General features: G+C 43.6%; 51 protein-coding genes (1 of these 51 running past the window's edge). 25 read left to right on the top strand and 26 right to left on the bottom strand.

Annotated features, from left to right (window positions below):
- Positions 1–260, bottom strand: the 5' portion of a protein-coding gene (efp, locus tag BUA59_RS14395; RefSeq protein ID WP_072840388.1) for an elongation factor P. It extends 316 nt beyond the left edge of the window; 260 of the gene's 576 nt are visible here — the first part of the coding sequence; it begins with the start codon at positions 258–260; its stop codon lies off the left edge, out of view.
- 187 nt (positions 261–447) lie between these two features.
- On the opposite strand from efp, the gene epmB reads away from it, so the two are divergent.
- Positions 448–1,500 (top strand): EF-P beta-lysylation protein EpmB, encoded by a 1,053-nt coding sequence (gene epmB / locus BUA59_RS14400; RefSeq protein ID WP_072840389.1) that lies wholly within the window; start codon positions 448–450, stop codon positions 1,498–1,500.
- Between the two features lie 31 nt (positions 1,501–1,531).
- Here epmB and BUA59_RS14405 read toward each other — a convergent pair whose 3' ends face one another.
- Together BUA59_RS14405 and BUA59_RS14410 are read right to left on the bottom strand one after the other, a co-directional pair.
- Positions 1,532–2,815 carry a ribonuclease J gene (locus tag BUA59_RS14405; RefSeq protein WP_245813159.1) on the bottom strand — a complete coding sequence of 428 codons (1,284 nt, stop codon included), beginning with the start codon at positions 2,813–2,815 and terminating at the stop codon, positions 1,532–1,534.
- Positions 2,816–3,122: 307 nt separating this feature from the next.
- A complete protein-coding gene (locus tag BUA59_RS14410; RefSeq protein ID WP_072840390.1) occupies positions 3,123–4,529 on the bottom strand; it encodes an amidohydrolase in 1,407 nt (468 codons plus the stop codon).
- A 119-nt stretch (positions 4,530–4,648) separates the two neighbouring features.
- On the opposite strand from BUA59_RS14410, the gene BUA59_RS14415 reads away from it, so the two are divergent.
- Positions 4,649–5,584: a hypothetical protein gene (locus BUA59_RS14415; protein WP_072840391.1), complete on the top strand. Its 936-nt coding sequence runs from the start codon at positions 4,649–4,651 to the stop codon at positions 5,582–5,584.
- A 79-nt stretch (positions 5,585–5,663) separates the two neighbouring features.
- Here BUA59_RS14415 and BUA59_RS14420 read toward each other — a convergent pair whose 3' ends face one another.
- Complete coding sequence (locus BUA59_RS14420; RefSeq protein ID WP_072840392.1) at positions 5,664–6,041, bottom strand: DUF4870 family protein; 378 nt, start codon at positions 6,039–6,041, stop codon at positions 5,664–5,666.
- Positions 6,042–6,208: 167 nt separating this feature from the next.
- Between BUA59_RS14420 and BUA59_RS14425 the strand changes: the two genes are divergently transcribed.
- The 3 genes from BUA59_RS14425 to BUA59_RS14435 all read left to right on the top strand — a co-directional run bounded on the left by BUA59_RS14425 (position 6,209) and on the right by BUA59_RS14435 (position 8,878).
- Complete coding sequence (locus BUA59_RS14425; RefSeq protein WP_072840393.1) at positions 6,209–6,685, top strand: LabA-like NYN domain-containing protein; 477 nt, start codon at positions 6,209–6,211, stop codon at positions 6,683–6,685.
- A gap of 82 nt (positions 6,686–6,767) precedes the next feature.
- A complete protein-coding gene (locus BUA59_RS14430; protein ID WP_245813160.1) occupies positions 6,768–7,820 on the top strand; it encodes a GGDEF domain-containing protein in 1,053 nt (350 codons plus the stop codon).
- 59 nt (positions 7,821–7,879) lie between these two features.
- Complete coding sequence (locus BUA59_RS14435) at positions 7,880–8,878, top strand: GGDEF domain-containing protein (protein WP_084122456.1); 999 nt, start codon at positions 7,880–7,882, stop codon at positions 8,876–8,878.
- Here BUA59_RS14435 and BUA59_RS14440 read toward each other — a convergent pair.
- The 10 genes from BUA59_RS14440 to BUA59_RS14485 all read right to left on the bottom strand — a co-directional run bounded on the left by BUA59_RS14440 (position 8,875) and on the right by BUA59_RS14485 (position 18,752).
- Positions 8,875–9,096 carry a VF530 family protein gene (locus BUA59_RS14440; protein ID WP_072840395.1) on the bottom strand — a complete coding sequence of 74 codons (222 nt, stop codon included), beginning with the start codon at positions 9,094–9,096 and terminating at the stop codon, positions 8,875–8,877. The genes BUA59_RS14435 and BUA59_RS14440 overlap by 4 nt on opposite strands.
- Positions 9,097–9,214: 118 nt before the next feature.
- Positions 9,215–10,351 carry a Gfo/Idh/MocA family protein gene (locus BUA59_RS14445; protein ID WP_072840396.1) on the bottom strand — a complete coding sequence of 379 codons (1,137 nt, stop codon included), beginning with the start codon at positions 10,349–10,351 and terminating at the stop codon, positions 9,215–9,217.
- 4 nt (positions 10,352–10,355) lie between these two features.
- On the bottom strand, positions 10,356–11,411 hold the full coding sequence (locus tag BUA59_RS14450) for a sugar phosphate isomerase/epimerase family protein (RefSeq protein WP_072840397.1): 1,056 nt from the start codon (positions 11,409–11,411) through the stop codon (positions 10,356–10,358).
- 9 nt (positions 11,412–11,420) lie between these two features.
- Positions 11,421–12,560, bottom strand: a complete 1,140-nt coding sequence (locus BUA59_RS14455) for a Gfo/Idh/MocA family protein (RefSeq protein ID WP_072840398.1) — start codon at positions 12,558–12,560, stop codon at positions 11,421–11,423.
- Positions 12,557–13,321 (bottom strand): sugar phosphate isomerase/epimerase family protein, encoded by a 765-nt coding sequence (locus BUA59_RS14460; protein WP_012068605.1) that lies wholly within the window; start codon positions 13,319–13,321, stop codon positions 12,557–12,559. Before BUA59_RS14460 ends, BUA59_RS14455 begins: the two co-directional genes overlap by 4 nt.
- A gap of 38 nt (positions 13,322–13,359) precedes the next feature.
- Positions 13,360–14,433: an ABC transporter ATP-binding protein gene (locus BUA59_RS14465; RefSeq protein WP_072840399.1), complete on the bottom strand. Its 1,074-nt coding sequence runs from the start codon at positions 14,431–14,433 to the stop codon at positions 13,360–13,362.
- Between the two features lie 4 nt (positions 14,434–14,437).
- Positions 14,438–15,331 carry a carbohydrate ABC transporter permease gene (locus BUA59_RS14470; RefSeq protein ID WP_072840400.1) on the bottom strand — a complete coding sequence of 298 codons (894 nt, stop codon included), beginning with the start codon at positions 15,329–15,331 and terminating at the stop codon, positions 14,438–14,440.
- A gap of 9 nt (positions 15,332–15,340) precedes the next feature.
- Entirely contained in the window at positions 15,341–16,258 is a 918-nt protein-coding gene (locus BUA59_RS14475; protein ID WP_139248887.1) for a carbohydrate ABC transporter permease, read from the bottom strand.
- A 97-nt stretch (positions 16,259–16,355) separates the two neighbouring features.
- The gene (locus tag BUA59_RS14480) at positions 16,356–17,594 is read right to left on the bottom strand and encodes an ABC transporter substrate-binding protein (protein ID WP_012068601.1); all 1,239 of its coding nucleotides are present in this window, start codon (positions 17,592–17,594) and stop codon (positions 16,356–16,358) included.
- A 168-nt stretch (positions 17,595–17,762) separates the two neighbouring features.
- The gene (locus BUA59_RS14485; protein ID WP_084122458.1) at positions 17,763–18,752 is read right to left on the bottom strand and encodes a LacI family DNA-binding transcriptional regulator; all 990 of its coding nucleotides are present in this window, start codon (positions 18,750–18,752) and stop codon (positions 17,763–17,765) included.
- 160 nt (positions 18,753–18,912) lie between these two features.
- On the opposite strand from BUA59_RS14485, the gene BUA59_RS14490 reads away from it, so the two are divergent.
- Both BUA59_RS14490 and BUA59_RS14495 read left to right on the top strand, forming a co-directional pair.
- Positions 18,913–19,200, top strand: coding sequence for an HlyU family transcriptional regulator (locus BUA59_RS14490; RefSeq protein WP_012068599.1), 288 nt, complete (start codon positions 18,913–18,915; stop codon positions 19,198–19,200).
- Positions 19,201–19,218: 18 nt separating this feature from the next.
- On the top strand, positions 19,219–20,223 hold the full coding sequence (locus BUA59_RS14495; protein ID WP_072840401.1) for an alpha/beta hydrolase: 1,005 nt from the start codon (positions 19,219–19,221) through the stop codon (positions 20,221–20,223).
- Between the two features lie 25 nt (positions 20,224–20,248).
- Here the strand turns inward: BUA59_RS14495 and BUA59_RS14500 are convergent, their stop codons facing one another.
- The 3 genes from BUA59_RS14500 to BUA59_RS14510 all read right to left on the bottom strand — a co-directional run bounded on the left by BUA59_RS14500 (position 20,249) and on the right by BUA59_RS14510 (position 23,161).
- Entirely contained in the window at positions 20,249–21,082 is an 834-nt protein-coding gene (locus tag BUA59_RS14500) for an SDR family NAD(P)-dependent oxidoreductase (protein ID WP_072840402.1), read from the bottom strand.
- An 88-nt stretch (positions 21,083–21,170) separates the two neighbouring features.
- Positions 21,171–22,022: a nitrate- and nitrite sensing domain-containing protein gene (locus BUA59_RS14505; protein WP_072840403.1), complete on the bottom strand. Its 852-nt coding sequence runs from the start codon at positions 22,020–22,022 to the stop codon at positions 21,171–21,173.
- Between the two features lie 5 nt (positions 22,023–22,027).
- Positions 22,028–23,161, bottom strand: coding sequence for a methyl-accepting chemotaxis protein (locus BUA59_RS14510; protein ID WP_072840404.1), 1,134 nt, complete (start codon positions 23,159–23,161; stop codon positions 22,028–22,030).
- Positions 23,162–23,472: 311 nt separating this feature from the next.
- Here BUA59_RS14510 and BUA59_RS14515 point away from each other — a divergent pair, with 311 nt between their 5' ends.
- From BUA59_RS14515 to BUA59_RS14535, 5 genes are all read left to right on the top strand, one after another.
- Positions 23,473–25,095: a methyl-accepting chemotaxis protein gene (locus BUA59_RS14515; RefSeq protein ID WP_072840405.1), complete on the top strand. Its 1,623-nt coding sequence runs from the start codon at positions 23,473–23,475 to the stop codon at positions 25,093–25,095.
- Positions 25,096–25,301: 206 nt separating this feature from the next.
- On the top strand, positions 25,302–25,982 hold the full coding sequence (locus tag BUA59_RS14520) for a TetR/AcrR family transcriptional regulator (protein ID WP_072840406.1): 681 nt from the start codon (positions 25,302–25,304) through the stop codon (positions 25,980–25,982).
- Positions 25,979–26,926, top strand: coding sequence for an HlyD family secretion protein (locus BUA59_RS14525; protein ID WP_072840407.1), 948 nt, complete (start codon positions 25,979–25,981; stop codon positions 26,924–26,926). Before BUA59_RS14520 ends, BUA59_RS14525 begins: the two co-directional genes overlap by 4 nt.
- Entirely contained in the window at positions 26,923–27,864 is a 942-nt protein-coding gene (locus BUA59_RS14530) for an ABC transporter ATP-binding protein (RefSeq protein WP_072840408.1), read from the top strand. Before BUA59_RS14525 ends, BUA59_RS14530 begins: the two co-directional genes overlap by 4 nt.
- Positions 27,854–28,984, top strand: a complete 1,131-nt coding sequence (locus BUA59_RS14535) for an ABC transporter permease (RefSeq protein ID WP_072840409.1) — start codon at positions 27,854–27,856, stop codon at positions 28,982–28,984. The genes BUA59_RS14530 and BUA59_RS14535 overlap by 11 nt, the downstream gene beginning before the upstream one ends.
- 15 nt (positions 28,985–28,999) lie before the next feature.
- Here BUA59_RS14535 and BUA59_RS14540 read toward each other — a convergent pair whose 3' ends face one another.
- Positions 29,000–30,352, bottom strand: coding sequence for a sigma-54 interaction domain-containing protein (locus BUA59_RS14540; RefSeq protein ID WP_072840465.1), 1,353 nt, complete (start codon positions 30,350–30,352; stop codon positions 29,000–29,002).
- 227 nt (positions 30,353–30,579) lie between these two features.
- Between BUA59_RS14540 and BUA59_RS14545 the strand changes: the two genes are divergently transcribed.
- The 3 genes from BUA59_RS14545 to BUA59_RS14555 all read left to right on the top strand — a co-directional run bounded on the left by BUA59_RS14545 (position 30,580) and on the right by BUA59_RS14555 (position 34,891).
- The gene (locus tag BUA59_RS14545; RefSeq protein ID WP_072840410.1) at positions 30,580–31,461 is read left to right on the top strand and encodes an MBL fold metallo-hydrolase; all 882 of its coding nucleotides are present in this window, start codon (positions 30,580–30,582) and stop codon (positions 31,459–31,461) included.
- A gap of 81 nt (positions 31,462–31,542) precedes the next feature.
- Positions 31,543–33,162 (top strand): bifunctional protein tyrosine phosphatase family protein/NAD(P)/FAD-dependent oxidoreductase, encoded by a 1,620-nt coding sequence (locus tag BUA59_RS14550; protein WP_072840411.1) that lies wholly within the window; start codon positions 31,543–31,545, stop codon positions 33,160–33,162.
- 10 nt (positions 33,163–33,172) lie between these two features.
- Positions 33,173–34,891, top strand: coding sequence for a SulP family inorganic anion transporter (locus BUA59_RS14555; protein ID WP_342742495.1), 1,719 nt, complete (start codon positions 33,173–33,175; stop codon positions 34,889–34,891).
- A gap of 64 nt (positions 34,892–34,955) precedes the next feature.
- On the opposite strand, the gene BUA59_RS14560 is transcribed toward BUA59_RS14555, so the two are convergent.
- From BUA59_RS14560 to BUA59_RS14575, 4 genes are all read right to left on the bottom strand, one after another.
- Complete coding sequence (locus BUA59_RS14560) at positions 34,956–35,804, bottom strand: fumarylacetoacetate hydrolase family protein (RefSeq protein ID WP_072840412.1); 849 nt, start codon at positions 35,802–35,804, stop codon at positions 34,956–34,958.
- 46 nt (positions 35,805–35,850) lie between these two features.
- Entirely contained in the window at positions 35,851–36,585 is a 735-nt protein-coding gene (locus tag BUA59_RS14565; protein ID WP_217653742.1) for an SDR family oxidoreductase, read from the bottom strand.
- 28 nt (positions 36,586–36,613) lie between these two features.
- Complete coding sequence (locus BUA59_RS14570) at positions 36,614–38,200, bottom strand: aldehyde dehydrogenase (NADP(+)) (RefSeq protein ID WP_072840414.1); 1,587 nt, start codon at positions 38,198–38,200, stop codon at positions 36,614–36,616.
- Positions 38,201–38,287: 87 nt separating this feature from the next.
- The gene (locus BUA59_RS14575; protein ID WP_072840415.1) at positions 38,288–39,256 is read right to left on the bottom strand and encodes a LysR family transcriptional regulator; all 969 of its coding nucleotides are present in this window, start codon (positions 39,254–39,256) and stop codon (positions 38,288–38,290) included.
- Between the two features lie 113 nt (positions 39,257–39,369).
- Between BUA59_RS14575 and BUA59_RS14580 the strand changes: the two genes are divergently transcribed.
- The 5 genes from BUA59_RS14580 to BUA59_RS14600 all read left to right on the top strand — a co-directional run bounded on the left by BUA59_RS14580 (position 39,370) and on the right by BUA59_RS14600 (position 45,328).
- Entirely contained in the window at positions 39,370–40,572 is a 1,203-nt protein-coding gene (locus BUA59_RS14580; protein WP_072840416.1) for a fumarylacetoacetate hydrolase family protein, read from the top strand.
- A gap of 73 nt (positions 40,573–40,645) precedes the next feature.
- Entirely contained in the window at positions 40,646–42,430 is a 1,785-nt protein-coding gene (locus BUA59_RS14585; protein WP_072840417.1) for an IlvD/Edd family dehydratase, read from the top strand.
- A gap of 42 nt (positions 42,431–42,472) precedes the next feature.
- The gene (locus BUA59_RS14590) at positions 42,473–42,997 is read left to right on the top strand and encodes a TRAP transporter small permease (protein ID WP_072840418.1); all 525 of its coding nucleotides are present in this window, start codon (positions 42,473–42,475) and stop codon (positions 42,995–42,997) included.
- Positions 42,997–44,274 carry a TRAP transporter large permease subunit gene (locus BUA59_RS14595; protein WP_072840419.1) on the top strand — a complete coding sequence of 426 codons (1,278 nt, stop codon included), beginning with the start codon at positions 42,997–42,999 and terminating at the stop codon, positions 44,272–44,274. Before BUA59_RS14590 ends, BUA59_RS14595 begins: the two co-directional genes overlap by 1 nt.
- A 19-nt stretch (positions 44,275–44,293) precedes the next feature.
- Positions 44,294–45,328, top strand: a complete 1,035-nt coding sequence (locus BUA59_RS14600; protein ID WP_072840420.1) for a TRAP transporter substrate-binding protein — start codon at positions 44,294–44,296, stop codon at positions 45,326–45,328.
- A gap of 87 nt (positions 45,329–45,415) precedes the next feature.
- Here BUA59_RS14600 and BUA59_RS14605 read toward each other — a convergent pair whose 3' ends face one another.
- From BUA59_RS14605 to BUA59_RS14615, 3 genes are all read right to left on the bottom strand, one after another.
- Positions 45,416–47,515, bottom strand: a complete 2,100-nt coding sequence (locus BUA59_RS14605) for a hypothetical protein (protein ID WP_072840421.1) — start codon at positions 47,513–47,515, stop codon at positions 45,416–45,418.
- A gap of 170 nt (positions 47,516–47,685) precedes the next feature.
- A complete protein-coding gene (locus tag BUA59_RS14610; RefSeq protein ID WP_072840422.1) occupies positions 47,686–48,204 on the bottom strand; it encodes a GNAT family N-acetyltransferase in 519 nt (172 codons plus the stop codon).
- A gap of 1 nt (position 48,205) precedes the next feature.
- Positions 48,206–49,363, bottom strand: a complete 1,158-nt coding sequence (locus tag BUA59_RS14615) for an amidohydrolase (RefSeq protein ID WP_072840423.1) — start codon at positions 49,361–49,363, stop codon at positions 48,206–48,208.
- A 322-nt stretch (positions 49,364–49,685) separates the two neighbouring features.
- On the opposite strand from BUA59_RS14615, the gene BUA59_RS14620 reads away from it, so the two are divergent.
- The 5 genes from BUA59_RS14620 to BUA59_RS14640 all read left to right on the top strand — a co-directional run bounded on the left by BUA59_RS14620 (position 49,686) and on the right by BUA59_RS14640 (position 55,697).
- Positions 49,686–51,830 carry a TonB-dependent hemoglobin/transferrin/lactoferrin family receptor gene (locus BUA59_RS14620; RefSeq protein ID WP_072840424.1) on the top strand — a complete coding sequence of 715 codons (2,145 nt, stop codon included), beginning with the start codon at positions 49,686–49,688 and terminating at the stop codon, positions 51,828–51,830.
- Between the two features lie 123 nt (positions 51,831–51,953).
- Positions 51,954–53,051, top strand: coding sequence for a hemin-degrading factor (locus BUA59_RS14625; protein WP_084122462.1), 1,098 nt, complete (start codon positions 51,954–51,956; stop codon positions 53,049–53,051).
- Positions 53,048–53,890, top strand: coding sequence for a heme/hemin ABC transporter substrate-binding protein (locus tag BUA59_RS14630; RefSeq protein ID WP_072840425.1), 843 nt, complete (start codon positions 53,048–53,050; stop codon positions 53,888–53,890). The genes BUA59_RS14625 and BUA59_RS14630 overlap by 4 nt, the downstream gene beginning before the upstream one ends.
- Positions 53,887–54,900: a FecCD family ABC transporter permease gene (locus BUA59_RS14635; protein WP_072840426.1), complete on the top strand. Its 1,014-nt coding sequence runs from the start codon at positions 53,887–53,889 to the stop codon at positions 54,898–54,900. The genes BUA59_RS14630 and BUA59_RS14635 overlap by 4 nt, the downstream gene beginning before the upstream one ends.
- Positions 54,900–55,697, top strand: coding sequence for a heme ABC transporter ATP-binding protein (locus BUA59_RS14640; RefSeq protein WP_072840427.1), 798 nt, complete (start codon positions 54,900–54,902; stop codon positions 55,695–55,697). Before BUA59_RS14635 ends, BUA59_RS14640 begins: the two co-directional genes overlap by 1 nt.
- A 4-nt stretch (positions 55,698–55,701) precedes the next feature.
- On the opposite strand, the gene BUA59_RS14645 is transcribed toward BUA59_RS14640, so the two are convergent.
- Positions 55,702–57,072 carry an MATE family efflux transporter gene (locus tag BUA59_RS14645; RefSeq protein WP_245813161.1) on the bottom strand — a complete coding sequence of 457 codons (1,371 nt, stop codon included), beginning with the start codon at positions 57,070–57,072 and terminating at the stop codon, positions 55,702–55,704.
- Positions 57,073–57,307 lie beyond the last annotated feature (235 nt).

Below are 57,307 nucleotides of genomic sequence, written 5' to 3' on the forward strand. Positions count from 1 at the left end.
ACAGCCATGAAGTGCCAGAACTCGCCGTCGGTGTACAAGTACTCCATATCGGTGTCCATTACGTCAGCTGTTTCTAGCGTATCACCAGATTTAAAAGTACGCTCCCAAACACGACCAGTTTTTAGGTTACGCAGCTTGATGCGGTTAAAGGCTTGGCCTTTACCTGGTTTAACGTGTTCGTTATCGATAATCGCACATGGATCGCCGTCGACCATTACTTTAGAACCGCTGCGCATTTCGCTGGTAGAAATATTAGCCATACATCCTCACAGTATATTTTTAGAGAAAAGGCTCTGACTGGCGTATCATGTCAGTCCCAAGATCTCTGCAAACTTCTTTTTATGCCATTAAGAACCGCTAAATAGACAAGTAAAAAGAGCGTTTGCAAAGATCTCTGAGAGCCACTGGCCGAGTAGGCCAAAATAAGTTGGCGCAATCATAACCCAAATGAACACAATTTTGCAGATATTTGACGTGATCCCTATTCAAACAAAGAACAATTTAAGCTGGTCGCAGCACCTGTCACAGGCCCTAACCTCCTTACCTGAATTGGTTGAGCGCTTAGGCTTGCCAAAAAGTCTTGCTCAACAAGGCATAGAAGCGCATCAGAGCTTCAAATTACTGGTGCCGCGCCCTTATTTGTCTCGCATCGAATATGGCAACCCTAATGATCCGCTACTACTGCAAGTCTTACCCAGCATCGCAGAGATGCAAAAAGTCGTAGGTTATACAAAAGACCCGCTAGAAGAAGCCGATCACAATCCACAAAAAGCCATAGTGCATAAATACAAGCGCCGTTTATTGGTTATTACCACTGGCACTTGCGCAGTAAATTGCCGTTACTGTTTCCGTCGTCATTTTCCTTACGGTGACAATCAACTAGCGCAAGCGGAGTGGGACTCGGTAATCGACTATTTAAAAGCCCATCCAGAAATCAACGAAGTGATCTTAAGCGGTGGCGACCCCTTGATGATGAAAGACGCTTTGCTCGCTGACAAAGTCCGCAAGCTTGATGCGTTGCCACAAATAAAACGCCTACGCATTCACTCACGCTTGCCCGTGGTGATTCCAGATCGAGTTTGCGATGAGATGCTAGCGTGGATCAAGGCAAGTCGCCTCGACATTGTGATGGTGTGGCATATTAATCATGCCAATGAAATGGACGAAGAGCTCGCTCAGGCAGCCTATAAGCTGAAAAGAACGGGCGTCACCTTGCTCAACCAAGGTGTTCTATTAAAAGGCGTCAACGATTCGGTAGAAGCTCAAGTCAATTTGAGCGAAGCCGTGTTTGATGCTGGGATTTTGCCTTACTACATGTTCACGCTAGATCCGGTAGAGGGCGCGGCACATTTTGATATCTCAATCGAAGACGCGCAACGCTTGATGGGAAAAGTGGCTGCGGAATTGCCAGGTTATTTAGTCCCAAGGCTCGCCAAGGAAATCCCCGGCAAGCCTGCAAAAAGCGTGTTTGCACCGATTTTCAATGAACTCGATAAGTAGCTTCTCGCCTTGTCATTCGTTTTATTTAGCGTTACCTGAGCAACGCAATTCGACCGACTTTTACTTGCTGGCGTCGAATACTAACGTTCGGTGCTAGCTGGTATAAGTCGCCATTTCGACCGATCAATTGATCCGGCACATGGCTGAGTTTCGCCACGTCAGCGTTAGCATCCAAATGTTTCGGCTCGCCATGAACGGGAATCGCCAATTGCGGTTGTACCCAAGTATAGAGCTGCTTGAGTTCTTCTCGGCAAGGGTGACCGCTCACATGAATGGTTAAGTCGGTTTCATGAGCTTGCAAGGTGCGGATTTTCCGACCTTTAAATTGCTCGGCTAATCTGTCTATGGCCTGCTCATTGCCGGGAATGCGCATGGAACTAAAAATCACCAAATCGTCTGCTTCAAGACTCAAGTCAAAGCAATTATCGGCAGCCAATCGGTTCAAGGTTGCCCTTGGTTCCCCTTGGCTTCCTGTGACCACCGCCAATACTTCTTCTCTTGGTAAATAGCCGAGATGCGTAGCGTCGATAATCGGTAAATCATCCGGCCAATGACCTGTAGCTCGTGCAGCACTAACCATGTTTGTCAGCGATCTTCCGATCAAAGCAAGATAACGACCGGTTTCTTTTGCGACTAATCCCAATGCCACTAAACGCGCGACGTTACTGCTGAAACAGCCCACCACAACTCGTTTTTTTTCTGCTTCTATGGTTTTTAATAAGCCCTGATAACAATCACTTTCAGATGGCGAGAAACCATCTTTTAGCGCGTTCGTTGAATCGCACACCATGGCGAGAATATTTTCTTTGGCTAACGCCTTAAACGCTGATGGAGAAAACGCGTCACCCAGAATGGGCTTTTTATCGATTTTCCAATCACCTGTATGAAAGATACGTCCTGCAGGCGTGTCTATGGTCATCGCATAAGGCTCTGGAACAGAGTGAGTCAATCCCAACCATTTGACATTAAACACGCCAATCTTTTTGGTTTCGTTTTCTTTCACTTCTATAATCGGCACTTGGTCGGTCAAACCCACTTGAACCAACTTACGACGCAACACTTCTGCAGTAAAAGCCGTAGTGTAAACCGGACATTTGAAACGTCGCCACAAAAAAGGCAAAGCACCCACATGGTCTTCATGGGCATGAGTAATGACGATGCCGGCTAAACGTTCTTTTTGTTCAGTAATAAAACTCGGATCAGCACAAACGATTTCGGAGGTACGCAGGTCATCCGGCGTCAATGGCTCGTTAAAGGAAACACCGCAATCGACCATCAACCATTGCCCGTCATGGCCATATAGGTTCATGTTCATGCCGATCTCGCCGGTGCCGCCTAAAGGCAAAAACCATAAGTCGTCTTGCGAGGGAATCAATGATGAAATAACGCACTCCTTGTAAATACAGACTGGATATTAGTCAATTCTCTCTATGGTACGCATTTTTCGTGAATATCCCAGCGTGCTCGTAACGATCGGATAAAAGAAACCCAAAATAAAAAACCTCTTTCTATTTTTGAGATAAAAAGAGGTTTTTCTCGAGCTAAAAAACAATAACGATGAAGTAGTAAAGAGCTGTGCACGACGTCATGATCGAAGACTAGCAGCAGTCGTGCAAAGGTATCTATAGAACTTCGTCACCATTCGCTATCACAGTATCACGCACAATTTGAGTGTATTCCACGGCTTCTTTAATAATCGCGGCTTCATCTACGGTGAGTATTTTCTTGTCTTCCATAAGGATTTTGCCGTCAACTATACTGTGTCGAACATCGCTAGGATAAGCAGAATAAACCAAGGCAGAGTAAGGATTATACATAGGTACCATATGCGGAGCCTTGGTATCCACGACGATAATATCTGCTAATTTTCCAACTTCTAATGAACCAACACGATCTTCCATATGCAGCGCTTTTGCTGCACCCATGGTTGCCATATCAATGACTTTAATCGGTGGCATAGCCGCACGATCTTGATTAACCAATTTATGGACCTTAGCAACCTGCCCAAATTCAGCAATAGTACTTAGATTATTGCCAGACATTGGACCATCTGTCCCTAGACCAATCCGAACACCTTCGTCATACATTTTTAGAGCAGGCGAAACACCTTTCGCCGACTTGATATTTGCGCTCATGTTATGCGCCACGCCCATGCCACTTTCTTTAACAAGCTCAATATCATGATCGTCTACTAGAATCATATGAGCGCCAACTAAATGATCATTCAAAGCACCAATATCATGCATATATTGAACAGGGCTTTTACCGTCAGCTCGCTCGGCAATTTTTTCTTGCTCGGTGTGAGATTCGGCTAAATGGATCAGCACCGGCACGTTTTTCTCTTTGGATAATTCAGCTACTCGCTGCAACACTTCAGTGGTGTTTGTATAAGGAGCATGAGGCGCGAACGCTGGTGTAATGCGTGGATGGTCTTTGTATTCTTCAATGAATCTTAACGCGTAGTTAATACCTTCTTCGGCGTTTTTAGCGTCTGCGACCGGAAATTTAATCACAGTCTCACCAAGCACAGCACGCATGCCGATTTGATCAACCGTTTTAGCGACTTCATCTTCAAAATAATACATATCGGCGTAGGTAGTAACACCGCCACGCAACATCTCGACATTGCCAAGATTAGCGCCAATACGCACCATATCACGGGTAATTAGCTTGTTTTCAAGAGGGAAAATATAACGATGCAAACGGTCTGGCACATCATCTGCTAAAGAACGTAAAACCGTCATAGATACGTGGGTATGAGTATTTATTAAGCCTGGCATTACGATATCGCCTTGCACATCCAATACTTTTTTCGCGTCAAATTGAGCGGCTAATGACGCATCACCTACAGCGAAAATTTTATTTCCTTTAATCGCAACAACACCATGGTGATATAGCGTTTTACTGTTATCCATAGTCAAAACGGTAGCGTCTTTGATTAACAAATCAACAGACTCAGCACTCCATAATGGCGCTGAAAATGTTGTCGTTGCTAATACTGCCAATAAGACACTTTTTTTAAACTGCATTCGATTGTCCTTTATTAGATAATGTTCCAAATAGGTCGCTTTTTAACGGCGACGTTACTTAATAATACCTGCATGTTTTATTCCAACACAGAAGCATGTTCAAAATTTAGGATTAGAAATTGAATCATAACATCGTCACCAAGCTTCAAAGTGGTCTTGGCAAAGCCTTAACCTACTTCATTTTATTATCCTGTTTGGCTATTTTGGTACTCTATCTTGTACAGCGCTTTGGGACGCAATACGCCGAAGACAAAATTCAAGAACAGCTTAATCAATCTGGTTTAGCACCTTTTGTCCATTATGAAAGCATTCACCTTGATCCATTCACTCTGACGCCCTCTCTGGAAAATGTCAGCTTTGGTACTGAAAATGCACCTTGGCTACGCTTCGCTAGAATTTCGTTTAATAGCTACCCAATCAAATACCCTGATTTAGATGTAGAATTTTGGATACAAGAAAGCCCAATCGGCAGCTTATCCCGTGATACACGAAACCTAATGCGTGCAGGTGGAATTGAAACCTTACTTGGTAAAGGCTCTTTTACTTCCAAGGTTGAGGGTGAAAAAGTCTCGTCTCAATTCAAACTAGACATAAAGGATATTGGCAAGCTAGATCTGTCTTCTAAAATCAACGTATTGGATCATGGCATCATCATGTCTGATCTACGTTCTGACGTACTCGCATCGTTTGCATTAGGCCAGCCCGAAGCGCTACCCATCATCTATGGTGACGCCATTGAACTGCATTCTTTAGAGGTGAAATACGAAGAATCAGGATTAATCACTCATCTGTTTCCTCAATCGGCTGTTTTGCGAGATTCACCAGGAAATCAGTCGAACGGTCTGAGATACGCAAGCCAAGCATTGGGGCTTGCGTCAGCAGATTCGGAAGAAGCGAAACACGTTGCCGATACATTATTAACGTTTTTAATGCAGCCTGAAAAACTGAGCCTAACTATGCAACCTTCTTCGGCTCTCAGTCTAAAAGAGCTAGTGTTAATGGCAAACAAAGGTACTCTTTATAAAGACAGTAAAATGACGTTACTGAACAATTAGCAAGGCGCTACTATATTAACAAGACTCTATTTTACAGCCCAAGTGTCTCCACGCATGGGCTGTAAAAACCATCAAAAATCTAAAAAGGATTAAACATTTCCCGATAAGACTGATTAGAAGTTGCTCTGGCAATACCTTTCACCATCCTAAAAATCGACCAAATCCAAACACAAAACAACAAAATATAGCCGATAAAAAATAACGTCAGTATCACGCCAATCACGCTCCAAAAGATCCCCCACCAAAAAGTACCAATAATATTAGCGTAGTGATCTTCAAAAAAAGTGCCACGGGCCTCATCTGCTTTTACCATGGCCCAAATGGCACCGATAAACCAAAAGACACCCGTGAATATGCCTAACAACATAAAAACATAGGCAATCACCACATTACTTTTTGCGTTTTCCTCTCGTGGCGTTAACGGTCTAAGACGGTTATCTGGTTCAAATCCGGACATATATAAACACTCCGTTATCCAATAAAAATTTGTCTAATAAGCATAATGGGGATGCTTTTAAAATTATCGCCCTCTTCTTATCCAGTTTTATGATTTCTTTTCAATACGAATACTTGTAACGTGTTCTTTCCCCACTCTGTTTTTCACTCATACTGCCTAGGAATACCATGACAAATGTGACGATTTTAGTCGATGTTCAAAATGTCTATTACACCACGAGACAAGCGTTTGGACGCTCTTTCGACTACAACACTTTTTGGCAACAAGCGACTGAAGGTCGAAATGTCGTAAAGGCCATCGCTTACGCCATAGACAGAGGCGATGAGAAACAACGACAGTTTCAAAATATCCTACGAGCGATTGGCTTTGAAGTGAAATTGAAACCCTTCATTCAACGCTCGGATGGCTCAGCAAAAGGCGACTGGGATGTGGGTATTGCTATCGATGGCATAGAGCATGGTAAAGATAGCGATGTCCTTGTTTTGCTTTCTGGCGATGGCGACTTCGATATTCTCGCTAAAACACTCAGGGAAAAATACCAAACTAAAGTAGAAGTCTATGGCGTTGAATCCTTAACTGCACAGTCATTAATCAATGCTGCCGATTCTTTTACCGCCATCGGTAACAAATTGTTACTTAAATAGATCAAACTAGTCTATATTTTTAAGAGAGAATATGTCCCCTTAAGAATCCTTACTGATTATTTTATATACAGAAAGTGACGAAATGACGACTCAAACAAACTTCTTATTATTGGAAACAAGAGACACCCTGCATAAGTGGCTGAGCCTAGTCACGGGTGTAATCATGATCTTTTACTGCTTTCTTAATGTCGTCATCTTAAACCAAATTACCATTGGCATTATTGATGCTATTTTTGGCCTAATAAATTTGTATTTTTTTAGAGCGGCTCAGCTAGAAAAAGCAAAAAAATGGCATACCTACATGCTAACTTTCTCAATCACAGCTGCTGTCATTTATGCTTTTTATTTTGCAGATCTAAGAGCAGGCTCTATTTACTGGTTTCTTGTCTTACCACCGCTATATTGCCTACTTGCAGGTCCAAAACTTGGACTCTTCTATACTATTCTCTTGTCCATACCTGCTCTTGCTATTTTATTCATTAAATCCGATACAGAGAATTTCATCCCCTATCGATCTGTTCTTAACTTCGTATTAGCCTACTTTTTGTCCTACGCCATTTGCTATTTATATGAAACTCAATATGCAAAAAGCAGCCTACTCCTAGAAAAAATGGCCTTCCAAGACCCACTAACAGGTGCGCAAAATCGTCACGCGTTAAGACTTTTTTTTGATCACTTCAATAAAGCAGCGGTAGACCCTTTTCAGGAAAAAGAGCAAGAAGAAACCCGCCTGCTGATTATAGATATTGACCACTTTAAAAGCGTCAATGATGAATTTGGGCATGATGTTGGCGATTCAGTACTAATTGAAATGACTGAACTACTACACTATTGTATAAACAATGATCATGTATATCGTATTGGCGGAGAAGAGTTTCTTATTGTCTTAAATGATTACACCCAAACTCAAGCATTTGATTTTGCGGAAACTATTCGCAAAACAGTAGAAAACTCTATTTTTAGAACTCACCAACAAAACATCAAAATCACCGTGAGCATTGGCATAGCACAGCTCAACAAAGGGCAATCATTCAGAGAGTTTTTACGCGTCGCTGATAAAAACCTTTACACTGCGAAAAATGAAGGACGCAACTTAGTACATTATGGATCGATGAGTGTTACCGAGGCGGTTTAAGAGCACACCTTATAACTGACTATTATTTACTACTTCCATGGCTCTTAAGTGAATCATCAATGAGTACACGACGTTACCCACATTCCTCCGTGTCACCTGAGGAATTCCACAAATGGCTAAGCGCGTTAATTTGCGTATTGAACTGCGTCTATTTTTTACTAAACATGATGGTTATGCAAAAATTTGGCATTGGAGCCGTGCAGATCACCGTCGCAGTATTTAGCGGTTATTGCTTTTATAAATCGTCAAAAGGCCTGTACCAACCTTGGCATAGCTACACCTTACTAACTTCATTAACCTTAAGTATTCTACTTTCTATTGCCGTTATGGAGCTGGTAGCAGGAGCAACCTATTGGGGCCTTGCTTTACCTTTTTGGTATTACAGTTTGTTTGGCTTAAGAAAAGGCTTTATTTTTAGTGCGGTTATCGTGCTATCTACAGCAACGGTTATATTTTTTCGTACCGACACGAATATATTTATGCCTTATAGAACGATATTCAACTTTACTTTGGTTTATTGCTCTATTTGGCTTGTGTGCCATGTCTACGAAGTACAACGTCAAAAAACCAGCGAACTCCTCCACTCACTTGCATTACAAGACGACTTAACAGACCTACAAAATCGTCATGCTCTAAAAGCCGACTTTCGAGCTTTCCACAAAAATTTTGAAAACATGCACATGCTTATTATTGATATTGACCACTTCAAAAATATCAATGATAAATACGGTCACGATATTGGTGACTCAGTACTTATAAAGGTTGCTGATACCCTGACGCAATCCATTCAGACAAAAGAGATATACCGCTTAGGCGGAGAAGAATTCATCATTCTATTAAAAAATATCAGTGATGAAGAGGCTTGTAGGCAAGCAGAAAAAGTCAGAAAGGCAATAGAACTAGGAATATTCTTTAGCCATAACGAACCAATCAAACTAACTGTGAGTATTGGTATTAGCTCATTACGGCCGGAGCATGAATTCACCGATTTCCTTCGCGCAGCAGATCAAAAACTCTACCAAGCAAAACGTGAGGGCCGGAATAGAGTCTGCGCTTAGCTGCTAAAAGTTTCCAAAAATAACGCTTCAACCTTTTCTCTGGCCCAAGGGGTTTTACGCAAAAACTTCAAACTGGACTTCACTGAAGGATCGCTTTTGAAACAATTAATATTGATACGAATCGACAACTCCTCCCAACCGTAATGCTCCACCAGATCCGTGACAACCTTCTCTAGTTTCACACCATGCAAAGGGTTATTAACTTGTGTTCCGACCATGTCTGTTTATTCCTATAACTCAATTAGCTATTTAGCCGAGAGTATACAGCAAGCCGGAAAAAGCCGCTTAAAGATATTGCGGCTAATTCCAGCTTCGTGCTGGTCTCGCTTCTAATAACTAATCAGTTAATGGAACCCAAAGGCCATTATTTTGGCTCGAATAAACGGTAGCTGTGATAAATCGCATTCCATGTAACCCCGTTGCCAATGTTGGTAAATTAGGATTCGGTGTTGATGTAAGCAGCTGCTCGGCAAACTCACGATACAAATTCGCAAACGCCTCTAAATAACCTTCAGGATGACCAGACGGAATACGAGAAACCAATGTGGCCGCCTCGCTCAAATAGCTATTGCCTCGACGAAGGCGTTGGCTTGGTTCACCTAACACAGAATAAATCAGCTCATTAGGTGATTCCTGATGCCACTCGATGCCGGCTTTATCGCCATAAATCCGCAACGACAAGGCATTCTCATTGCCAGGAGCCACTTGGCTCGCCCACAAATGACCTTTAGCTCCGTTTTCATAGCGCAACAGAATATTCGCGTCATCGTCCAAAGCTCGCCCTTCAACCCAGCTGGATAAATCCGCCAAAACTTCTTTACCCTGAGTATTACCTACAAAACACGCCAATTGATAAGCATGACTGCCGATGTCACCAACACAGCCTGCCAAACCAGCTTGAGCAGGGTCCGAACGCCAAACCGCTTGTTTGTTGCCGGTTTGCTCTAACGACTGTGTTAACCAATCCTGCACGTATTCCACTTGTATAGAACGAATTTCACCCAACTTACCCTCTTTCACCATGGCACGCGCTTCGCGCACCATAGGATAAGCGGAATAATTATGCGTTAACAAAAACTGTGCTTGGCTTGCTTCTGCCACTTGATAAAGCGCTTTGGCTTCTGCCAAAGTCGCGGTCAGCGGCTTATCGCAAATGACATGAATACCTCTTTTAAGAAACGCCATCGCCACAGGTGCATGCAGATGGTTGGGTGTCACTATGGACACCACGTCAATACCATCTTCACGCTCACTTTCCTGACGCGCCATTTCTTCAAAATCCACATAGGATCGAGTAATTCCAAGCGCTTGTGCTGAACGTTCTGCTTTATCTGATTGGCTCGATAACGCCCCAGCCACCAATTCATAGTGGTCATCAAGGCGAGCGGCAAAACGATGCACTTCACCTATAAAAGCACCTTCGCCACCACCTACCATACCAAGACGCAAACGGCGTTTGCTTGCTTCAGCCATAATATTACTCCAACCCCAACATACGACGATTCGCTTGCGCATCGACACCACTGTCAGCAAAATCATCAAAGGCTTTATCGGTCACTCGGATAATAAAGTCTTGAATATGTTGCGCGCCCTCGCGAGCCCCATCTTCAGGGTGTTTCAAACAACATTCCCATTCCAATACCGCCCAGCCTGCAAAATCATAGGCGGTGAGCTTGGAGAAAATGCCTTTAAAATCCACCTGTCCATCGCCGATAGAACGAAAACGCCCAGGACGATCTACCCAATTTTGGAAACCACCATAAACACCACATTTACCATTCAAATTCAGTTCCGCGTCTTTCACATGGAACATCTTGATGCGGTCATGGTAGTGATCGATAAAGGCCAGATAGTCCAAATGCTGTAACACGAAGTGGCTCGGATCATAAAGAATGTTCGCCCGTTGATGATGATCAACTTCATCAAGAAAGCGCTCAAAGGTCACGCCGTCATGAAGGTCTTCACCGGGATGAATTTCATAACAAAGATCCACGCCAGCCTCATCAAATGCCTCTAGAATAGGCTTCCAACGTCTGCCCAGCTCTGAAAACGCTTCTTCAACTAAGCCCGCTGGGCGCTGTGGCCAAGGGTAAAAATACGGCCATGCTAATGCGCCGGAAAAGGTCGCATGAGCATTTAGACCAAGACGTTTTGACGCCTTGGCGGCCATTTTCAATTGTTCCACTGCCCACGCTTGGCGAGCATCCGGATTACCTCTTACGCTCGGATCGGCAAAGCCATCAAACGCCTCATCATAGGCTGGATGAACCGCCACCAGCTGACCTTGTAAATGCGTGGATAATTCCGATATCACCACGCCATGCTTTGCCGCCGTAGCAATTAGCTCGTCACAATAGTCTTGGCTATTTGCGGCGCGCTCGAGATCCATCAAGCGCTTATCCCAAGTGGGAACTTGCACGCCTTTGTAACCCAATGAGGCAACCCAACCACAAATCCCGTCGAAACTATTGAAAGGTGCTTCATCGCCCACAAACTGGGCAAGGAAAATCGCTGGTCCTTGTATCGTCTTCATAATGTCCTCCTAAAAACAGGCTGCAAGCAAGGCTTTAGCGGCCTCTGGGTCAAGTGCGCGAGGACGATCACAATGGGTAGTCATTTTGATGGATTGTCCACTCTCTCCTGACGCCAAAATTGCCGTCATCACTTCCACCCCATGCAATGCTCGGTCAAGTGAGCACATATGATCGCGCCCCATGTGAATCGCCATTCCCATTTCAGCTAAACCTGCGGCACGATAATTTGCCTTGGCAAGCTCGCCATGGATTTGATTTGGCACGCCAAACGGATGATCCCAGAGTTTCAAGGGCATCTCACGACCCTCTTGAATCAGCGATACTTTTCCGCCAAAAAAGTTAGGGTCAGGCAAATACATAGAGCCCTTACTACCATATAACTCCATATGGGAATGCTGATGGACTTGCACATCCCAACTTGCGCCCAGCGTAATCATTGCCCCATTTTTAAAGCTCAAAATGGCATGAATTGTCGTTGGAGTTTCCACTTCTATCATGTCACCAGATCTTGGCTGGCTAGTAATTTTACGTTGCTTACGAGGAATCGATGTTTTGGCAATCACAGACTCCACAGGTCCTAATAGTTGAATCAAGTTAGCAATGTAGTATGGTCCCAAATCAAGAATCGGACCGCCACCCGCCTTAAAGAAAAAGTCTGGATTTGGGTGCCAGCTTTCCATTCCTGCCCCCATCACATGACAAGTACCAGAGTACACATCACCAATCTCGCCTTTATCTAATAAGTGTCGAGCAAACTGATGCGAACCACCCATAAAGGTGTCTGGTGCACTGCCGACTTTGAGTCCTTTCTTCAGTGAAAGCGCTTTCATTTTTTGACCGTCTTCAAGGCTCAAAACCAAAGGCTTTTCTGAATAAACATGTTTTCCAGCTTCAAGAGCTTGCATGCTTACCGCATAATGTGCTGCAGGAATGGTTAAATTAACAATAACATCAATATCTTGAGAGGCTAATAACTCATCAACACTGCGAGATTCAATACCATATTTTTGTGCTTTCTCAGCGGATAATTCAGTGTTTAAATCAGCACAAGCAACCATCTTAAGACCACAAAACTGCGGAGCCAAAGATAAGTAACTGTCCGAAATATTTCCGCAGCCAATCAGCCCAACCTTCAAAATGGTTTTCATACTGTCGCTCCTTTTAGTAAGGCTTTTGCTCCTGTTAACGCACGATTAGCGAAACGAGATAAATCATTCGGATTATCATGCTCCATTACAAAAGCACTAGCTGGTGTTGAACGCACAACAGGCCACCATTCACGCCAAGGCAATGTTCCGTGAGTAAAGTCCGCCCAACCATCTTCATCTTGGCATTCCCCTTCTGGCGCGATGTCTTTTAAATGTACAGCACAAATACGGTCACGATACTTAGTTAGCCATTCAATCGGGTCTTGTCCGCCTTTGACCACCCAAGACACATCCATCTCCCATTTAATATTCGGGCCGCCTTCTAGAATCTGCGTCATGGGCAAAGAACCATCGGCTAAAGCCTCAAATTCAAAGTTGTGGTTATGCCAACCAAATTCAAAACCAGCATTGATGGTTTTTTCTCTAATGGCTTCTAGCCGCTGTCCCAACTCAAACCAACCTTGTGCATTGTCAGGACGTTGATCTGGCAAAATATAAGGACAAATAATCGTGTGCATATTCAGGGTTTTAGCGATATACAAAGCCTGCTGAATATTGTTTTCCAACATGGTTAAATCAAAATGCCCAGTTGGCATAGTTAATTGATGTTTTTCTAATAAGCTTTTTAATTCATCCAATTGACCATACAAACCACCATAGCCTTCCACTTGCTGATAACCAGCTTGGTGTAAAAGAGCAAAAACCTCATCGAGAGATTTAGTATTACGGGCGCTATAAAGCTGAAATGAAAATTCGTTCATATCGTTTCCTTTTTATTTTTATTGCCAGGACTGTTGGCTTAAAGCCGCACTTCGCTTTGCTTCGAAAAGAGATGAGCTTTTTTGGGATCAAGATAAATATCGACTTCCTCATCCCATTTAAGCTGATGGTCTCCATGAACTTTTACTGACCATTTACGGTTCATGAAATCAAACCAAACAATGGTTTCATCGCCCATTGGTTCAATAATATCAATACTGACTGATGCCAATTTCACATAACCATCACGGGCTTCAATAGCCAAATGTTCTGGCCGAATTCCTAAGTAAGCAGACGTATCATGATCCCCTTGATTGATAAATTCGTAGCCCATTAAATTGACGCGATAATCATGATAAACAAAGTTTTCACCAACAATACGGCCTTCTAAAAGGTTCATACTCGGCGAACCAATAAATTGCGCGACAAAAAGATTACACGGCTTATGGTAAATATCCGCTGGAGAACTAAGCTGCTGGATTTCGCCATCTTTCATGATGGCAATTCGATCTGCCAAAGTAAGCGCTTCTACCTGATCGTGAGTCACATACACCATGGTGTTTTTTAATTGCTGATGCAGACGTTTAATTTCGACACGTAAATCGGCGCGCAACTTAGCATCTAAATTCGACAAGGGTTCATCAAATAAAAAGACATCCACATCTCGAACTAAAGCACGACCTATCGCCACACGCTGACGTTGTCCGCCAGACAATTCAGACGGTTTGCGATCTAACAATGGCTCGATCTGCAGAATCTTCGCCGCGCGGTCCACTCGCTCACGAATTTCATCTTTTGCCATGCCTTTGACTTTCAAGCCAAAAGACAAATTCTTTTCCACTGTCATCTGTGGGTACAAAGCATAAGACTGAAAAACCATGCCGATTCCACGATCTTTAGGCTCTTCCCAAGTCACGTTACGATCGTTAATCCAAATCTGCCCAGCGGAGATATCCAACAAGCCAGCAATACAGTTAAGCAAGGTCGATTTGCCACAACCTGAAGAGCCAAGCAGAACCAAAAACTCGCCCTTTTTAATATCAAGATTAAGCTGCTTCAAAACATGCGCGTCTTGATACTTAAGATCCAACTCTTTAATAGATATACTGTTCATCGCCTTACCCCTTCACCGCGCCAGCCGCTATGCCACGCACAAAATATTTGCCAGACAACAAATAAATAGCCAGCGGTACTAACGCTGTAAGAATCGTCGCCGCCATATTCACGTTGTATTCACGTACGCCAAATGTCGTGGCCACAATATTGTTTAATTGCACTGTCATTGGCAGGTTCTCTCGACCGGCAAAAATCAGTCCCAATAAATAATCATTCCAAATACCAGTGGTCTGTAAAATCACTGCGACAACGGTTACAGGAATAGATAGCGGCATCATGATTTGAAAAAAAATCTGCCAGAAATTCGCCCCATCTACACGAGCAGCTTTAAACAACTCATCGGGTAACGATGAAAAATAATTGCGGAATAACAAAGTCATAATGGGCATACCAAAAATGGTGTGAATCAAAATAATCCCCGTTAAAGAGCCATAAAGACCAACCTCGCGAAGGAAAATAATCAGCGGAAAGATCACTACTTGAAAAGGCACAAAGGCGCCAAACAGTAAAAGACCAAACAATAAATTTGAGCCTTTAAAACGCCAGAATGACAAAGCATAACCATTGATCGAACCGAGGATGATAGATATCGCCACACTTGGAATCGTAATCTTTACCGAGTTCCAGAAACCCGTTTGTATGCCATTACACTCCACCCCAGAGCAGGCCTCACCCCACGCTTTTACCCAGGCGGCAAAACTTGGGTCGCCAGGTAACGAAAAAAGCTCCCCTAAGCGAATCTCAGGCATACCTTTTAGCGATGTAATCAACATCACATACAAGGGGATACAAAAGAAAACGGCAGCACTGAATAAAAATGCATAAACGCCAAGCCGTGATACTGTGGTTTTTTTCGGTTTTGGCCCATGTGGACCAGTTAGTTGAATCTGTTCCATGATCGACTCCTAATGTTTCGTTGGACGAACATATTCGCGATAAATCCAAGGACCAATGACCAAGAGTACTGGAAGCAACATCATGGTCGCCGCCGCCATTCCTAGGCCAACATTGCCACGGGCTGTAATGTGATCAATAACAAACTTAGCTGGCATCTCCGTCGACATGCCAGGGCCGCCACCGGTTTGTGCAACAATAAGGTCATAAACCCGCACCACGCCAACCGCGAGCAGCACCACAGAAGTAATCATCACTGGTCGCATCATTGGCAGAACGATAAATAGGTAGGTCCTCCATGTTGGAATGCCATCCACACGAGCCGCTTTCCAGATTTCGCCATCAATGCCTCGCAAACCTGCCAACATCAAAGCCATCACTAGCCCAGATGATTGCCACACAGCAGCGATCAGTACACCATAAATGGCATACTGTGGATCGACCAAAGGCGCAAATTCGAAAGACTCCCAGCCCATGCGCTGAACCACATTTTGAAGACCAAGAGAAGGTTCCATCATCCATTGCCAAACCAATCCAGTTACTACTAGGGACATAGCATAGGGATAAAGGAATAAGGTTCGAAAACCACTTTCAAAACGTACTTTCTGATCCAGAAAGACCGCCATAAAAAAACCGGAAACTAAACACAAGGCGATAAATAACACACCGTACAAAAATAAGTTTTCGACTGATACTATCCACCGAGACGTTCCCCATAGTCGCTCATATTGATCCAATCCAACCCAATTGAAATTAGGGAACAAGCGTGATTTCGTGAAAGAAAGCACCACCGAATAACCGACACAAACAACAAACACACCAATTGCTACGATCGCCATAGGAGCACTGGCTAATAACGAAGAAATTTGCACACGTTTTGTTCGTCTGGGTTTAGACACTTTTGCTGAAGTAACCATAGTCTCTTCCATCTTGAACTCCTTTTGAAATACGAGAATTAACCGCCAGTACTGCATCTTTAGTACTAGAAACTCTAGAGAAACTGGTGGTTATTCTGATTATCGAAGGTTACTCAGCGTCTTCGATGATGCCTTTGAAAATGCTAAGCGCAGTGTCAACAGACATACTTGGTTCGTTCCAGAAAGTAGAAACTAGATCTTGAACCTGCCCATTCGTATCTTCCGTAATGTAATTATTTGCAGGTGTGATAGTAGCTTTGGGGTCATCCAACAAAGCGAGACCTTTTTTCATACATGCATCGGCTACATCTAAATCGACATCCGCGCGCACAGGCAAGGAGCCTTTAGTATTATTAAATTTTGCTTGAATAGTTGGACTCAACATCATAGAAGCTAACTTCATTTGTGCCGCTTCAAGGTTTTTATCAGAGGATTTAGGGAAGATAAATGCATCACCCCCAAGAGTAAGAGAAGGACGTTTTGCGGGTCCAGGAATACAACCGTAATCCACTTCGGCGACTTTTCCTGCCGCAGCAAACTCACCACGAGCCCAGTCCCCCATTACTTGTGCAGCGGCTTTGCCAGTGATAACCATATTAGTGGCATCATTCCAGTTTCGACCAGGTGCACCTGCATCCGTAAACTGACGTAACGCACCAAACGTTTCGAAGACTTTACGCATTTTATCGCTGCTAGCAGCCTTGGGGTCCTTATCTTTCCATACACTATTCCAGAATTTTTCGTCTGTCATACCAATCATCACCACATCAAAAACATGGCGCTCTTGCCAACCTTGTCCACCAAATGCCAAAGGAATATAGCCTGCCGCTTGGATCTTAGGGGCAACCGTTAAAAACTCTTCCCATGTATGCGGCTCTTTCACTCCCACATCAGCAAAGACTTTCTTATTCGTCCAAAGCCATTGATTAGAGTGAATATTGACGGGCACACAATAAATGCCGCCGTCTTTCATACAGGGGTTTAAAATACTGGAAGGACGAATAAAATTCTTCCAGCCTTCTTTTTCCGCAACCGGAGTGAGATCAAGGAGAAGACCTTCTTCAATCAATTCTTCGAACTGACGAGAGGTATTGAATTGTGCGGCACCAGGTGCATCACCACCAAGAATACGCTGCATAGTAAGTGATCGTGCATTTTCGCCCAATGCAACAGCCGTATCGACCCATTTATCGTTACCGAGTTTGTTATATTCTTCAGCTAACACAGTAACGGCTTTTTGCTCACCACCTGATGTCCACCAATGAATCACTTCCACATCAGCTGCTTGCACCGATGCACTCATAAAACCTGCCCCTATTGTGGCAGCAAACAGTTTTTTACCCATCATATTATTTTTATCCTCTATTGGGTTTTTGTCCTCAATACTTCCTCGCGAAAGGCTTGAGCTGAAAATGGTAAAACTTGAAATGAAACCGCTTTCATGAACAAATATTAGACAATAAAAGATCCCCGTCAATACTTTTTACTTATTTGTTTTGAGGGCAACTAAGTCAAACTAAGCAGATTGACGAACAATTAACTCAGGGAAAAAAGTCGTTTTTAAAGGGAAATGAGCACCATAAACGCTGTTTAAAAGCAGATATGCGGTGGCTTCAGCCATATCATATAAAGGCAATTTTATGGTGGTAATACTTGGGGAATAATACTTAGACATATCAAGGTCATCAAAACCTATTATGGCAATATCTTCGGGAACCTTAACACCATGCTCGGCGCATACATGCAGTGCTCCCATCGCCATAATATCATTAGCAAAAAAGATCGCTGTTGGTTTATCTTCTCGCTCTAAAATAGATTGCATATGAGTCATGCCAGAATTCGCACTAAAGTTACCTTCAAGTTGAAAATGCAGGGCAATATCTGCTTTTTGTAGCGCTTTTTGGCAGCCTAAATAACGCTGGTACGCATCATGTTTCCATAATGGGCCAGTGACAGTCGCAATTTTTTTATGGCCTTTATCAATAAGATATTGGGTCGCCATTTCACCACCCGCAAAATTATCGAAAGAAATACTATGACCGTCGTCACCAGGAAAATGTTGGTTTAAAACAAAAACAGGGCAACGCTTATTAATAACCGCAATTTCCTCTTCTGACATAAAGTTTGTCAGTACAACCAAGGCATCAACTTGACGTTTAATCAAAAAATCGACGGCTTCACGTTCGCCTTCTAACGATCCGTTACCACTGGCGATAATCACATGACGATCACCACCTCGCAAGGCTTTTTCAACCCCACTCGCAGCAGGGCCGTAGTAAGCGGTATCAATGCGAGATGCAACCAAACCAATGGTATAGGTTTTGTTACTAGCAAGTGAACGAGCCGCCTGATTAGGGCTATAAGAGAGTGTATTAATAGCATCCAACACCCGAGATTTTGTCTCGTCTTTGACTGGCGTGGTGCCACTCAACACTCGAGAAACCGTGGCTTTAGAAACGCCTGCAAGTGTGGCAACTTGAGTAATGGTGCTCATTGTTTTTTTCAAGCTAATACCCTAGGAAAAGAAAACGCTAAAGATTTATTATACTTCGACAGGACGATTATCCTGTGGTAATTCTGTAACCGATTAAAATAAATAATACGACGGCATTTGACTAATACAACAAATCCCCGAAAAATAGCGCAAAACATAGGAGAATAATTTCATGGGTATCTTATCTAGCCTTAAAGGGCTATTTGCAGGTGGCGAAAGCGCACCAGAAAAAGCCGAAGACGTCGTAGAACACAAAGGTTTTTCAATTATACCAGCACCAATGAAAGATGGTGGCCAATATCGCGTTGCTGCAACCATCACCAAAGGCGAAGGTGAAGAACAAAAAACACACAAATTCATTCGTTCTGATCTCATGCCAAACCGCGACGAATGTATTGAAATAACATTGCGCAAAGCCAAGCTTACGATTGATCAGCTAGGTGATAATATTTTCGGCTAATACGAAGGAAAAAACATAATGAGCGCACCAATAGGACAACACTGGCAACAAGTAAACGAATGTGAAGATCTATTGGGCGTCGACTTTCTTGCTCGCACTTTTTCCTTTGCTGGCCCAAAAACCAAAGTCCACACCACACTCATTCACCATATCGGTAACCCAGACGCGACAAAAGCCATTTTGTACGTTCATGGTTACACGGATTATTTTTTTCAGACTGGTTTAGCAGAACACTTTATCGACTTAGGTTATCGTTTCTATGCCTTAGATTTACAAGGCTACGGTCGCTCGATTCGCCCTTCTACACCGCCAAACTGGTGTGAATCAATTGAACAATATGGCCAAGATTTAGACATTGCCTTGGCAACGATAAAAGAAGATGGGGTGGATCAAGTAGTCATACTCGGGCACTCTACTGGCGGCTTAGTCGTATCGACCTATTTGGCGCAGCCTTACGCATTGCCCGAACGCGAAAGCTATTACAATAAAGCCTTTCCAGAAGTGATTGGACTGATGCTCAACAGTCCATTTCTCGCCCTGCCGTTCCCGCCAGCCGTATTAAACTTCGTCAGCTGGCCAGTTCGAATATTAGTGTCTTTACTACCATTTTCGTATTTACGAGCAAAGAAGATCAACATTTACTCAAAATCACTACACACAGTATTTGGTGGAGAATGGGATTATCGATTAGATTGGAAACCCCCACGGGGCTTTGATCTTTCTTTTCATTGGCTAAGAGAAGTCATCATTGCACAGCGCCGTCTTGCTAATCAACGTCTCGCTATCCCAACGCTAATTTGCCATTCAGAAATCAGTACTATAGGTAAGCGTACAGTAAAAGAAATACAACAAGGCGATGGCGTGTTAGATGTCCATAGCATGCAGCAAGCGGCCAAGAAAACCTTCACGAACCTCACGCAAGCGAGTATTCCTCAAGGTTTCCATGACTTGTATTTATCTCATCAATCCGCTCGAACAAACTACTTATCAGCCATGACTCAATGGCTAGAAAAGCTAGATTAGCAGCGCTGAACTAGCCTCTTAAAACCTAAGCGCCTTGGCGTCGCATTATCCAATCCAATAAACAAGTTGGTAATACTCTTTTCATTACGACAGCTGCGTACGTTGGCATAGTCACATAGTAACGCGCTCTTGGACGAGTCGACTCCAACGCATGAATCAGTTTTTTCACCACTGCACTGGCTGGCAAGGTTTGCGATGACGTCACGCCCTCTTTACTCAAACGAGCAATCGCTTCTGCATAGCCTTTTTGGTGACGGCTATTTTCTATGTCGATATTGTCTTTTAGAGCAAGTAACGCATTCGCACGAAAACGACTTTCAATCGGACCAGGTTCAATTAAGCAAACCTTAATAGGCGTGTCCGACAATTCCAAACGCAGGGTATCTGTTAAGCCTTCCAAAGCAAATTTACTGGCGTTATAAGCACCGCGGAACGGAGCAGCAACTAAGCCAAGCACAGAGCTGTTATTGATGATGCGTCCGTAACCTTGAGCTAACATTATTTTCAGTACTTTCGTTGTCAGCTCGTGCGTACCAAAGAAATTACACTCAAACTGAGCTCTTAACGCATCAACAGGCAAATCTTCTACCGCACCGGGCTGGCCATAGGCGCCATTATTAAACAAAGCAAAAAGCTGGCCGTTGGTAATCGCTAATGTTTCTTGCAAGCCTTTTTCTATCGAAGCCGAATCCGCTAAATCCAGCTGCACGACGTGCTTAATGCCTTGGGCTTGCAACACAGCTACGTCTTCTTGCTTACGACAACTCGCCACTACTAGAAAATCACGATCTTGGAGCATTCTGGCTGCTTCCAGTCCAATTCCCGTCGAACAACCTGTGATAAGAATAGAATATTGCATAGTGCTTCCTCATGGAAAAAGTCTTCAAGCTTTGGATGGTAGCAAAATGCATGGATCATGGCTCCACTGGCGACACATTCCATCTTCCTTAGCCTCGCGGATGCAGCTGACCCAATGCTGTATCCACTAAGGCCAGCAGTTCATCTATTGCTTGAGTGGCATGCTGGAAATAGGTTTTAGCGGCAATCACAGGGAGCTCCGATCCGAGCAACTCCTGTTTTATACAACTTAGAAAATCAGCTACTACCTGTTCACAATGTTGTAGACGAAACTCATTCATCTGTGGATGTTCAATAGCATGATGTTGCAAGGTGGCAAAAGCCTTGCCTGCCAGTAATTCAATTTTCTGATAGAGGAAATGCATTCTTACCCGTTGTTCGACACTACTTTGTCCGGCTGCGGCCATGCCAGTACCCAAAGCGCGTGCCTGACCCGCCCATTCTGCCGCCTGAATTACTTCTCGCCAGATACAGGGCAAGTAGCCCAATTCAGGCAGGCCTTTAGTCAAATCAATCTCGCTGGCCACATCTTCCATCAGAAAAATGCTGTTACGGATAATTAGGTGATGCTGGATGAGATTATTCGCTCGGTCACTACTTCGCCCTTCACGCATGCGCGACCAGTGATCGATCAGACTGTTCCAAGCGTTTCGATGCGTGCCATCAAACTCCTGGGCGGCACGAATATGTTGATCCAAGCTCTGTCGGGTGTTGGCAAGATCCTGACTCATGCTGGTGTCGCCGCAAAGCACAGCATTACTAAGACCGCGATGACGCTGAAATTCAGCAATCAGCACTCGCAGCAAAGTCAATTGACGAATGTTCAATTGGATATGTAAGCGCTTTTTTTGTTGCAAGCGCCAGTGTAAGCCATAAAACAACAAGGCCAATACCATCAGAATGGTGAACAATAGCGGTAATACATAGTGGATATTATTCATACTAATTATCCTGTCAGGTGAGCCAGATGGTGGGCAATGGTGCGTGCCTGATCGGCAGCCTGCAAATTATCGGCATTACCCCGACGAACACGATCGGCCAATTCAGCAATTTCCGCCACAGCCTGCCCCTGCTGTTCGGTACTGACCGCCACTTGATCGACTTGCCCCGTTAGTTGCTGGGTATGCTGCTGAACTTGATTGAGTAACGTCCGCACCCTTTCTGAATTTTCGGCACTGCGGTGCGCTAACCCGGTCAAATCAGACACCTGGACAGCGGCCTCCTTGATATGCTGTTGCACCAATTCGATATTGCGACTGATTTCTGTAGCAGACTCCTGACTATGCATGGCCAGACGACGTACTTCATCAGCCACCACAGCAAAACCGCGACCACTTTCGCCCGCACGCGCCGCTTCGATAGCTGCATTAAGAGCGAGCAGGTTAGTCTGGTCGGCGATACTGCGGATGGTACCGGACATTTCATTGATGATGTGCGAATTGCTGCTCAATTGGCGGATCAACTCGTCGGTAGTAATAGCTTGCTGCGCCATCTCGGACACCTGTCGCACCAGATTGGTGAGCTGCTCGATACCATCAGCCAACTGTTTGCTGGCCACAACGCTGGTTTGACGAGAGTCGGCAGCCAGTGAAGCCACCTGCATGATGCTCACATTTAACTCTTCTACCGCTGCTGCCGCTACGGTAGCTGAATCACTTTGCCCTTCGGCGTTACGAGTTACCAAGGCGGCGCTTTGTTCAAGCTCATGTGACGAGTGAGATATCTCATCCAGACGCTGCTGTAACAGCTGTTGTTGACGTTGCTCGCGGTTTAGCCACTGCTGAAACCCGCGGCTGACAGGCTGCAACAACAACCACTGAATAGCGCTGAAAGGCTCATTGGTACTCTGCAGGACAGTTTCTTCACAATAGCGTTGCAACTGACCGATTTCCTGCAATAGAAGCCACAGGCTGGCAATCGCTAGATAGGCCAATACGGCCCACAGCATCTCAGCTAGCCGCGAAGGTGCTACTAAAGTGAGGATGCCACCGACTATGGAAAGACCTAATAAAATACGAAGCATGCCGATGATGCCCAGTGTGTGCAACAACAAAAATGCCGGATAAGTAAGCCACTTCATGTTCCTGTATCTCCAATGCGGTACAAAAAAAGGCGCCTGAACCCGCTGCTAATTTACTGCTGCGGGTTCAGGCGCCTTTGCCTAGTAGGAACGAGTCCTGCTGATTTGATTTATCTGAAATAAATTAAAGCAATAATGATGCCATAGAATTCGATGAGCATTAACTAAACAAGAAAAAATCATCGTGCTTGGGATCGTAGCAAATAGTGATGCTAAGTGCTGTTTTCTTGATTTTGATCACAATATTAACAGCCACTCCAGCCCATAATCTCTGCTTATAAAACAAACATTAATACTAATAGGGATATCGCATGAAGCTCAGCTCAATCAAGGTAAGCTACAAACTATGGGCGCTTATTGGCACCTTAGTCACATTACTCATCGTTTTTAGCGCTATGGCCTATAGCGAACTGCACAGCGAATTGCTCAACGCACGACAACTCCAAGTTAAAGAACAAGTCGATAGCGCTTATTCTCTCGTAAAATATTATGGCGACCAAGCACCTATCATTGGCGAAGAACAAGCGAAGCAATCTGCTTTGGCTGCGCTATCTGCTCTACGCTTTGGCGACGATGGCTACTTCTGGGTGAACGACATGCAAGCCAAGCTGCTAATGCATCCCTTTAAGCCGCAAGATGAGGGGAAAAGCATGACAAATGTCACCGACATAAATGGCTTTCATCACTGGCAAGAAATGGTATCTGTGGTGAGAAAACAAGAGGAAGGCTATGTTCACTATGCCTACAAGGGCCCACAAGTTTCACAGCCTGAAGATAAAGTGTCTTATGTAAAAGGTTATCAACCTTGGGGATGGGTCATTGGCAGTGGCGTACTATACAGCGGTGTTACGGATATATTTTGGGCTGCAGTGCAAAAATCTGCGTTTATCGAACTAATTCTAGTGCTTATTGCTCTGATCGGAAGTGTCACTATTGTTCGTAACATCACGAGACCACTTAAAACAGTGACAGAACATTTACAACATATCTCAGATGGCGACCTTACTAAGCAATTAGATATGCAACGTGGAGACGAAATCGGTATTTTAGCCAACGCGGCAAACCACGTATCCGTTTCATTAAACGACACCTTGCTAGAAGTCGACCACGCCATCACCGAACTGCAAGCCGTTTGTGTACAAATGCAAGGCAATAGCTTACATACTAAACAAGGGATGGATCACCAATTCCAAGAAGTCGAAATGCTTGCTACCGCCATGAACGAAATGTCTTACTCCATTCGAGACGTAGCGCAACATGCCAAAGATACCGCTGATGCGACTCAAATGGTGCAAACCATTACGCGCCAAAGTAGCCAAGACCTAGACGCTACTAACGAAGACATCCAAAGTTTAACCAAGAACATAGAAGGTGCAAACGACGTTATTATTAAACTACTTGAGCAAACAGGCGATATCGACTCTGTTTTAGGCGTAATTGGAGATATCTCAGAGCAAACAAACCTACTTGCCTTGAACGCAGCCATTGAAGCGGCACGAGCTGGTGAACTAGGTCGAGGCTTTGCCGTCGTGGCCGATGAAGTTCGCTCACTGGCAAGCCGCACTCAAGGATCAACTGTCGAAATCCGCTCGATTATCGAAAAGCTTCAGCATCAATCAAAAGAAGCTTCCACGTCTATGGCTACCAGCACTCAACAAGCTGAACGCGGTGCAGACAGAATGCATGTAGCGGCTGAAAACTTGAAAAACATGTTAAGGCAAGTGGACGACGTATCGGCTCGCAGCCATCAAATCGCCTCCGCCGCGGAACAGCAAGGCACAGTGGCCGAAGAGATCAACCACAACATAATGGGTATTCGAGCAGTATCTGAAAAGGTACTAGAAGATTCTCAACAAGTGTCCGAAGGCAGCACAATGATTGCAAAAATGACCGATGAGCTAAGCAAAAAAATCAAACAATTCCAGTTTGCTTGAGCGATCCCTATCTAACTACCAAGTTAGGTGAATTCAAATATTCACCTAACTTTTCTCTAATACAGTCACAGTAATCCAATAAAAAACGAAGAGGCTTTTAACGTTAAATCCCTCACTAAATAACATTTTGAGGAATTATCTTAGTAACTCATTGTGGATATATGGCCTATATTCATCACTAGATGAATTAATAATTGGAGCCAACAATGACCACCCGAATGGGTCGCCCTAAACAGTCTGATAAGAATCAAGATTCCGCTCGCAGCAGTTTAATTGCTGCCGCCAAGCGTTGTTTCTCTGAACAGGGTTTTGACAAGGTATCGACTCGAAAAATCGCCCTCTCGGCGGGAGTAGATGCGGCTATGATTCGTTACTACTTCGGTTCAAAAGCAGGTTTATTCGAAGCAACCATACAAGAAACCTTAGCTCCAGTTATCGAACAATTCCAAGCCGATATTGACCCCAACACTCCACCCAATCCATTGTTACTGATGCAAACCTACTATCGCATGATTGCCAACAATCCCATGCTGCCAAAATTGATTTTGCAGGTGATAAACCAACAAGATAACCCCGAAGCGTTTGGTATTTTGACGGGCATTATCGACAACATCTTGAAACGATCAGAAAAATGGATCGAGGCGTTTGAAAAGCAAAAGCAAATTAATCCAAACCTTAATCCAGCATGGATTCGTCTTAGTTTTGTTAGCTTGATGATTTTCCCTGTGTTGGCGCCAAAATACCTTCAGCAGCAACTTGGGGTCGAACTCAAAGAAGACTGGTTATTAAATCTAGCGGATCATAACCAAACACTGCTAGAACAAGGACTTTTCACCTTTCCATCACAACAGCCATCATCCAGCAGTACCAAAGGTGAGCAAAAATGAAAACACGTCATATTCTACTATCCGTACTTGTGCTGACTTTGCTTACCGCTTGCCAGTCAGAAGAGTCAACTTACGCCATGGGCAATATTGAACGCGATAGAATCACCTTATCGGCCCCCACCGCAGAACAAATTGTTTTAGTAAAGGTCAGCGAAGGGCAACAAGTCTCCCAAGGCGACATATTACTGCAGTTAGACACACGCAGTGCCGATGCACTTATTGCCCAGCGCGAAGCCGAGCTTGCCCAAGCCAATGCCGCCCTCAGTGAGCTTACTGCTGGCACACGTCCAGAACAATTAAGTGCATCATTAGCCGCTCTAGAAGCCACTCAAGCAGCCAGTAAAGAAGCTGAGCTAAAGTTCCAACGTTACGACAAACTATATAAAAGCAAAGTCGTTGGCAAAGCCGATTTCGATGCGGCTAAAGCTTCGAGAGACAGTAATAAGGCCAAAGCACAGCAAGCTCATGATCAATGGTTAGAGTTAAAAAATGGTGCCCGTGAAGAAGACATTGCCCAATCCAATGCCAAGGTGCAAGCCGCACAGGCCGCTCTTGAATGGCAAACCAAAGCCCGTGAAGACCTCACCATCAAAGCGCCAATTGATGGTACGATTGACACACTGCCTTGGCACGAAGGAGATCGTGTTACCGCAGGCACTCAGTTAATTAGCTTACTGTCTTCTGGTCACCCTTATGCAAGAGTTTATTTGCCTGCCAGCGCGTTAACCAAGATCAAAGCTGGCGACACTATTGAGGTGTTTGCTGATGGTATCGAATCGCCCATCAAGGGTCGTGTGCGAAATATCCGTTCACAACCCGCTTATACGCCATTTTATGCCCTCAACGAACGAGACAGAGCTCGTCTGATGTATCTGACTGACATCAATCTAATTGATGCGGACCAGCTACCTACAGGACTTGCTGTTGAGGTGCGCCTACCATGATCTCTAACGAGTCAGAACAAGTAGAATACGCCATTGAAGCCAAGGGATTAAGCAAGCATTTTGGCAACAACATTGCGGTAAATAAACTGGATTTAAAAATCCCTAAAGGCAGCATTTATGGCTTTCTTGGCCCCAATGGTTGCGGAAAATCCACCAGCATTCGTCTGCTCACTGGGTTATTAGAAGCCAGTGAAGGTGACGTCACTATTTTGGGCAACCCGCTATTAGGTCATGAAGAAGCGTTGAAAAAACGTATCGGCTATATGACGCAAAAATTCTCTTTATACGATGACCTTACCGTTCAAGAGAATCTAAATTTTGTCGGTGCTATTTATGGTTTTGTAGGGAAGCGCAAAAAAGCCCGCCTCGAAGAATTACTCGCTTTATACGATTTAGAAAAACAAGCGAAACAGTTTGCTGGCTCCATGAGTGGCGGACAAAAACAGCGCCTTGCTCTTGCCTGCGCCACACTACATTCTCCTGAGTTGTTATTTCTCGATGAGCCGACCTCTGCGGTTGACCCAGAAAATCGCCGTGAGTTTTGGGAAAGATTATTCGACCTTTGCGCCGCTGGTACCACCATTTTAGTATCCACGCATTACATGGATGAAGCAGAACGCTGTCACGCCTTGGCAATTATGGAAGAAGGCAATAAACGCGCCGATGGCTCTCCTCAAGCCTTGATGGATGCTATGCCTGCCACCGTCGTGGAAGTCAGTGGCAACAAGTTAAGACAACTCAAACAGACACTAACCCAGCACCCAGAAATCCTCTCTGCAGCACAAATTGGCGCGCATCTAAGAGTGCTAGTGAAGAAAAAAGTACAAGATCCTCTCAGCCTTATCTCGACACTCAGTGATGGCAGAGAAACTGTATTGGCTCGTCCTAGCCTTGAAGACGTGTTTGTTACCTGCACCGGAGACCGCTATGTGGATTAGAATCTATGCTATTTTCATCAAAGAATTAAAGCAGCTTTCCCGAGACAGAATGACCTTCGGCATGATTATCATGATACCGCTGGTACAACTTATGCTGTTTGGTTATGCGATTAACACCGATGCTAGACACATTCACGTTGGTCTTGTCGACCTCAGTCAAACATCGGAAAGCCGAGCAGTTGAACAAGCACTGGTAGCCACTCAATCTGTCGACTTTATTGCTCGTTATCGCTCTATAAAAGAGGCCGAAGTAGCAATCACTAAAGGTGAAATTAGAGCCGTATTGTATTTGCCAGCAGACATGACTCGCCGTTTATTTAATCACCCGCTCTACGATCATAAACAGACTGACTCCCAACTTACTCAGCCAATAGGCCAATGGATAGTCGACGGCTCCGATACTGTCATTGCGTCTACCATCAGAGCATTGCGTAATATGCCTTTGGACGAAGTGGCAAACCATACCGCGACACGCACCGCGCCGAGTTTCGAAGTCGTGCAATACTTCAATCCAGAACAAAGAACCGTGGTGAATATTGTCCCAGGTTTAGTGGCAGTGATTCTAACCATGACAATGATTTTATTTACGTCATCGGCCATAGTAAGAGAAAGCGAGCATGGCAATATGGAGTTTCTCATCACCACACCAGTGCGTTCTATCGAACTCATGATAGGAAAAATAGCGCCTTACGTTTTAGTCGGGCTCTTACAAGTCGCTATTATTTTATACGTGGGTCATTGGATGTTTTCTGTGCCGATTAAAGGCAGTATTCTGTCACTACTCGGCAGCTCTATTCTGTTCATTTTTGCCAGCTTAACCCTTGGCTTAGTGCTTTCCACCATTGCAAAAACGCAATTGCAATCGATGCAGATGACCATATTTATTCTCTTGCCATCAATATTGCTCTCGGGATTTATGTTTCCTTACGATGCCATGCCGGTCGCTGCTCAATGGATTGCCGAAGCTCTGCCCGTGACCCACTTCATGCGCATGATCCGTGCTATCGCCTTGCGAGATGCCAGCCTGCTTTTATTAGGAAAAGACGCATTATGGCTAGGACTCTTTACTATCGGAGGAATAATCATTGCTTCGTTACGATTCAAGAAGACATTGGGGTAGACATTACTAGTCGCCTCATTCTAACTTCCGATACAAGGATCGCAGGCTGATTCCAGCGACTTTGGCAACTTGCTCTTTATCGTCATGATGAAATGCCATGAGTTCTGATAAGTAGCGTTTTTCTGCAGTTTTTAAGTCCAGCCATTCTTTGTCTTCACCAGCATCAGTAGTACTTAACGATTGAGAAGCTGATGAAGTATCCACCAGCGGATCAAGCTCACGATCGATCTCCAAACATTCTTGAATAGTGCTTCGCTCAATCATATTCGTATCAGTTAAGAGTGTTGCGCGATTGAGGATGTTACTTAGCTCTCGAATATTGCCAGGGAAATCGTATTGCTTTAATACTTGCATCGCCGAATCAGTAAGATGGTATTCCTTTCGCTCACTAATACGTTTTAACAAGGTGTTGGTTAACAAGACTAAGTCATCTTGTCGTTCTCTTAAGGAAGGCACATGTATTGGAAACACGTTGATCCGATAGTATAAATCTTGGCGGAACTCACCTGCTTTCACCATTTGTGCTAAATTTTTGTGAGTCGCACAAATTAATCGAAAATTAGTGTGCTTAACAGTTGAAGAACCAACCGGACGAAATGCCCCAGTTTCAATGAGTCGCAATAGCTTAACTTGCATTGATAGCGGAACATCGCCGATTTCGTCTAAAAATAGTGTGCCACCATTAGCCAGCTCAACTAAGCCTACTCGGTTGCTATGCGCGCCAGTAAACGAGCCTTTTACATGACCAAATAGCTCGCTTTCAAACAAAGAATCCGTCAGCCCTGCACATTCTAATGTCACCATGGAATTACTCGCTCTATGACCGCCTTGGTGAACCGCGTGCGCGACCAGCTCCTTGCCGCTACCGGATTCTCCAAGTAGTAAAACAGACGCATCGCTATGACTAACACGGGTAATTTTTTCCAACATGCGATTAAAAGACTTACTCGAACCGACCAATTTTTTACTGCTGTCTTGGACACTGGCCACCGACACAGAGCGCAATAGCTCGACAAAAAACAGCAATTGACCTTGGCTGTCATGAATCGGCAGCATTTCTACATCGACGTGCTCTTTGCCTCTTGGCGTTTGGTGGATATGCAGCACTCGTTCTTTGCGGCCTGATTGCAAGGTTGCCGACAAAGGACAATCCTCACCCGCTTCATCACAAGGCACGCTGTAGCCATGGGAAACTTCAAAGCAACGCTTGTTCTGCTGCAAAGGAACATCACCAAATTCTTCTCGATAATGCTGATTAATGGCAAGAATTCGATAATCCACCGATACTAAAATAGCAGGACAATCGTAGCCTTCTAACATGCTGGCGAGTCCATCAAAGGAAGAAGAATCGGATGCGATGATATTCATAAAGTATTTGCCATTTTTGTCAAAATTTAACGCCAAATATGACAACCACCAAAACATTAGTCAATTCTAATTTAAAAACTTTCTTCTTATTAAAAATTAATTCTTTATATTTCAAATAGTTAATTAAAAGATAAAACCTTGGCACACTTTCTGCCTTACTTAACCTATAAATCCATCAAATAAATAGACTATTTGAACGTGTGGAAAATTTGATAACGAGGTGAAACATGACAAACACGATTGTAACCAAGCCTGATGTAGCGGCTTTTTTTGATAAAGACTCCAATACTTTCTCTTATGTCGTTAAAGATCCAGCGTCTTCTAGCTGTGCCATTGTCGACAGTGTATTGGATTTTGACTATGCCTCTGGCGGTACTTCTCATAAAGGTGCTGACGAAATTATTGCGTACGTCACCACCCACAAACTAAAAGTGGAATGGTTAATTGAAACTCACGTCCATGCAGACCATATTTCTGCTGCGCCATACATTCAAAGCAAAGTCGGCGGCAAAATTGGTATTGGCGAACAAATCACCACAGTTCAAGAAACCTTTGCCAAAGTATTCAACGAAGGTGCTGACTTCTTACATGACGGTTCGCAGTTTGACTTTTTATTCGAAGATGGCGAGCAATTTCAAATTGGTGAAATGCAGTGCACCGCCCTCCATACTCCGGGTCATACGCCAGCTTGCTTCACCCATGTTTTAGGTGACGCCGTATTTGTTGGTGATACCTTGTTCATGCCAGATGCCGGCACCGCACGTGCTGATTTCCCCGGTGGCGACGCAGGTATATTGTTCGATTCCGTACAAAGAATCCTGGCACTACCAGAAGATCACCGCATTTTCATGTGCCATGACTACTGCCCGAATGGCCGTGAATTGGAATATGAAACTACCGTAAAAGCGCAGCGTGAATTGAACATTCACGTTAAAAAAGGCATGAGTAAAGAGACCTTTGTCGATTTACGTGAAACCCGCGACAAAACATTGGCCATGCCTCGCCTGATTTTGCCATCTTTACAAATCAATATGAGAGCAGGACATATGCCCGAACCGGAAGGTAATGGTTTGTCGTATCTGAAAATTCCGTTGAATGCATTCAAATAAACCGTAACGACAATAGCAACTAACTATAAATAGCCTAATGACCATTAGGCTAAATAATAATTATATAGAGTGAGAACAACCATGTTACGCAAAAAAATCACAGACAACTATTCCGTATCTGAGCAGATCAGCTTAGACGATGTGGACGCTTTAGCAGAATCTGGTGTCACGCTTATCATTTGTAATCGACCAGATGGTGAAGAGGAAGGACAACTACCTTTTGCTGATGTTGCCGCTTATGCAGAAGAAAAAAATATCAAAGCTAAACACATTCCGTTTGCTGGCGGGCAAATGACGGCTTCGGACATAACTGCTTTTCAAGCTGCAATACAAAATGCCGAAAATGTTCACGCTTATTGCCGAACGGGTAATCGCTCCAGCCAAATTTGGCAAGCGGCTCAGGACGCTTCAACTACCGAAACACCTATCGCACAAGACGACAAAGCACCATCTAAAGAAGACAATAAAACAACAGCCCAATACGATGTTGTAGTAGTCGGTGCAGGCTCAGCCGGTATTTCAACTGCCGCTAGTTTATTAAAACGCAAACCTGGCTTGAAAATTTGTTTGATTGATCCAGCCGAAAGTCATTTTTATCAGCCCGGTTGGACGCTTGTAGGCGGCGGTGTGTTTAAAGCAGCCAATACCCGCCGCAACATGGCTGATGTTATTCCAGCACACACAAAATGGCTAAAAGAAGCGGTAAAAACTTTCTTGCCAAATGAGAACAAAGTTGTGCTCGAAAACGGCCAAAAAATAGCTTATCAATACCTAGTCGTAGCGGCTGGTATCAAGCTTAATTGGGACGCCATTGAAGGCTTATCAGAGACATTAGGCCGCAACGGCGTGACATCAAATTATCGTTACGACTTAGCACCTTATACATGGGAATTAGTGAAAAATCTAAACGGTGGCAAAGCCGTATTCACCCAACCGCCAATGCCGATCAAATGCGCCGGCGCGCCACAAAAAGCCATGTATCTATCTTGTGACCATTGGTTGAAGAATGACAAACAAAAAGACATTAACGTGTCTTTTTACAACGCAGGTGCTGTGTTATTTGGCGTGCCTGAATATGTTCCTGCTTTGGAAAGTTATATTCAAAAATACCAAGTTAATACTCACTTCACTCACAACCTAGTCAAAGTGGACGGTCCAAATAAACGCGCCTATTTTGCCACCACAAACAAAGATGGCGAGAAAAGCATCGTAGAGACCGAGTTCGATATGTTGCATGTTTGCCCACCACAAACTGCACCAGACTTCATTCGTAATAGTCCATTAGTTGATGCAGCTGGCTGGGTCGATGTCGATAAAGAAACCTTGCAACATACCTCGTTCAAAAACATCTGGTCATTAGGTGATGTCAGCAACACGCCAAACGCTAAAACCATGGCGGCGGCTCGTAAGCAAGCGCCGGTCGTAGCGCAAAATATTGCTGATGCTATCGACGGAAATACGATAAGAGCCATTTACGACGGCTACGGCTCCTGCCCACTTACCGTTGAGCGCGGCAAGATTGTCTTGGCGGAATTTGGTTACGGCGGAAAGCTGCTACCAACCTTCCCGACATGGCTGAACGATGGTACCAAACCCACCTATCTCGCTTGGGTGTTAAAAGAAGACTTGCTGCCTCCTTTCTACTGGCACGGCATGCTGAAAGGCTATGAATGGTTTGTTAAACCAACAATGCGTAAGTAACGAGAGCTTCATGATGACCATTGAACGTTTCATTCCCGCCCTGTCTTGGCTAAAGACCTATAACCGTGGGCAATTTAGCCAAGACGCCACCGCGGCGTTTATCGTCACCATGTTGCTGATTCCTCAGTCACTGGCTTACGCCATGTTGGCTGGGGTACCACCAGAAGTAGGCTTATATTCCAGTATCTTGCCTTTGGTTTTGTACGCTTTATTTGGCACCAGCACATCACTGTCGGTTGGCCCGGTTGCCGTGGCGTCACTGATGACGGCGACGTCGCTCGCGGTCATTGCAGAACAAGGCACTGCCAGTTACCTTACTGGCGCGATCACTCTCGCTCTATTGTCTGGCGCCATGTTGGTAATCATGGGCGTAATGAAGCTTGGGATGGTTACTAACCTGCTTTCTCACTCAGTGATTTCGGGGTTTATTTCTGCCTCAGGAATTATCATTGCGCTAAGCCAGTTAAAGCACATTCTGGGCATCCAAGCCCATGGTGATAATGTCGTTACGCAATTACTTTCTATGCTGGAAAACATCGGTCAATTTAAACCTATGACCTTTGTGATTGGCGTTTCTGTGATCGCATTTTTGCTGCTGGCTCGTCGTCACGCGAAACGTTTTTTGATCATGCTAAAGGTTCCCGAAGCATCCGCGGCATCGTTGGCGAAAACTGCTCCGATTCTCGGCGTGCTTTCAAGCCTTGCGATTGTCTATCTCTATGATCTGCAATCTCATGGCGTAGCGATAACAGGACACATTCCAGCAGGATTACCGAGTTTAACATTCACTTTGCCATCGCTGGAATTAATCAAAGAACTTGCTTTGCCTGCGCTTATGATTTCGATCATTGGCTACGTAGAATCTATTTCGGTTGGTAAAACCTTAGGCGCTAAAAGACGCGAAAAAGTCAAACCTAACCAAGAACTTATCGGTTTAGGGGCGGCAAACATTGCGTCGGGTGTATCTGGTGGCTTTCCGGTAACAGGTGGGTTCTCTCGTTCTGTGGTGAACTTTGATGCCGGCGCGGTGACTCAGCTTGCCAGCATCATGACGGCTCTTGGCATTATGATCGCGTCTTTGTTATTAACGCCTATGCTGTACTTTTTGCCCAAAGCCACACTAGCGGCGACCATCATTGTGGCGGTCACAACCCTGATAGATTTTTCTATCTTGAAAAAAACATGGCAGTTTTCCCGTAGTGATTTCTATGCAGTGCTCGCGACTATTGTGATTACTTTATTGCTGGGTGTGGAAGTTGGCGTGGCTTCTGGCGTGGCGTTGTCTATTGCCTTGCATTTGTATCGTACGTCCAAACCACACGTGGCCGAAGTTGGCTTAATCAAGGACACTGAACACTTTCGTAATGTGAAACGCTATATGGTGGAAACCTCACCTGAATTGCTTTGTTTACGACCAGACGAGAGTCTGTTCTTTGCTAACGCGACGTTTTTGGAAGATCACATCATCGACACCATTAGCCAACGCAAAGAAATTAACCATGTGGTGATTCAATGCAGCGCCGTGAATGAAATTGATTTCAGCGCCTTAGAAATGCTCGAAGCCCTGAACCTGCAACTAAAAAGCTTGAACATTAAACTCTCGCTTTCGGAGGTAAAAGGCCCAGTAATGGATCACCTAGAATGCAGCGGATTCCTGCAACACCTCAATGGCAAAGTATATTTATCGCAATTCCAAGCGTTTAAAGATATTACCCAAGCTAGAATTTAAGCGAATAAATTTGAGGTCGCCAGGTGAATTGGAGACCTCAAATTTGCATTTCAGTTTCTACGTATTATTTTGCTGCAACCGTAAACTGCTGTTGCTCCCCAAGCCCATCTATTCCTAGTTTCATTGTCTGCCCAGGCTTCAAATAAACGGCATTAGGCTTAATTCCCATTCCCACACCAGGCGGAGTACCGGTTGAAATAATGTCACCTGGTTGCAGACTCATGCAGCGGCTCAAATAGGCAATAATTTCTGGAATCTTAAAAATCAAAGTGTTGGTATTTCCGTTTTGATAACGATGCCCATCAACTTCCAACCACAATCCTAATTTATGAGGATTTGGAACCTCATCTCTCGTCACTAACCATGGGCCAATTGGGCCGAACGTATCAAAACCTTTACCCTTGTCCCAAGTGCCGCCACGTTCAATTTGCCACTCACGCTCAGAGACGTCATTGATAACGCAGTACCCTGCAATATAATCCATTGCATCAGACTCTGATATATAACGCCCTGCTTTACCGATAACAACACCCAGCTCGACTTCCCAATCTGTTTTCGTTGAGCCAATAGGTATTTCAACATCATCATTTGGGCCCGATATTGCGCTCGTCCATTTGTTGAAAATGATTGGCTCTTCTGGAACTGGCATATTGGCCTCTGCGGCATGATCAGCATAGTTCAAGCCAATACAAATAAACTTTCCAACATGGTTTACACATGAACCAATACGCGGATTTCCAGCCACTTTAGGAAGAGTATTTAAATCCAGCTTTCTCAAATTAGATATCGCCTCATCACTTAAAGCGCTACCAGAAATATCATCAATATAGCCAGATAGATCGCGAATTTGGCCCTGATCATCAAGTACACCTGGTTTCTCAAACCCTTTAATACCATATCGTAATAATTTCAATGTTATCTCCTACCATTTCGAATACTGTTTTCAGCGAGTACAAACACTAAATACTCATACCACCATCAATAATTTGCACCGTTCCAGTTGTATAACTAGACTGATCGGAACCTAGATATAGGGCTAATTTAGCAATTTCATCAGGATGCCCTATGCGCCCCATTGGCTGTCGATCAATAAATTGATTAAAGACGGTCTCCTCCGTTAGCCCTTGTTGTAAAGCTTGTTCAGAGATTCGTTGACGCAAAGATGGAGAGTCGACCGTACCTGGGCATATAGCATTGCAGCGAATACCTTTACCAATAAAATCGGATGCTATGGATTTTGTTAGCCCTATGACTGCCGCCTTACTTGCTGTGTACGCAAAGCGATTAGGTACACCTTTAATACTTGATGCCACTGATGCCATATTGATGATTGAGCCTCCACCCTGCTCAATCATTCCAGGTAAGAAAGCACGAATCATTCGATACATCGCCGTAACATTAAGATCAAACGATTTACTCCATGCCACCTCGTCACACGCCAGAATATCCCCTGCGTGTACATAGCCAGCGCAGTTAAAAAGGACGTCTATATTACCGACTTGATCTAGCAGATTGACAATTCCAGCCTCAGAAGTCACATCAAGATATAGCGCTTTTAATCCTGGTATTGCTTGCAGGTTACGAATATCAATATCCGTCCCAAAAACCTCCGCTCCCGCATCTAAAAATGCTTTTGCACTAGATAAGCCAATTCCTTGACCTGCTGCTGTTATAAGTACTTTTTTACCCTTCATTGGGATATCTCCTTACGATTTTTTATGGTTATTCTTCAATAAGGCTTTTAGTGTTTACACCGTTTACTAAGCGTTCAATATTGAGCGGATTGCTATTTTTTAACGCTTCGGGGAGAAGTGAGTTGGGATAATTTTGAAAACAAACTGGGCGTAAGAATCGGTCGATAGACAAAGTCCCCACCGATGTACCACGAGAATCTGAAGTGGCCGGAAATGGTCCGCCATGTACCATTGCATCACACACTTCAACGCCTGTTGGATAACCATTGATAAGTACTCGACCCGCTTTTTCTTCGAGCAATGAAAGTAACTCTTGAGACTCAGCTAGCTCCTCGGATTCACCAATTAAAGTAGCTGTCAGTTGGCCATGCATAGCCGAAATACACGCTCGTAATTCTTCCATGTCATTCACTTCGACAATAACGGTAGCTGGACCGAATACTTCTTCTTGCAGTAGCTCACTGCCACTCAGCAATAAACTGGATTCAGCCTGAAATAAATAAGCAGTGGCTTTGTTTTCAACGCTCTCAGCACTGGCTAAGATTTTAATTGATGGGTGATTTTGTAAAGCGTCGCACCCTTTTTGATAGCTATTCAAAGTGCCGCTATTTAGCATTGTCTTACTTGGTTTGAGTGATATTTCAGAGGAGAACTGCTTGATAAAAGCACTAAATTTTGACGAACGGATACCAACAATGAGACCTGGATTAGTACAGAATTGCCCAACCCCCAAGACCACAGAATCAGCTAGTTGCGTTGCAATCAAATCACCTCTATTTTCTAAAGCTTGAGGCAATAAAATAACGGGATTGATACTACTCATCTCAGCGAAAACGGGAATTGGATGAGGTCTAGTTGCCGCCATATCACATATAGCCTTACCACCAGCCAAAGACCCCGTAAAACCTACTGCTTTAATAGCTGGATGATTAACTAATACTTTACCAACACCCGATCCAAATATCATGCTGAATACACCATCAGGCATAGACGTTTGTTCTGCTGCTCTGAGGATAGCAAGAGCAACTTTTTCAGCCGTCCCCATGTGTCCGCTGTGTGCTTTGAATACTACTGGACAACCGGCTGCAAGAGCTGAAGCAGTATCGCCACCAGCCGTTGAGAAGGCTAATGGAAAATTACTGGCGCCAAATACAGCGATAGGACCAAGACCAACACGACATTGACGTATATCAGCGCGAGGTAAAGGGCGTCTATCTGGCATTGCGGTATCTATTCTGGCATCGTAAAAGTCGCCACGGGTCAATAAATCAGCGAATAACCTCATTTGATTACTCGTACGGCCGCATTCACCTTTTATACGAGCTTCATCCAATGCGGTTTCTTGCTGAACCAAATCAACAAAGTCTTTTCCTAGAATGTCTAATTCATCAGCAATCTTGTTTAAGAACTCTGCACGACGAGTTGCGGGTAGCTTGCTATAAAGTGGAAAGGCCGATGAAGCGATTTTACAGGCGGAATCAACTTCATCCATCGTTGCTTGATAAAATGAAGGAGCCAACTCAAGTCCAGTTGTGGCATTCCGACTCTTTAAAACAACATCCCCTCTTGCACTACGAGTATTTCCAATAAAATTGTAACCGTTGTAATCAGACATAAATTTCCCATACCGTTTTTTGTTATTCACGGTAATTTAGGTCTGATATCGATCACTTACCAATGGTTTTTATTGATCAATTGATAACTAAACAATATCAATTGGTTGTTTTTCAGCCGCCAATATTTGTTGAGCATTATGCTGAAGAATATTGGCAAACTCTAATGCAGGACCGACTAACGCTTCATTTTTCCTTGTTAAGATACCGTAATATTGAGGCACTAAATCCAACGGTGTTTTAAGCACAGTTAAAACACCGCTTTCTACATGAGGCTTAACCATAACGGTTGGTAGCATACCAATCATTGGACCTCGCTGAAGTAATTCAAGAAAAGTCTGCACAGATATCGTCACCACAATATCTTGCGGTAATGCTACCCCTGCTTTAGCGAAAGATTCTTCCATACGGTCTCTAATCGGTGTCCCCTTAGGGTATAGCAACCAAGGCCATTCAAAGAGCTTTTCAAGTGAAACCGTCTCCTCCCCGCTAAGAGGATGGCTTGAGTTGGCGACTAAGCAAAATTTTTCAGGAGCTAAAGGGGTAAAGTCGAAATTTTGTTGCTGTCCTTGCTCTGAAAATCGACCTATTGCTAAATCCAACGTCTTTTCTTCCAACATTTTCATCAAGTTCCCACTTGTTTGTTCAACCACTTCAACATTCAACAAAGGGGAACGTTTCTTTATCTCCATAATCGCTTCAGGCAGAACAGCTGAAGTAGCGGCAAAAATCCCCCCTACTTTTAAGTAACCATGTCCACCTTTATGCAAGCTAGTAATTTGCTCAACAAAGCCATTTGCATCATTTAAGGTCATATGTGCATATCGAATAACATGCTCCCCTAGAGTAGTCGGCACCATACTTCGCGGTAGTCGATCAAACACTTCAAAACCAAGCAACCCCTCAATTTCTTTAAGCATCTTGCTCACGGCTGGCTGGCTCAAATTCATTTGCTGAGCAGTCAAGTGCATATTTTTTGTACGACCAAGCGAATCTAATAAATAAAGATGCCTAAATTTTATCCAATTACAAAACGTTGAAAATGAAAAATGTGACATAACCCTTCCTTCAATCAATAACTACCAGTTATCAAATATTAACTATATGTCATTGGATTTTATCGATTCCCCATCTTAATGTACATTCCAACAAGAATAAGGAAATACCAATTATGTCGATCAAACTTACAACAAAAAACACCCTACCAGTCGATGCAAACCAAGCGACTCTTATTGGCCGCGTTTGGTCTCCAGGCAATCCATCAGGCCCATCACTCGTTGTCATTCGTGAAAACAATGTTTTTGATATATCTGCACACTTTGCAACACTCAGTGAATTCCTAGAAAACGATCATCCTGTAGAACAACTTAAAGATGTCGAAGGAACATTCCTATGCAGCCTAGAGGATCTACTGGGCAACACCCATGATTCAGCCAACACTGATCAAGCCTATCTACTCGCTCCAGCCGATCTTCAAGTTATTAAAGCCGCAGGCGTCACATTTGCCTCAAGCATGATTGAACGAGTAATCGAAGAACAAGCGGGAGGTAATCCTTCAAAAGCGAAAGCCATCCGAGTTTTAGTAGAAGGCGTTATTGGCGATAACCTAAGTTCAGTTGAGCCTGGCTCTGAAAAAGCCACACAGTTGAAAGAACTGTTAATAGAAAAAGGCATGTGGTCACAATATCTAGAAGTCGGTATTGGCCCAGATGCGGAAATTTTCACAAAAGCCCCCGTTTTATCGGCTATCGGAAGCGGAAAATCCATTGGTATTCATCCGAAATCTGAGTGGAATAATCCTGAGCCTGAAATTGTTCTAGCCGTAAACAGCAAAGGTAAGATACAAGGCGCAACCCTAGGAAACGATGTAAATTTACGTGATTTCGAAGGTCGTAGCGCACTGCTACTTAGCAAAGCAAAAGACAACAACGCCTCTTGTGCCATTGGCCCTTTCATTCGTTTATTTGACGATAACTTCACCTTAGAGGATGTGCATACTTGCGAAGTTACTCTTCAAGTAAAAGGCACCGACGGTTACACCCTAGAAGGGCTGTCTTCCATGATAAAAATAAGTCGTAGCCCAGTAGATCTTGTTCAGCAGACTATTAACGAAAATCACCAATATCCTGATGGCTTTTTCTTATTTCTAGGGACGCTATTCTCACCTACTCAAGATCGTGATCATATTGGCGGGGGCTTTACGCATAAGCTAGGTGACACGGTGATGATTAGCAGCCCAAAACTTGGCACGCTTTACAACACCGTCACATACAGCAGCGATGCAAAGCCATGGGAGTTTGGAATCAACTCACTCATCAATAATTTAACTCACCGCGGTTTATTAAAAGCTAAAAATGACTTTGTCAGTAAATAACTAGTTGAATCATCAACGAAGATTTGATGATGGGAATAGCGCCGCATAATTAAAAAAACACAGAGATACTCAAATGCAAAATAATAATAAGTTTCGCTTACGAAGCCAGCAATGGTTTGATGATCCAAGCCACGCTGATATGACAGCACTGTATGTAGAGCGCTATATGAACCAAGGGTTGACTCGCGAAGAGCTTCAATCAGGTCGACCTATTATAGGCATAGCGCAGACAGGAAGTGATTTAACACCTTGTAATCGCCATCACGTACAACTAGCACAACGAATTAAAGAAGGTATTCGTGATGCAGGCGGTATACCAATGGAATTTCCAGTCCACCCAATTGCCGAGCAAAGTCGTCGCCCAACAGCGGCACTGGATCGTAATTTAGCGTACTTAGGATTAGTCGAAATACTCCACGGCTATCCTTTAGATGGCGTAGTACTAACCACAGGTTGCGACAAAACGACTCCTGCTTGTCTCATGGCTGCAGCCACAACCGACTTACCTGCGATTGTTTTATCTGGTGGACCTATGTTGGATGGACACCATAAAGGCGAGCTAATCGGATCTGGTACCGTTATCTGGAGTTCACGCAAATTACTTGCAACAGGGAAGATTGACTACGAAGGCTTTATGGAGATGACAACCGCTGCATCTCCATCCATTGGCCATTGCAATACAATGGGCACAGCGTTATCAATGAATGCTCTAGCTGAAGCCTTAGGCATGTCATTACCAGGGTGCGCCAGTATTCCGGCACCTTATAGAGAGCGCGGACAAATGGCGTATGCGACAGGCAAGCGTATCTGCGAATTAGTACTCAATGATATTCGTCCTTCACAGATCATGACTAAAGAGTCATTTCATAATGCCATTGTGGTTGCTTCCGCACTTGGTGCATCAACAAATTGCCCTCCTCACCTAATCGCTATTGCACGTCACATGGGCATAGATTTATCGCTTAATGATTGGCAAGAAGTCGGTGAAAATGTGCCACTAATAGTAAATTGCATGCCCGCTGGTAAACATCTTGGGGAAGGTTTTCATCGCGCTGGAGGAGTGCCTGCCGTTCTGCATGAACTTCAAAAATCTGGTTACCTTCATGAACAATGTGAAACAATTAGTGGTAAAACGATAGGGGAAATTGCAGCAGCCAACCCTACTCATAATGCTGATGTTATTTATGAATGTGTATCGCCATTAAAACATCGAGCAGGCTTCATTGTTCTAAGTGGTAACTTTTTTGATAGTGCAATCATGAAAATGTCAGTGGTTGGTGACGCATTCAAGAAAACCTATTTATCTGAGCCTGGTGCAGAAAATTCATTTGAAGCTCGCGCGATCGTGTTTGAAGGGCCTGAAGATTATCATGCTCGAATAGAAGACCCAGAACTCAACATAGATGAAAAATGTATTTTGGTCATTCGTGGTGCAGGCACAGTTGGTTATCCTGGCAGTGCAGAAGTAGTCAATATGGATCCACCGTCAGAATTAATGAAAAAGGGGATTTCATCATTGCCATGCCTTGGTGATGGTCGTCAAAGTGGTACATCTGCAAGCCCATCTATTCTAAATATGTCTCCTGAAGCCGCAGTTGGCGGTGGTATTGCACTACTTCGTACCAACGACAAGCTACTGATCAACCTAAATAATCGTTCAATTAATCTTTTAATTGATAATGATGAAATGGCTAAGCGCCGTGAAGAATGGACGCCAAACATCCCTTCATCTCAAACACCTTGGCAAGAATTGTATCGTCAACTTGTTGGCCAACTTTCAACCGGTGGCTGCCTAGAACCCGCAACCTTACATTTAAAAGTGATATCTAAAGACAATCCACCTAGACACTCACATTAGAATATTTTTTTCTAATGTAATTAAAATAATAACGGTGAAAAAATGAACAATATAATCAATAAATTTGAACGATTCATTGAATATATGATGGCTTTAGCTTTAGCAGTAATGTTCTCTGCAGTTTTTATAAATGTCGTTTTACGATATCTATTTGGCTCAGGAATTGCGGCTTCAGAAGAGCTATCGAGACTTTTATTTGTATGGCTTATCTTTATGGGAGCAACTCTTGCTGTTGGCCGAAATTCTCATATTGGCTTTGATCTTGTGCAAAGAAAGTTACCTAAAAAATTACGATTAATATGCGCAATAATCAGTCATTCTCTTATGCTATATGCCTTGTATTTATTTTTAGAAGGCAGTTGGAAACAATACAACATCGGTTGGAATATAAATTCAACTGTCATGAAGTATCCTTTAGCGTTTATGTACTCTACCGGGCTTTTCGCATCAATTGGCATGGGATTCTATATCATAAGAAATCTCATACTAATTATTCTAAAAAGTGAAAATTCTCATATTCCAGGAAATACAAAAATATCTCCAGAACAACTCAAGGAGAATAACTAATGGCATTAGGAATTTTTTTATTAAGCTTAGCTGGATTTATGTTTTTAGGTATGCCAATAGCATTTGCTTTGGTATTAACCGGCATAACATTAATGTGGCATCTAGATTTTTTCGATGCTCAATTAATCGCACAGAACCTTATCAATGGTGCCGATAGCTTTCCCTTGATGGCAGTACCATTTTTCATCCTCGCAGGGGAAGTAATGAATGCAGGAGGAATATCCAAACGTATCATTAATCTTGCAATTAGTTGCGTAGGCCATAGACGCGGAGGATTAGGATATGTAGCAATCATTGCAGCCGTGATACTTGCAAGCTTATCAGGCTCAGCGATTGCAGACACAGCAGCACTAGCCACTCTACTTCTCCCAATGATGCGGAATAATGGCTACCCAATAGGTCGCTCTGCAGGACTCATTGCAGCAGGCGGGATTATTGCCCCAATCATTCCTCCAAGCATGCCATTTATCATTTTTGGCGTAACGGCAAATCAATCTATCAGCAAGCTATTTATGGCAGGCATTGTACCTGGAATCATCATGGGACTAGGCTTGGTCTTAGCTTGGAAATGGAGCATGAAAACGGTAGATGTAGAACCTCAACCTCGCCAAAATATAAAAACCAGATTAAGAGTGGCAAAAGATGGATTTTTTGCATTGCTTATGCCGGTAATTATTATCGGTGGGTTACGAGGAGGACTTTTCACGCCAACCGAAGCTGCCGTCATTGCTGCTGGGTATGCAATGATAATTAGTCTTCTCGTTTATCGTGAATTAAAAATATCAGACCTTATTCCTCTTTTCATTCAAGCTGCATATACAACAAGTATTGTTATGTTTCTTTGTGCCGCCGCTATTGTCTCTTCATATATGGTGACATTAGCAGACCTTCCTGCAGAATTAATAAGTATTCTAGAGCCTATTATGGACAGCCCTAGAACATTAATGGCGACAATCGTAGTTGTCATGTTATTAATCGGAATGGTAATGGATCTAACACCAACTATATTGATATTAGCACCTGTAACCATACCTTTAATTATTAAAGCAGGTATAGATCCTATTTATTTTGGCGTTATGTTTATTATGGTTGGCTGTGTAGGGTTAATTACACCTCCAGTTGGCACCGTTTTAAGCGTTGTTTCTAGCGTAGCAAAAGAGCCATTAGAAAAAATAACAAGAGGAATACTACCCTTCTTATTTGCGTATATGGCAATAATAGTATTATTCGTAATATTTCCAGAAATTATAACCGTACCAGCAAAACTGCTCTATTAAACCTAAAAAGGAAAATGAAATGAAAAAAATAACAATATCAAAAAAAGCATTCAAATCTATTTTAGCGATTACTATCGGAACCACTCTTACAATTGGTTCAATTAGTGCCAGCGCACAAGATGTGAACTCTCGAATCATTAGATTTGGATATGGATTAAATCAAGATAGTAAACAGGGTAGAGCAGTACAAACATTTACAGAGGAAGTAAACCGCCTTTCTGATGGAAAATTCAAAGTGAAATCTTTTGCAAACGCCTTGTTGGGAAATGAAATTCAAATGCAAAATGCGCTAATTGGTGGAGCGCAAGAAATGATGATCACGTCGACGTCTTCACTAATCGGCATAGACAAAAAATTCGCGATTTGGGATTTACCATTCATGTTTAAAGATGGTCCAGAAGCAGACAAAGTTCTAGATGGAAAATTTGGACAAGCGATGCTTGATGGGCTAGAAAAACATGGGGTTGTTGGCCTTGTTTACTGGGAAAATGGGTTTCGTGATTTAACAAACTCAAAACGACCTATAAAAACCATGGATGATCTAAACAGTGTGAAACTAAGGGTTATGCAAAACCCTATGTATTTAGAGCTCTTCAACCAAATGGGAGCCAACGCAATCCCTATGGCCTTTTCAGAACTATTTACAGCGTTAGAAACTGGCGCTGTAGATGGGCAAGAAAACCCATATAGCACTATCCAATCTAGTAAATTTTATGAAGTTCAAAAGTACCTTAGCCAGACACATCACGTCTATAGCCCATGGGTTATGCTAATCAGTAAGCCTTTCTGGGATAAACTTAGTAATGATGAAAAAACAATCATTAAAAAAGCGGCCGTTATATCCCGAGAAGCAGAAAGAAAAGATAGTAGAGAACAAGCTGAAAAATCTCTGGCTTTCTTAAAAACAAAAATGGAAGTAAACAGCATTACTCCAGAAGAAATGGATAAGATGAAAGCTTCAGCAAAAATAGTTATTGACGCCCAAGCGAAAGAACTAGGACAAGATTTACTTGATCAATTCTTTGCTGCGATTAAAGAAGCAAAAAGTAAATAATAAACTAGCACAAAAAAATCCAATGGCAGCAACGCCATTGGATTTTTTATGAGTGCAATAAACCGCTAAATTAGCGTTTTATGTAGATTACTGTTGCGTGTAACGATGAAGGGCTTTGTAATCACCATCGTCTTGTAAGCAATAAAACTCGGTTTCCTTGGCGCCCAAAATTTGGCAACTAAAGTCGACACTCTCTTGTTGTTCCCACTCACTATCACAGCTGCTGCGGAATCGGGAGTTAGAGTCAGTTTCTGTGATAGAACTCAAAGCATGAGACCATTTGAAGCTACTTTCGAAGACATTACAGCTATTAGAATCATCTCTATCTACAAACGTACCTGTCCCATCTTCGTTAAAGGTTTCGCTGCCGATATCGATCCAGTTACACTCTTCGTCTAAGTATTCAACTTTGAATGCATTAACCAAATCTTGACGACGTTTTATGGTTATTTTTGATACATCATTCATCGACATAGACCACGCGCTTTTATAGCCATTATTATCAAGATCTTCACGAACATTTAATGTAAAAGGCACCGTGGTAAGCACAGTAGACACGGTAAACAAATCGGTACAGTCATTACCCATACTGGCGTTTAGCGCTCCCATATTCATGATTAGGTCGCCCAGCTTAGTACTGTCCATATTAAAAGCTACAACGCCATTTGGCTTCACTTCTTCCGTCGCTAATTGCTCGGCAACCTGCTTACTTTTTTCGCCTGTGTAAGCAACCAAATGCTTGCCCTTAATTGCCACGAAAGCATCCATTGGCAGACCGCTGTCGGCTAGATTAATAGCAGAACCATCGGTTGGGATTTGTACACCATTTAAGATGGGTAGGAATTTACTAGCAAGTGCAGACAGCACTTCTGGCTTTTCAGCAGTGATGGTCGCAATGGCATCGTATTGAGCGCCTAACTGACTGTTTTCATCTTTTGTCAAATCAAAAACGCCCAAGCTAACACCAGATAAGCCTTGTGCCATGCTAGTAAATACCGACAGCACCGCTGGGTTGTTTTCCCGTAACTTCACTTGTAAATTTTGCAACTGAACGCAATTAAAATCCGCTTTGGTAAATTGATTCCACAAGCTCGTTAAGACCGGAGAGATAGCGTCCGCAGACAAACCGACACCAAGACCAAGAGTTAGGTCTTTACTAGTATTTAAGTAGCTTGGAATGAAGCCGCGAAGTTTACTTAGTTCGCCTAACACATTGGCATTTTGGATTTCTAGGGCATAGGAGAAGTCAAACGCCATGTTGTCGTCTTTTACATCATAACGATTCAAACCAAAGACAAAACGCGGTACACCAGAAACAATATTGACGATGTCAGCTCGACACTGTATTTGAGCTTCCGTTAAATCAGGCAGCTTATCTCCCAACAAAACTTTCAATTGCTGGTGAGCACGAGCGTCCTTGTCCAGCACAGCATTAGCAATATTCAGCAAACTTACATAACCATGAGAGTAATCCATGAAGTTATATGTCTTACCGTCGTTTTTCCAGCTATCTACAGGCATAGGTACTGAAGGCTTCGTTAAAGCAAAACGCTGAGCTTGAGCTGCTGAATCATCTTTTTGCGATAATACTGAGATAGTAAGAACGTTATCCTTGATCATAAAACCAAGCGTCAGTACTAGATCATCATTTTTCGCCAGCTCAATAGTCGTTAAGGTTTGGTCTGCAATAGTTTTTGACCCCAAGGTCAAATCACTTTCTTGTGCCGCTTCTTCTACAAGACTCAGAAACGCCTGTTCGTCTTGCAATACAACACGCATAACGGGGAAAATCCCGTCTAAATACACAACGCTTGCGCCTTCCATATCAAGGCCGTAGTGGTTGTATATTGCTATGCCGCCCTTGGGCGCCACTTCGTAATAATCTTTAATAAACCAGCGTATAAAATCTAAGCCTTCACTTTCAGGAAAAGACTTAAGCATCTCTAAAATAGCTTCACCATCGCCGCTATCTTTCAGTTGAGCCATCATCTGATCAGAGCTAGTAACAATATCTTTATTTGTCACACCACCAACAAAAAGAGCCGTATCAGCAGGAACATATTCGATCATCTTGTCGATATTGCTACTCTTTTGGAACCAACCCAAAATGTCGAAACTAAAGCCGAATGCGGCAGCAGAAGATAAACAAGCCATAACAGCGGCGGCTTTAAAGAATTTTCCCTTCATTACGGATCCTTCAGAATGAGTACTCATTACAAGTTACTTAAAGTGGGGGTTAAAATTTTGTGTCAAAAACGACAAGATTTTAGCGTTAAACGCCAAAAAGAGCCATCGCATCAACTATGACTCATACCTTATATTGAAAAGAATGTTGAAAACAAAATAGCGACGTGAACTTACCCTACTCGGCATTCCAAAATAGAAGTCTTTCTTGAGCCTGCAGATCTCTTAGTTGGATCATAAAAAGTTTCCACAACTTTGAATCCGGCTTTTCTCATCATGCCTGCAGAAGCTAAGTTTTCTTCATGCCGCTCAATTAATACAACAGTAGCTCGCTTTTCTTTGGACTTTTCTATACAGCACTCAAGCAATTTCGTAGCAATACCTTGACCAGAATACGCACTAGAAACAACTACATCACCAATAAAACAAAGCTCATTAAGGGCCGAATACTTGGTCAAATAATCCGGACTGACTGCCCCATCAATCAAAACAGCAAAGCCTATAATTTGGTTGCTGCCAGCGCCAAGGGAATCAACCGCAACCATAGCAACCGCCGTGCCGTGCTCAATCAGAGAGAACTCAGCATCAACACCTTCTTCAGTTAAATAATTCCATTCATTTGGACCATGATTCCAAAGTAACGCTTTCACATCGGCAAGTTCTTCTAAAGCAGCCTGTCGAAGCGTAATCATGCTAAAACTCCTCCAAACCATTTAATTGGCGAATAATATCCAAAAAAAGATCTCGACCAACAGATATCAAACCATCAGGAAAGTCGTAATCTGGATTGTGTAATTGCGGGCTAGCTTGTCCTGCACCCAAAGCAAACATTGCACCCTCTTTTGCTGTAGCGGTGAACTGACCGAAATCTTCTGACCAACGCATTGGCTCATCCAGCAAGACCAAAGGCGTTTTCGTGGTTTCACAGGCACGAACCACTAAATCGCAACCTTGTTGAGAATTTACGCTGGCCTGAAACACATCATCGTATTCAAATGAAATACTTAGATTTTCACTCTTTGCTACTGCTTGAGAGAAGCGCTCGGCCTGCTCTATCAGAGTTTGCATACCTTCATTGCTTTCACTGCGCAAAGTCACCATGACCACCGCATCACCCGGCGCCGTCCCAAAGGCAATTTCACCTAATTTGGCGTGGATAACCGTTACCCAATTTCGCCCTGCGCCTGCTTGTTGTGGAATGCTTGCTGGCAGCGAGTTTAGCTCTTGGATAATTTGGCACATGGCATTGGCAGGGCTAATACCATTTTCAGGATGCGCCGCATGTGAGGTTTTGCCTTTTAGATGGATAATCATGCCTCTAGAAGCACAATTAAAAGTACCTGCTCGCACAGCTACTTTACCCAGTTCTAATCCAGGGTAATTATGTAGGGCAAAAGCATAGTCTGGAGTAAGAGCGGTAAAACGCGCATCGTTTACGACTTGAATCGCTCCCATTCCGGTTTCTTCTGCTGGCTGAAAGCACAACACAACACGCCCCTTCTGCGGACGATGCTTCGACAATTCCGCACCCAACGCGGTCACGATACTCATGTGCCCATCATGACCACACTTATGAGAAACGCCTTTCACTTGTGAACGATGAGCAAAACTATTGGTTTCTTGGATCGGCAAAGCATCCAACTCGCTACGAATCAAAGTCGTTGGTCCACTATCAGCACCATTAAATACAAACGCCAGACCCGTACCGCCAAGATCGGTAACAACCTCATCCGGCGAGAAAGCTTGAAATTCGTTGAAAATTCGAACCGCTGTAGCCTGTTCTTGATTAGACAGCTCTGGATTCTGATGAAGGGTTTTACGTAACGCAATTAATTCGTCTAGAGATTGCATGATTGGGCCTGTAGTTTGTAACAGATTTAGTGACAGTCTCAGCTAAAACGGATCACCAATCAAGCATCCCATAAAACTCACTAACGAAAGCATTTATTCACTTACGCATGAACTCCCACACATTAAGCCTCCATAGTAAAAACAACGTCTCCTAAATCATAAACCATAATTAAAAAAGTTCTTTCAATAGCGAATATCCTTACTTTATTAATAAATGTTAATGAAAGTCATTTGCATCAATGACCGTTAATTTGTGATAATCATTCTCATAAAGGATTGTTTTTTTAGTTCGGAGTAACTTAATGAATCAACGAGAGAAATCATGAAAAAAACGGCTTACCCTGTTCCCTTATCTTTAATCGCTCTATCCATTATGGCAGCAAATCCTGTCTTTTCCGCAGATACATTAGAAGTAGAACACCAGTTAGACACTGTCACAATTGAAGCAGATGCTCTATCAGAAAGTGCGCCAAAGGTGGGTAGCTCAGTTTCTAGTATTGATTATAAAGATATCGAAAAAACACTAGTCCGTAATCTAGATGATTTAGTCCGCTACGAACCTGGTGTCGATGCAAGCCAAGATTCTCGTTTTGGTATCAGCAGCATCAATATTCGAGGACTTGATGGCGATCGCGTAAAAATCAGTGTTGATGGCGTAACACAAGCCGATGCATACGGCCCTACAACCACGTATTTAAGAACTGGACGAAATACCGTTGATCTGGATTCATTAGAGTCTGTCGAAATAATTAAGGGCGGTGATGTTGTAGAAGGCAGTGGTGCCCTTGGCGGCGTTGTAAAGTATAGAACAAAAGAGCCTAGTAGCTTTTTATCCGCAGAAGGCAATGACACTTCAGGCTCGTTAAAAGCCGGATACAAAAGTGCATCGGATGAATTCAATCAAACACTCACCATTGCAAATCGCACCGGCAAGATTGAATCCTTGCTTGTATACACAAACCGAGATGGTCATGAAAATGAGAACCATCAAGGTGACGCAGGATCGGATCAGACAGTCGGAGTCAAACGAGCTTCAGTAGACCCTTCTGACACCGGATCAGACAACGTACTCGCCAAAGTACAGGTGCAAGTAAACCACAATAACCGTATTGGTTTTGTGGGCGAATACTTCCACAGCACGTCAGAGTCCGACTTATTTTCAGAAAGCTCAGCAACAGATCAACAAAGTTCTGACGACAAAAGTGTCCGCCGCCGTATTGGCTTCTTCCATGAAAACACACAAACCAACACTTTATATGATCGCCTAAAATGGCAGGTCGATTATCAAGATACCAAAACCACCAATAAAACACATCGGAGCAATAACAACCGCCTGGTTGATCGCTTTTATGATGAGGAAAGTACCAGTTTAAAAGCCGATTTAGTGAAACAAATTGACGCTCATCAAATCCGCTATGGTTTAAATTACGATAAAAAGTCTTTGGAAAATCTAAATAAAGACACAGTATCAGGCACAACCACAGCATCTCGTTTTTCTCCTGTAGCTGATGCCAACATCTTTGGCGTGTACATAGAGGACAGCTGGGCTGCAACAGATCGACTGACTCTAGTCCCTGCCATCCGCTACGACAATTATAAGTACACAACAACAGGCGACGAATACATAGAGTCATGGGGAAATAATGAAAACGAAGCACTCACAGCACAACTGGCTGCCGAATTTGCTATAACGGAAACCTACACGATTTTCGGCAAAACAGGCTCAGGTTTTAGAGCGCCAAACTTAGACGAACTCTACTACTACTTCGCAAACTCAGCTTCTTATGGTTCTTACCAAATAACACCAAATCCAGATTTGGAACCAGAAGAAAGTCTCTTCATCGAAGCAGGTATTCGCGCTCAAAATACATATGGAGCGGCAGAGTTTGTCGCTTTCTACAACGATTATAAAAACTTCATCGAGCAAGTATCTTTAGGCTCTTCAGCGGCTTTTAGCCTTGGCCAATATACTAATCAAAACCTTAACCATGTGGTGATTAAAGGCGTTGAGATCAAAGGTAATTTAGACCTATCTAAAAGCATCGATGCCCTTAGTGATGGCTGGGTATTAAATGGAGCCATAGCTTATGCAGAAGGAGATAACCTAGAAAACGGTGAACCGCTCGACAGCATTTCACCGCTCAGTGCGGTTGTTGGCCTTGGCTACGATTCCCCATCAGAGCAATGGGGTGGAAAGCTCAACCTAACTTGGGCGTCTGGTAAGAAAAAAGAAGACATATCCACCAGCAAACAATGGCTTGCTACATCGGATTACAACCTTGTTGACCTGACAGCCTATTACAAACCGACGCAAAACCTCACTTTTAACGCCGGTCTTTTTAACCTAACCGACGAAAAATACATGAATTGGAATGACATTCGTAACCTAACCAATACGAGCACTAACTTGAATAGATACACCCGTGCAGGTCGTAATTTTGGCATAGATGCAACCTTGTCATTCTAAGACACACTCAAAGTATTTATTAACGTGAACTAAGTACTCATTAACATCAACAAAATACTTACTAGCACCAATGAAATAAACAAGGGAAAACGTTTCCCCCTTGTTTATTTACGGAGAATTCATATGTCAGTCAACAACGAAGCACCTAAAGTTAAAACAGCAAATACTGCCAATCATCTTGCTTACTCGCGATACCTAGAAGTTGTTTCATCAAGCCAAGCACCACGAGCTCGGGAACTGGCCAAACAACTGAACATCAGCGAAGGCGAATTAGTTGCTTGCCGACAAGGCATAGAAACATGGGCAATAAAGCCGCCATTTCAAGATCTATTGGCGCTGCTAGAAGGCGTAGGTGAAGTGATGACCATCACTCGCAATGATGAAGCCGTACACGAAACCACTGGGACATATCATAAGTTCAGCTTTATGGAAAAAAGCAACATGGGTCTCGTTCTATCGGACGACATTGATTTACGTCTCTTCATTGGCCAATGGCACAGCGCATTCCATGTCGTCGAAAATGGCCGCCATAGTATCCAGTTTTTCAACGCTCATGGCTTAGCACTTCATAAAATCTATCGCACAGACAATACTCTGTCCGAAAAATGGGATGCTCTCATAACTGAATTTCGTGACGCTTCCCCAGTTACCCCAACTTATTTACCGTTAGAAGAGGAGCAAGAACCTATCAGCGAACTACCAGCTAATTTTGACCAAGCTCGTTTCGCTATAGAATGGTCAGAGCTAAAAGATGTTCATGAATATCATGGCATGCTCAAAAGGCACGGCCTTTCTCGTACTCAAGCTTTGTCCCAAATTGGTGATCAATGGGCGACAAAACTAGAACAAGACAGTGTAAAAAACGCTATAACCTTTGCTGAAGAAAAAAACTGCAACATCATGGTGTTTGTTGGTAACAAAGGCTGCATCCAAATTTTCAGCGGCGAAGTACATCGCCTTATGCAACAAGGCCCTTGGTTCAATGTATTAGACCCAGGCTTTAACTTGCACCTAAGAGAAGATTTGATCGCAGAAACTTGGGCTATTAAACGACCAAGTAGCGACGGCATTATTACTTCTATTGAAGCATTCAACGCCAAAGGCGACTCCATTTTAACGCTATTTGGCAAACGCAAACCGGGTAATCCTGAACTACCGCTATGGCAAAACATAGTAGAGAAAGTGATTAGTCTAAGCGCTAAACAGGAGACGACATCATGAGCCGAAAGCCGCTTATTTTCGTTACCCTGATGGTATTAGGATCACTTAGCAGCACTTTCAGTTTTGCTCAGCGCGTTGTCAGCATAGGCGGAACAGTCACAGAAATCGTCTATTTACTTGGTGCTGACAAGCAACTCGTTGCCAGTGATACCAGTAGCATCTACCCCGATAAAGCGAACCAAATGCCCAAAGTCGGCTACCAACGCACTCTATCGGCAGAAGGCGTGCTGAGCGTTCATCCAGAACTCTTACTCATCACGCCAGCAGCAGGACCTGCTAAAGTATTGCAGCAGCTAAAAGATACTGGTGTGAAAATCGTTACTATTGATTCGCCGGATACCAAACAGGGTATTTTTGATAAAGTTTCACAAGTCGCTCAGGCATTAGATCAAGAAATCGCTGGCAAGCAGGCTATTGATAGCATTAAGCAAGCCTTTGATGAATTAGCTATTCCTGAATCTTGGAAAAAACGTCCTCCTCGTTTGCTGTTTGTCTTACAAATGGGTGGTGCTCCTATGGTAGCAGGACAAGGAACGGCTCCCGATGCGCTGTTTCATCTAGCTGGGGCGATCAATGCCGTAAATACCATAAACGGCTATAAAGCACTTACCCCTGAAGCCATTCTACTCGCCCAACCTGATGCCATTGTTGTCACTCAACAGGGGCTTACACGAGCAGGCGAGCAAGCCATTTGGTCTTTACCTGGAATGGCTTCGACACCAGCGGCAAAAGCCCAACGCTTAATATCCTTAGATGCTTTATTAGCATTAGGGCTAGGTCCAAGGACACCGCAGGCGATTCAGTTTATACATCAACAACTTGAAGACTGGGCGCCATGAAACGCGCCTTTTATTCGCAAACCCCTTATCCAGTCCTAATCCTAGCGTTGTTTATTGTGGGGATATTTGCGTTAACGCAAGGAGCCTATTCGATTTCATGGCGAAATCTTTTTCTGTCTTCCATGAATGACATAGACCGGCAAATACTGATGACGGTTCGCTTACCTAGGTTACTCATGGCTGCTCTGGTCGGGGCTGCACTCGCTGTGTCTGGCGCGTTAATGCAAGCATTATTTCGTAACCCATTGGCAGATCCTGGCTTATTAGGCGTCTCATCTGGCGCTTCCGTTTTTGTCGGCATTCTGATTGTTCTCAATCCTTTAGCAGGTAACTTACCACTGTGGGCACAATCTTATATGCAAAGCGCAGCAGCGTTTTTGGGCGCGGTACTAACCTGCTGGTTGATTTTTCAATTATCCAAACACAAGGGCCAAGTATCTGTGCTGCATTTACTCCTTGCTGGTATCGCCATTAATGCCTTATCAGGGTCAGCAACAGGGTTACTTACTTACGTAAGTAATGATGAGCAACTAAGAGCCTTAACTTTTTGGGCAATGGGAAATTTAGGCGGCGCTAGATGGGAACAAGTTGCTGTTATTGCGAGCATTTTATTACCAATGCTTTGTTATGTTTGGCGTCAATCTAAAAACTTAAATCTGTTATTACTTGGCGAAGAAGAAGCCCGTTATTTAGGGCTAGATGTCGAGAGCTTCAAAATAAAGCTCATCGCCATTGTGGCGTTATGTGTCGGCGTGACCGTTGCCTTTACAGGTCTTATTGGCTTTATTGGACTAATGGTCCCTCATCTCATTCGTATGCTCTTTGGTGCCGATAACCGCATTGTTGTTCCCTGCTCTGCCTTATTAGGTGCCAGCTTACTAACAGGAGCAGATACCTGGGCTCGGCTTTTAGTCATTCCAGCTGAACTGCCTGTTGGCTTGGTCACCAGCTTACTGGGTGGGCCATTTTTCTTATGGCTACTTTTAAAAAATATACGAGAAACAAGCTAATGCTTAACATCAGCCAACTCACGCTTATTCGATCTGGGAAAAACTTGTTAGAAAATGTTTCTCTTAGCATTCAGCCTGGACAACTTACTATTATTCTTGGGCCAAACGGCGCGGGAAAATCGACGTTATTAAAATGCTGCTCAGGCGCTCTTCAAGCAGATGCAGGGCACATCACGCTAGATAAAAAACTGTTGTCGAATTGGTCGCTAGCAGACCTCGCCAAAAAGCGCGCCGTATTGACTCAGCAAATACATCTGCCTTTCGCATTAACCGTTAAAGAAGTGGTTTCTCTTGGACTCGCCCCATGGGCATTGTCAGATCAGCAAGCCACGAAGTTAATCCATGACACCTTAGTCGAAGTTGGCATGCCAGACACAGAAACTCGTCAATACGCCAGCTTATCCGGAGGAGAACAGCAACGTATCCAACTCGCAAGAGTCTTAGTTCAGCTCTTCGCAGACAAGCCCTCACGAACAAGAAAACAATCTCAAGAAGGTAAATACTTATTATTAGACGAACCCATTTCAGCACTCGACTTGCACCAGCAGCAACGAGTCTTAAGGCTACTTAAAAACCTTGCCCAAAAAGGGTTGGGGATTTTCTGCATCCTACACGACATCAACCTAGCAGCACTCTATGGCGACAAACTCGTCCTATTAGAAAAAGGCAAAGTCATCTTCAACAGTGAGCCAAAAAGACTCGCCCAAGGCAACACTATAGAAGCCGCTTATCAGGCGGACTTGATTCGTCTATCTCACCCAGATAATCAGTTACCGCAGTGGCAGTTTAGGCAGTGACTCCTTATGCCACTTCCCTTGGAGAAGCGATTCGTTTGCCCTCATAGCGACGTAAAACAATTTGGAAGCGTACAATAAGAATCGCCGCTAACAAGGTTAACCCCGCACCTAAACCAATGTAAAAGCCTCGCAGCGATAAGGTTTCTGCCCACGGGCTGTAATGCGACAACCAAAAGCCAAACGGAATACTTAAGCCAAACAAAGACGCTGCAAAAGCGATCATAGTTGAACGCGTATCACGGAATCCTCGCAAGGCACCAGTAAATACCGTTTGCAGCATATCGGGGAACTGATAACAGGAAGAGATCAACAAAATGCTCGCCGCCAAAGCCACTACTTCAGCATTGTTACTATAGATATACGGAATCTGGTTATGGAAAACTTGAGTAATAATAAAACAGGTACTCACATAAGAAAGCCCTAGCCAAACAATCACTCGAATACGCTTTCTAACGCCATCCACACCTTCTTTCGACATGGCTTTTGCTACCACTATCGCTGTCACAGCACTCATGGCCATCATTGGCGTAAACAAGAAAGAAGTGTAAGACATAACGATCTGACCGCCGCCTAACGCTAGATCACCAAAAGATGAAATCAACCACGTCATAGAAGAAAACAAGCCGACTTCAAAAGCAAAGGCAAAGCCCGCTGGCGCGCCAACATTCAGTAGAATCGAGAACTTACGTGTATAACGCCACACTAAACGGGTAAATAACGGGGTTTTATTGATAAAACGGTCGTAAACTAAAAACATCGACACCGCTAAATACAAGGATAAAGCAGACGCCAACGCCGCGCCTTTTGCACCCATTTCTGGAAAGCCAAAATTGCCAAAAATCAGCACATAGTTAAATAAGATATTTAGTGCTAGACCGAAGCTTGCGACAAACAGCGGAAAACCTGGACGGCCAGCCGCTTCAAACAGATTTTTATACGCCGTCATCAAAGCCAACATAGGAAGAGCAGGTGCGAAAATATACAAGTATGAAACGGAAACTTGTCTTGTTTCTTCTTCCGTCGCCATCAAACCGGCGAAATATGGCAATAAGAAGATAGCCACCAAGCTCGCCAATAAACCAAGTCCTACTGATAAGCCAACCGCTTGCGACATATATAGGTTAACTAGTTTTGGTTGTCGACCATGTAAATGACGCGTCACCAAAGGCGTAAGACCGAATGTCACGCCAATCAAGAAACAACCAACCGGTAGCCATAAACTCGATGCCAAACCAACAGCAGCCAAATGCAACGCGCTGTAATGCCCTAACATGATGGTATCGACCACACTGATCGACAGCTCCAATGTCATCGTCAGAACCATAGGAAATAACAAATGCAGAACTTCTTTTAACACTGGGAAACGCTTAACCACACATCACCGCCGACTATCCATAGAAAACGCAAAAAAACGACCGAGTAATTTAACACCGATCGCCATACATTGCACCAAATCACCTATAGGTCGGCCTTTAGGCCGACAAAAGCCCGATATCACCAAACTAAAACCTTGACGCGCTAAAACACGACCTACAAAAACCTAAAAAAAATCAATCACATGTAGGTCGGCCTTCAGGCCGTCAAGAGCCCGATATCACCAAACCAAAACC

Origin of the sequence: Marinomonas polaris DSM 16579 (assembly GCF_900129155.1) — a bacterium.
Lineage (GTDB): Bacteria > Pseudomonadota > Gammaproteobacteria > Pseudomonadales > Marinomonadaceae > Marinomonas > Marinomonas polaris.

Coding starts and splice junctions, on each gene's coding strand:
- BUA59_RS14435 (WP_084122456.1), top strand. CDS start 7,880: ATGAGTACACGACGTTACCCACATTCCTCCGTGTCACCTGAGGAATTC.
- BUA59_RS14575 (WP_072840415.1), bottom strand. CDS start 39,256: ATGTCACATTTTTCATTTTCAACGTTTTGTAATTGGATAAAATTTAGG.
- BUA59_RS14505 (WP_072840403.1), bottom strand. CDS start 22,022: ATGAATAATATCCACTATGTATTACCGCTATTGTTCACCATTCTGATG.
- BUA59_RS14605 (WP_072840421.1), bottom strand. CDS start 47,515: ATGAAGGGAAAATTCTTTAAAGCCGCCGCTGTTATGGCTTGTTTATCT.
- BUA59_RS14430 (WP_245813160.1), top strand. CDS start 6,768: ATGACGACTCAAACAAACTTCTTATTATTGGAAACAAGAGACACCCTG.
- BUA59_RS14615 (WP_072840423.1), bottom strand. CDS start 49,363: ATGCAATCTCTAGACGAATTAATTGCGTTACGTAAAACCCTTCATCAG.
- BUA59_RS14510 (WP_072840404.1), bottom strand. CDS start 23,161: ATGAAGTGGCTTACTTATCCGGCATTTTTGTTGTTGCACACACTGGGC.
- BUA59_RS14590 (WP_072840418.1), top strand. CDS start 42,473: ATGAACAATATAATCAATAAATTTGAACGATTCATTGAATATATGATG.
- BUA59_RS14625 (WP_084122462.1), top strand. CDS start 51,954: ATGTCAGTCAACAACGAAGCACCTAAAGTTAAAACAGCAAATACTGCC.
- BUA59_RS14640 (WP_072840427.1), top strand. CDS start 54,900: ATGCTTAACATCAGCCAACTCACGCTTATTCGATCTGGGAAAAACTTG.
- BUA59_RS14545 (WP_072840410.1), top strand. CDS start 30,580: ATGACAAACACGATTGTAACCAAGCCTGATGTAGCGGCTTTTTTTGAT.
- BUA59_RS14460 (WP_012068605.1), bottom strand. CDS start 13,321: ATGAACGAATTTTCATTTCAGCTTTATAGCGCCCGTAATACTAAATCT.
- BUA59_RS14490 (WP_012068599.1), top strand. CDS start 18,913: ATGGGTATCTTATCTAGCCTTAAAGGGCTATTTGCAGGTGGCGAAAGC.
- BUA59_RS14600 (WP_072840420.1), top strand. CDS start 44,294: ATGAAAAAAATAACAATATCAAAAAAAGCATTCAAATCTATTTTAGCG.
- BUA59_RS14585 (WP_072840417.1), top strand. CDS start 40,646: ATGCAAAATAATAATAAGTTTCGCTTACGAAGCCAGCAATGGTTTGAT.
- BUA59_RS14570 (WP_072840414.1), bottom strand. CDS start 38,200: ATGTCTGATTACAACGGTTACAATTTTATTGGAAATACTCGTAGTGCA.
- BUA59_RS14405 (WP_245813159.1), bottom strand. CDS start 2,815: ATGAACATGAACCTATATGGCCATGACGGGCAATGGTTGATGGTCGAT.
- BUA59_RS14425 (WP_072840393.1), top strand. CDS start 6,209: ATGACAAATGTGACGATTTTAGTCGATGTTCAAAATGTCTATTACACC.
- BUA59_RS14565 (WP_217653742.1), bottom strand. CDS start 36,585: ATGAAGGGTAAAAAAGTACTTATAACAGCAGCAGGTCAAGGAATTGGC.
- BUA59_RS14580 (WP_072840416.1), top strand. CDS start 39,370: ATGTCGATCAAACTTACAACAAAAAACACCCTACCAGTCGATGCAAAC.
- BUA59_RS14480 (WP_012068601.1), bottom strand. CDS start 17,594: ATGATGGGTAAAAAACTGTTTGCTGCCACAATAGGGGCAGGTTTTATG.
- BUA59_RS14450 (WP_072840397.1), bottom strand. CDS start 11,411: ATGAAGACGATACAAGGACCAGCGATTTTCCTTGCCCAGTTTGTGGGC.
- BUA59_RS14530 (WP_072840408.1), top strand. CDS start 26,923: ATGATCTCTAACGAGTCAGAACAAGTAGAATACGCCATTGAAGCCAAG.
- BUA59_RS14465 (WP_072840399.1), bottom strand. CDS start 14,433: ATGAACAGTATATCTATTAAAGAGTTGGATCTTAAGTATCAAGACGCG.
- BUA59_RS14500 (WP_072840402.1), bottom strand. CDS start 21,082: ATGCAATATTCTATTCTTATCACAGGTTGTTCGACGGGAATTGGACTG.
- BUA59_RS14525 (WP_072840407.1), top strand. CDS start 25,979: ATGAAAACACGTCATATTCTACTATCCGTACTTGTGCTGACTTTGCTT.
- BUA59_RS14555 (WP_342742495.1), top strand. CDS start 33,173: ATGATGACCATTGAACGTTTCATTCCCGCCCTGTCTTGGCTAAAGACC.
- BUA59_RS14595 (WP_072840419.1), top strand. CDS start 42,997: ATGGCATTAGGAATTTTTTTATTAAGCTTAGCTGGATTTATGTTTTTA.
- BUA59_RS14550 (WP_072840411.1), top strand. CDS start 31,543: ATGTTACGCAAAAAAATCACAGACAACTATTCCGTATCTGAGCAGATC.
- BUA59_RS14540 (WP_072840465.1), bottom strand. CDS start 30,352: ATGAATATCATCGCATCCGATTCTTCTTCCTTTGATGGACTCGCCAGC.
- BUA59_RS14610 (WP_072840422.1), bottom strand. CDS start 48,204: ATGATTACGCTTCGACAGGCTGCTTTAGAAGAACTTGCCGATGTGAAA.
- BUA59_RS14630 (WP_072840425.1), top strand. CDS start 53,048: ATGAGCCGAAAGCCGCTTATTTTCGTTACCCTGATGGTATTAGGATCA.
- BUA59_RS14635 (WP_072840426.1), top strand. CDS start 53,887: ATGAAACGCGCCTTTTATTCGCAAACCCCTTATCCAGTCCTAATCCTA.
- BUA59_RS14620 (WP_072840424.1), top strand. CDS start 49,686: ATGAAAAAAACGGCTTACCCTGTTCCCTTATCTTTAATCGCTCTATCC.
- BUA59_RS14495 (WP_072840401.1), top strand. CDS start 19,219: ATGAGCGCACCAATAGGACAACACTGGCAACAAGTAAACGAATGTGAA.
- BUA59_RS14420 (WP_072840392.1), bottom strand. CDS start 6,041: ATGTCCGGATTTGAACCAGATAACCGTCTTAGACCGTTAACGCCACGA.
- BUA59_RS14520 (WP_072840406.1), top strand. CDS start 25,302: ATGACCACCCGAATGGGTCGCCCTAAACAGTCTGATAAGAATCAAGAT.
- BUA59_RS14515 (WP_072840405.1), top strand. CDS start 23,473: ATGAAGCTCAGCTCAATCAAGGTAAGCTACAAACTATGGGCGCTTATT.
- BUA59_RS14475 (WP_139248887.1), bottom strand. CDS start 16,258: ATGGAAGAGACTATGGTTACTTCAGCAAAAGTGTCTAAACCCAGACGA.
- BUA59_RS14445 (WP_072840396.1), bottom strand. CDS start 10,351: ATGGCTGAAGCAAGCAAACGCCGTTTGCGTCTTGGTATGGTAGGTGGT.
- BUA59_RS14440 (WP_072840395.1), bottom strand. CDS start 9,096: ATGGTCGGAACACAAGTTAATAACCCTTTGCATGGTGTGAAACTAGAG.
- BUA59_RS14535 (WP_072840409.1), top strand. CDS start 27,854: ATGTGGATTAGAATCTATGCTATTTTCATCAAAGAATTAAAGCAGCTT.
- BUA59_RS14470 (WP_072840400.1), bottom strand. CDS start 15,331: ATGGAACAGATTCAACTAACTGGTCCACATGGGCCAAAACCGAAAAAA.
- BUA59_RS14455 (WP_072840398.1), bottom strand. CDS start 12,560: ATGAAAACCATTTTGAAGGTTGGGCTGATTGGCTGCGGAAATATTTCG.
- BUA59_RS14410 (WP_072840390.1), bottom strand. CDS start 4,529: ATGCAGTTTAAAAAAAGTGTCTTATTGGCAGTATTAGCAACGACAACA.
- epmB (WP_072840389.1), top strand. CDS start 448: ATGAACACAATTTTGCAGATATTTGACGTGATCCCTATTCAAACAAAG.